Annotated in this window: 54 protein-coding genes, 1 tRNA gene and 1 other RNA gene (1 of these 56 cut by a window edge); 26 read left to right on the forward strand and 30 right to left on the reverse strand. The window is 70.8% G+C overall.

All coding sequences use genetic code 11. The features are described 5' to 3' along the window. Positions 1 to 132 precede the first annotated feature (132 nt). From AB0J69_RS01695 to AB0J69_RS01705, 3 genes are all read right to left on the reverse strand, one after another. Positions 133 to 429 (reverse strand): type II toxin-antitoxin system VapB family antitoxin, encoded by a 297-nt coding sequence (locus AB0J69_RS01695; protein ID WP_195897211.1) that lies wholly within the window; start codon positions 427 to 429, stop codon positions 133 to 135. A 49-nt stretch (positions 430 to 478) separates the two neighbouring features. Next, complete coding sequence (locus AB0J69_RS01700) at positions 479 to 1,315, reverse strand: neutral zinc metallopeptidase (protein ID WP_364111694.1); 837 nt, start codon at positions 1,313 to 1,315, stop codon at positions 479 to 481. A gap of 71 nt (positions 1,316 to 1,386) precedes the next feature. Beyond that, complete coding sequence (locus tag AB0J69_RS01705) at positions 1,387 to 2,349, reverse strand: neutral zinc metallopeptidase (RefSeq protein ID WP_364111696.1); 963 nt, start codon at positions 2,347 to 2,349, stop codon at positions 1,387 to 1,389. 97 nt (positions 2,350 to 2,446) lie between these two features. Here AB0J69_RS01705 and AB0J69_RS01710 point away from each other — a divergent pair, with 97 nt between their 5' ends. Beyond that, a complete protein-coding gene (locus AB0J69_RS01710) occupies positions 2,447 to 3,088 on the forward strand; it encodes a LysE family translocator (protein WP_364111698.1) in 642 nt (213 codons plus the stop codon). 39 nt (positions 3,089 to 3,127) lie between these two features. Here the strand turns inward: AB0J69_RS01710 and AB0J69_RS01715 are convergent, their stop codons facing one another. From AB0J69_RS01715 to AB0J69_RS01725, 3 genes are all read right to left on the reverse strand, one after another. Continuing rightward, positions 3,128 to 3,523, reverse strand: coding sequence for a hypothetical protein (locus tag AB0J69_RS01715; protein WP_364111700.1), 396 nt, complete (start codon positions 3,521 to 3,523; stop codon positions 3,128 to 3,130). Positions 3,524 to 3,706: 183 nt separating this feature from the next. Further along, positions 3,707 to 6,544: a BTAD domain-containing putative transcriptional regulator gene (locus AB0J69_RS01720; RefSeq protein WP_364111702.1), complete on the reverse strand. Its 2,838-nt coding sequence runs from the start codon at positions 6,542 to 6,544 to the stop codon at positions 3,707 to 3,709. A gap of 541 nt (positions 6,545 to 7,085) precedes the next feature. Further along, a complete protein-coding gene (locus tag AB0J69_RS01725) occupies positions 7,086 to 7,244 on the reverse strand; it encodes a hypothetical protein (RefSeq protein WP_364111704.1) in 159 nt (52 codons plus the stop codon). A 393-nt stretch (positions 7,245 to 7,637) separates the two neighbouring features. On the opposite strand from AB0J69_RS01725, the gene AB0J69_RS01730 reads away from it, so the two are divergent. Beyond that, a complete protein-coding gene (locus AB0J69_RS01730; RefSeq protein ID WP_364111706.1) occupies positions 7,638 to 10,463 on the forward strand; it encodes a BTAD domain-containing putative transcriptional regulator in 2,826 nt (941 codons plus the stop codon). A gap of 132 nt (positions 10,464 to 10,595) precedes the next feature. Here AB0J69_RS01730 and AB0J69_RS01735 read toward each other — a convergent pair whose 3' ends face one another. The 4 genes from AB0J69_RS01735 to AB0J69_RS01750 all read right to left on the reverse strand — a co-directional run bounded on the left by AB0J69_RS01735 (position 10,596) and on the right by AB0J69_RS01750 (position 12,358). After that, complete coding sequence (locus AB0J69_RS01735; RefSeq protein WP_364111708.1) at positions 10,596 to 10,787, reverse strand: hypothetical protein; 192 nt, start codon at positions 10,785 to 10,787, stop codon at positions 10,596 to 10,598. 4 nt (positions 10,788 to 10,791) lie between these two features. Next, positions 10,792 to 11,424, reverse strand: coding sequence for a hypothetical protein (locus tag AB0J69_RS01740; RefSeq protein ID WP_364111710.1), 633 nt, complete (start codon positions 11,422 to 11,424; stop codon positions 10,792 to 10,794). A gap of 185 nt (positions 11,425 to 11,609) precedes the next feature. Beyond that, positions 11,610 to 11,768, reverse strand: coding sequence for a hypothetical protein (locus tag AB0J69_RS01745; RefSeq protein ID WP_364111712.1), 159 nt, complete (start codon positions 11,766 to 11,768; stop codon positions 11,610 to 11,612). 17 nt (positions 11,769 to 11,785) lie between these two features. Further along, positions 11,786 to 12,358, reverse strand: coding sequence for a dihydrofolate reductase family protein (locus AB0J69_RS01750; RefSeq protein ID WP_364111714.1), 573 nt, complete (start codon positions 12,356 to 12,358; stop codon positions 11,786 to 11,788). Between the two features lie 72 nt (positions 12,359 to 12,430). Between AB0J69_RS01750 and AB0J69_RS01755 the strand changes: the two genes are divergently transcribed. Further along, complete coding sequence (locus AB0J69_RS01755; protein ID WP_364111716.1) at positions 12,431 to 13,003, forward strand: TetR family transcriptional regulator; 573 nt, start codon at positions 12,431 to 12,433, stop codon at positions 13,001 to 13,003. A 318-nt stretch (positions 13,004 to 13,321) separates the two neighbouring features. On the opposite strand, the gene AB0J69_RS01760 is transcribed toward AB0J69_RS01755, so the two are convergent. Then, a tRNA-Ser gene (locus tag AB0J69_RS01760) sits at positions 13,322 to 13,409 on the reverse strand. Positions 13,410 to 13,507: 98 nt separating this feature from the next. Between AB0J69_RS01760 and ffs the strand changes: the two genes are divergently transcribed. Both ffs and AB0J69_RS01770 read left to right on the forward strand, forming a co-directional pair. Next, an RNA gene (gene ffs / locus AB0J69_RS01765) (signal recognition particle sRNA small type) lies at positions 13,508 to 13,603 on the forward strand. A 31-nt stretch (positions 13,604 to 13,634) separates the two neighbouring features. Then, positions 13,635 to 16,163 (forward strand): DNA polymerase III subunit gamma and tau, encoded by a 2,529-nt coding sequence (locus AB0J69_RS01770; RefSeq protein ID WP_364111718.1) that lies wholly within the window; start codon positions 13,635 to 13,637, stop codon positions 16,161 to 16,163. Between the two features lie 233 nt (positions 16,164 to 16,396). On the opposite strand, the gene AB0J69_RS01775 is transcribed toward AB0J69_RS01770, so the two are convergent. Beyond that, positions 16,397 to 17,836, reverse strand: a complete 1,440-nt coding sequence (locus AB0J69_RS01775) for a GAF domain-containing protein (protein WP_364111720.1) — start codon at positions 17,834 to 17,836, stop codon at positions 16,397 to 16,399. Between the two features lie 420 nt (positions 17,837 to 18,256). Here AB0J69_RS01775 and AB0J69_RS01780 point away from each other — a divergent pair, with 420 nt between their 5' ends. From AB0J69_RS01780 to AB0J69_RS01800, 5 genes are all read left to right on the forward strand, one after another. Beyond that, positions 18,257 to 18,607 (forward strand): YbaB/EbfC family nucleoid-associated protein, encoded by a 351-nt coding sequence (locus tag AB0J69_RS01780; RefSeq protein ID WP_139629532.1) that lies wholly within the window; start codon positions 18,257 to 18,259, stop codon positions 18,605 to 18,607. 2 nt (positions 18,608 to 18,609) lie between these two features. Then, positions 18,610 to 19,209: a recombination mediator RecR gene (gene recR / locus AB0J69_RS01785; RefSeq protein ID WP_364111722.1), complete on the forward strand. Its 600-nt coding sequence runs from the start codon at positions 18,610 to 18,612 to the stop codon at positions 19,207 to 19,209. Then, a complete protein-coding gene (locus AB0J69_RS01790; RefSeq protein WP_364111724.1) occupies positions 19,202 to 19,732 on the forward strand; it encodes a DUF5063 domain-containing protein in 531 nt (176 codons plus the stop codon). The genes recR and AB0J69_RS01790 overlap by 8 nt, the downstream gene beginning before the upstream one ends. A gap of 84 nt (positions 19,733 to 19,816) precedes the next feature. After that, positions 19,817 to 21,091 (forward strand): aspartate kinase, encoded by a 1,275-nt coding sequence (locus AB0J69_RS01795; protein ID WP_364111726.1) that lies wholly within the window; start codon positions 19,817 to 19,819, stop codon positions 21,089 to 21,091. Further along, a complete protein-coding gene (locus AB0J69_RS01800; RefSeq protein ID WP_364111728.1) occupies positions 21,088 to 22,149 on the forward strand; it encodes an aspartate-semialdehyde dehydrogenase in 1,062 nt (353 codons plus the stop codon). The genes AB0J69_RS01795 and AB0J69_RS01800 overlap by 4 nt, the downstream gene beginning before the upstream one ends. Before the next feature lie 117 nt (positions 22,150 to 22,266). On the opposite strand, the gene AB0J69_RS01805 is transcribed toward AB0J69_RS01800, so the two are convergent. After that, positions 22,267 to 23,211 (reverse strand): hypothetical protein, encoded by a 945-nt coding sequence (locus AB0J69_RS01805; protein ID WP_364111730.1) that lies wholly within the window; start codon positions 23,209 to 23,211, stop codon positions 22,267 to 22,269. A 183-nt stretch (positions 23,212 to 23,394) separates the two neighbouring features. On the opposite strand from AB0J69_RS01805, the gene AB0J69_RS01810 reads away from it, so the two are divergent. The 4 genes from AB0J69_RS01810 to AB0J69_RS01825 all read left to right on the forward strand — a co-directional run bounded on the left by AB0J69_RS01810 (position 23,395) and on the right by AB0J69_RS01825 (position 26,890). After that, complete coding sequence (locus AB0J69_RS01810; RefSeq protein ID WP_364111732.1) at positions 23,395 to 24,063, forward strand: TetR family transcriptional regulator; 669 nt, start codon at positions 23,395 to 23,397, stop codon at positions 24,061 to 24,063. Positions 24,064 to 24,097: 34 nt separating this feature from the next. After that, the gene (locus AB0J69_RS01815) at positions 24,098 to 25,057 is read left to right on the forward strand and encodes an LLM class F420-dependent oxidoreductase (protein WP_364111734.1); all 960 of its coding nucleotides are present in this window, start codon (positions 24,098 to 24,100) and stop codon (positions 25,055 to 25,057) included. A gap of 2 nt (positions 25,058 to 25,059) precedes the next feature. Then, on the forward strand, positions 25,060 to 26,478 hold the full coding sequence (locus AB0J69_RS01820) for an amidase (RefSeq protein ID WP_364111736.1): 1,419 nt from the start codon (positions 25,060 to 25,062) through the stop codon (positions 26,476 to 26,478). A gap of 67 nt (positions 26,479 to 26,545) precedes the next feature. Then, positions 26,546 to 26,890 carry a YkvA family protein gene (locus AB0J69_RS01825; protein WP_364111738.1) on the forward strand — a complete coding sequence of 115 codons (345 nt, stop codon included), beginning with the start codon at positions 26,546 to 26,548 and terminating at the stop codon, positions 26,888 to 26,890. Here the strand turns inward: AB0J69_RS01825 and AB0J69_RS01830 are convergent. From AB0J69_RS01830 to AB0J69_RS01845, 4 genes are all read right to left on the reverse strand, one after another. Next, positions 26,887 to 28,083 (reverse strand): amidohydrolase family protein, encoded by a 1,197-nt coding sequence (locus AB0J69_RS01830; protein WP_364111740.1) that lies wholly within the window; start codon positions 28,081 to 28,083, stop codon positions 26,887 to 26,889. The two genes, AB0J69_RS01825 and AB0J69_RS01830, sit on opposite strands and share 4 nt — an antisense overlap. A 154-nt stretch (positions 28,084 to 28,237) precedes the next feature. After that, positions 28,238 to 28,981, reverse strand: coding sequence for a tyrosine-protein phosphatase (locus tag AB0J69_RS01835; protein WP_364111742.1), 744 nt, complete (start codon positions 28,979 to 28,981; stop codon positions 28,238 to 28,240). Between the two features lie 10 nt (positions 28,982 to 28,991). Next, complete coding sequence (locus AB0J69_RS01840; protein WP_364111744.1) at positions 28,992 to 29,792, reverse strand: SURF1 family protein; 801 nt, start codon at positions 29,790 to 29,792, stop codon at positions 28,992 to 28,994. A gap of 47 nt (positions 29,793 to 29,839) precedes the next feature. Then, on the reverse strand, positions 29,840 to 30,316 hold the full coding sequence (locus tag AB0J69_RS01845; protein ID WP_364111746.1) for a helix-turn-helix domain-containing protein: 477 nt from the start codon (positions 30,314 to 30,316) through the stop codon (positions 29,840 to 29,842). A 58-nt stretch (positions 30,317 to 30,374) separates the two neighbouring features. On the opposite strand from AB0J69_RS01845, the gene AB0J69_RS01850 reads away from it, so the two are divergent. The 3 genes from AB0J69_RS01850 to AB0J69_RS01860 all read left to right on the forward strand — a co-directional run bounded on the left by AB0J69_RS01850 (position 30,375) and on the right by AB0J69_RS01860 (position 32,516). After that, positions 30,375 to 30,890, forward strand: coding sequence for a GNAT family N-acetyltransferase (locus AB0J69_RS01850; RefSeq protein WP_364111748.1), 516 nt, complete (start codon positions 30,375 to 30,377; stop codon positions 30,888 to 30,890). Next, entirely contained in the window at positions 30,887 to 31,483 is a 597-nt protein-coding gene (locus AB0J69_RS01855; RefSeq protein WP_364111750.1) for a TetR/AcrR family transcriptional regulator, read from the forward strand. The genes AB0J69_RS01850 and AB0J69_RS01855 overlap by 4 nt, the downstream gene beginning before the upstream one ends. 73 nt (positions 31,484 to 31,556) lie before the next feature. After that, positions 31,557 to 32,516 (forward strand): NAD(P)-dependent oxidoreductase, encoded by a 960-nt coding sequence (locus AB0J69_RS01860; RefSeq protein WP_364111752.1) that lies wholly within the window; start codon positions 31,557 to 31,559, stop codon positions 32,514 to 32,516. Positions 32,517 to 32,522: 6 nt separating this feature from the next. On the opposite strand, the gene AB0J69_RS01865 is transcribed toward AB0J69_RS01860, so the two are convergent. Beyond that, on the reverse strand, positions 32,523 to 32,825 hold the full coding sequence (locus AB0J69_RS01865) for a hypothetical protein (RefSeq protein ID WP_364111754.1): 303 nt from the start codon (positions 32,823 to 32,825) through the stop codon (positions 32,523 to 32,525). Positions 32,826 to 32,998: 173 nt separating this feature from the next. Between AB0J69_RS01865 and AB0J69_RS01870 the strand changes: the two genes are divergently transcribed. Continuing rightward, positions 32,999 to 34,402, forward strand: coding sequence for a class I SAM-dependent methyltransferase (locus AB0J69_RS01870; RefSeq protein ID WP_364111756.1), 1,404 nt, complete (start codon positions 32,999 to 33,001; stop codon positions 34,400 to 34,402). Between the two features lie 273 nt (positions 34,403 to 34,675). Here the strand turns inward: AB0J69_RS01870 and AB0J69_RS01875 are convergent, their stop codons facing one another. The 3 genes from AB0J69_RS01875 to AB0J69_RS01885 form a co-directional block, all read right to left on the reverse strand. Further along, positions 34,676 to 37,699 (reverse strand): BTAD domain-containing putative transcriptional regulator, encoded by a 3,024-nt coding sequence (locus tag AB0J69_RS01875; RefSeq protein WP_364111758.1) that lies wholly within the window; start codon positions 37,697 to 37,699, stop codon positions 34,676 to 34,678. A 257-nt stretch (positions 37,700 to 37,956) separates the two neighbouring features. Continuing rightward, on the reverse strand, positions 37,957 to 38,601 hold the full coding sequence (locus AB0J69_RS01880; protein ID WP_364111760.1) for a GNAT family protein: 645 nt from the start codon (positions 38,599 to 38,601) through the stop codon (positions 37,957 to 37,959). Between the two features lie 141 nt (positions 38,602 to 38,742). Next, positions 38,743 to 40,029 carry a pyridoxal phosphate-dependent aminotransferase gene (locus tag AB0J69_RS01885; protein WP_364111762.1) on the reverse strand — a complete coding sequence of 429 codons (1,287 nt, stop codon included), beginning with the start codon at positions 40,027 to 40,029 and terminating at the stop codon, positions 38,743 to 38,745. 79 nt (positions 40,030 to 40,108) lie between these two features. Here AB0J69_RS01885 and AB0J69_RS01890 point away from each other — a divergent pair, with 79 nt between their 5' ends. From AB0J69_RS01890 to AB0J69_RS01900, 3 genes are all read left to right on the forward strand, one after another. After that, positions 40,109 to 41,140 (forward strand): LysR family transcriptional regulator, encoded by a 1,032-nt coding sequence (locus tag AB0J69_RS01890; protein WP_364111764.1) that lies wholly within the window; start codon positions 40,109 to 40,111, stop codon positions 41,138 to 41,140. Between the two features lie 62 nt (positions 41,141 to 41,202). Beyond that, the gene (locus tag AB0J69_RS01895) at positions 41,203 to 41,874 is read left to right on the forward strand and encodes a ribonuclease HII (RefSeq protein ID WP_364111766.1); all 672 of its coding nucleotides are present in this window, start codon (positions 41,203 to 41,205) and stop codon (positions 41,872 to 41,874) included. 40 nt (positions 41,875 to 41,914) lie between these two features. Beyond that, positions 41,915 to 42,895 carry an LLM class flavin-dependent oxidoreductase gene (locus AB0J69_RS01900; RefSeq protein WP_364111768.1) on the forward strand — a complete coding sequence of 327 codons (981 nt, stop codon included), beginning with the start codon at positions 41,915 to 41,917 and terminating at the stop codon, positions 42,893 to 42,895. Positions 42,896 to 42,931: 36 nt separating this feature from the next. On the opposite strand, the gene AB0J69_RS01905 is transcribed toward AB0J69_RS01900, so the two are convergent. The 3 genes from AB0J69_RS01905 to AB0J69_RS01915 all read right to left on the reverse strand — a co-directional run bounded on the left by AB0J69_RS01905 (position 42,932) and on the right by AB0J69_RS01915 (position 45,832). Then, the gene (locus tag AB0J69_RS01905; protein ID WP_364111770.1) at positions 42,932 to 43,318 is read right to left on the reverse strand and encodes an SCO5389 family protein; all 387 of its coding nucleotides are present in this window, start codon (positions 43,316 to 43,318) and stop codon (positions 42,932 to 42,934) included. An 86-nt stretch (positions 43,319 to 43,404) separates the two neighbouring features. Further along, entirely contained in the window at positions 43,405 to 44,334 is a 930-nt protein-coding gene (locus AB0J69_RS01910; protein ID WP_364111772.1) for an ATP-binding protein, read from the reverse strand. A 118-nt stretch (positions 44,335 to 44,452) separates the two neighbouring features. Beyond that, the gene (locus tag AB0J69_RS01915; RefSeq protein WP_364111774.1) at positions 44,453 to 45,832 is read right to left on the reverse strand and encodes an LCP family protein; all 1,380 of its coding nucleotides are present in this window, start codon (positions 45,830 to 45,832) and stop codon (positions 44,453 to 44,455) included. 150 nt (positions 45,833 to 45,982) lie between these two features. Here AB0J69_RS01915 and AB0J69_RS01920 point away from each other — a divergent pair, with 150 nt between their 5' ends. Next, positions 45,983 to 46,714: a class I SAM-dependent methyltransferase gene (locus AB0J69_RS01920; RefSeq protein ID WP_364111776.1), complete on the forward strand. Its 732-nt coding sequence runs from the start codon at positions 45,983 to 45,985 to the stop codon at positions 46,712 to 46,714. A gap of 37 nt (positions 46,715 to 46,751) precedes the next feature. After that, positions 46,752 to 48,194, forward strand: a complete 1,443-nt coding sequence (locus tag AB0J69_RS01925) for an MFS transporter (protein WP_364111778.1) — start codon at positions 46,752 to 46,754, stop codon at positions 48,192 to 48,194. Here AB0J69_RS01925 and AB0J69_RS01930 read toward each other — a convergent pair. The 5 genes from AB0J69_RS01930 to AB0J69_RS01950 all read right to left on the reverse strand — a co-directional run bounded on the left by AB0J69_RS01930 (position 48,163) and on the right by AB0J69_RS01950 (position 51,432). Further along, complete coding sequence (locus tag AB0J69_RS01930; RefSeq protein WP_364111780.1) at positions 48,163 to 48,729, reverse strand: hypothetical protein; 567 nt, start codon at positions 48,727 to 48,729, stop codon at positions 48,163 to 48,165. The genes AB0J69_RS01925 and AB0J69_RS01930 overlap by 32 nt on opposite strands. Positions 48,730 to 48,780: 51 nt before the next feature. After that, positions 48,781 to 49,452 (reverse strand): hypothetical protein, encoded by a 672-nt coding sequence (locus AB0J69_RS01935; protein WP_364111782.1) that lies wholly within the window; start codon positions 49,450 to 49,452, stop codon positions 48,781 to 48,783. Positions 49,453 to 49,537: 85 nt separating this feature from the next. Then, positions 49,538 to 50,518, reverse strand: a complete 981-nt coding sequence (locus AB0J69_RS01940) for a polyprenyl synthetase family protein (protein WP_364111784.1) — start codon at positions 50,516 to 50,518, stop codon at positions 49,538 to 49,540. Positions 50,519 to 50,612: 94 nt separating this feature from the next. Further along, positions 50,613 to 50,888 (reverse strand): hypothetical protein, encoded by a 276-nt coding sequence (locus AB0J69_RS01945; RefSeq protein WP_364111786.1) that lies wholly within the window; start codon positions 50,886 to 50,888, stop codon positions 50,613 to 50,615. Beyond that, the gene (locus tag AB0J69_RS01950) at positions 50,881 to 51,432 is read right to left on the reverse strand and encodes an RNA polymerase sigma factor (protein WP_364111788.1); all 552 of its coding nucleotides are present in this window, start codon (positions 51,430 to 51,432) and stop codon (positions 50,881 to 50,883) included. Before AB0J69_RS01950 ends, AB0J69_RS01945 begins: the two co-directional genes overlap by 8 nt. 270 nt (positions 51,433 to 51,702) lie before the next feature. On the opposite strand from AB0J69_RS01950, the gene AB0J69_RS01955 reads away from it, so the two are divergent. Beyond that, positions 51,703 to 52,218 (forward strand): flavoprotein, encoded by a 516-nt coding sequence (locus AB0J69_RS01955; RefSeq protein ID WP_364111790.1) that lies wholly within the window; start codon positions 51,703 to 51,705, stop codon positions 52,216 to 52,218. A gap of 69 nt (positions 52,219 to 52,287) precedes the next feature. Then, positions 52,288 to 53,232, forward strand: a complete 945-nt coding sequence (locus AB0J69_RS01960; protein ID WP_364111882.1) for a serine hydrolase — start codon at positions 52,288 to 52,290, stop codon at positions 53,230 to 53,232. Between the two features lie 126 nt (positions 53,233 to 53,358). On the opposite strand, the gene AB0J69_RS01965 is transcribed toward AB0J69_RS01960, so the two are convergent. Continuing rightward, on the reverse strand, positions 53,359 to 54,312 hold the full coding sequence (locus tag AB0J69_RS01965; RefSeq protein WP_364111792.1) for a zinc-binding dehydrogenase: 954 nt from the start codon (positions 54,310 to 54,312) through the stop codon (positions 53,359 to 53,361). Positions 54,313 to 54,393: 81 nt separating this feature from the next. Between AB0J69_RS01965 and AB0J69_RS01970 the strand changes: the two genes are divergently transcribed. Beyond that, positions 54,394 to 54,705 carry the 5' portion of a helix-turn-helix domain-containing protein gene (locus AB0J69_RS01970; protein WP_364111794.1) on the forward strand. The gene runs 285 nt beyond the window's last position, so 312 of the gene's 597 nt are visible here — the first part of the coding sequence; its start codon is at positions 54,394 to 54,396; its stop codon lies beyond the right edge, outside the window.

The following is a 54,705-nucleotide window of genomic DNA, read 5'->3' on the forward strand; positions in this document are numbered from 1 at the left end:
TCGCATGCCCGAGGCGCGGGCTGACAACCGTAACCGTATTCGCCGGGCATTCTCCAGAACGATGTTGAAAACCGTCCCCGGCATAAGAAAAAGGGGGAGCCGTGATGCGCCGGCTCCTCCCTTTTTCCTTTCTCAGTTGGGCAGCTCCAGGACCCTGGCGTGCAGGATCGATCGTTGGTGCAGTGCGGCCCGCAACGCGCGGTGCAGGCCGTCCTCCAGATAGAGCTCGCCCTGCCACTGCACCACGTGCGGGAAAAGGTCCCCGTAGAAGGTGGAGTCGGCGGCGAGCAGCGAGTGCAGGTCCAGCATGGCCTTCGTGGTGATCAACGAGTCGAGCCGGACCTGCCGTGGAGGGATCTGCGCCCACTCTCGGTGCGTCAGACCGTGTTCGGGATAAGGGCGTCCGTCGCCGACAAGCTTGAAGATCACCCCCCTGATTTTAGGAGAGAATCCGATTCCTCGCGCTGTCCGGCGCCGGTCAGCGCAGTTCACCGAGATCGCAGTCGGCGGGCGAACCCTTTTCGTAACCGCGCTGGAAGGCGTTGACGCGTTGCTCGGCGCTGCCGTGGGTGAACGATTCAGGATCGATTCTGCCGGTGGTGCGTTCCTGGATTCTGTCGTCGCCCACCGCCGCCGCGGCGTCCAGGGCCTCGGAGATTTCCGCCCGGGTGAAGGGCTTGTCGTAGAAGCCGGTCCTGGTCGCGTTCTGCGCCCAGACCCCGGCGTAGCAGTCGGCCTGGAGCTCGATGGGGACGGAGCTGCCCTGGTCGAGGGTGCCGAGCAGGTTCTGGACGTGGTGGCCGTACTCGTGGGCGATCACGTACGCCTGGGCGAAGGGGCCGCCCTTGGCGCCGAACTCGGTGTGGAGCTGGTCGAAGAAGCTCAGGTCGAGGTACACGCGCTGGTCGCCGGGACAGTAGAACGGGCCGGCGGCCGAGCTGGCGGAGCCGCAGCCGGTACGTAAGCGGCCCGAGTACAGGACGGTCTTGGCCACCCGATATTCGGAAATTTCCTGCTTCCAGTAGTCCTGGATGCTGTTGACCACGCCCACCACCCGGCACTTCTCGGACTGGTCGGCATCCTTGCCCGTCTGGCACTGCTCCGAGAGGTTGGACGGGGGCTGCCGCTGGGCGGGCTCGCCGCCGCCGCCCACGTTGTTCAGGACGAACACCAGCACGAGCGCGATCAGGCTGACGATCCCGCCGCCACCGATGATCATCCCGCCGGGGAAGCCGGAGAAGCCACCGCCGCCGCCGCTGCTTCCGGCGTCCTCCACCTGCGAGGGGTCGAGATCGACCTGGTCCCTGAAGTCCATGCTGACGTCCCTTCTGGGCGCTGCCCGCAGGACAACTTCCCCGAATTTCCCAAAGGAGGCGGGGCCGCCGGCTAGATCCCTCCGGAGAACGTGTCGCACCTCTGGGGAGCGCCGCTGTCGTAGCCGACGCTGAACCACTTCTCCCGCTGCTGGGAGGTGCCGTGCGTGAAGGCGTCGGGGGTGACGCGGCCCTGCGAACGCCGCTGGATGCTGTCGTCGCCGACCGCCGCGGCCGCGCTGAGCGCCTGGTCGATGTCGGTCTGGGAGAACGGCTCCTGGTAGAAGCCGGTCTTGACCGCGTTCTGCGCCCAGACCCCGGCATAGCAGTCCGCCTGGAGCTCAAGGCGGACCGAGGGGCTGTCGGCGCCGGGGCGGTTGTCGCGGCCGACCCGGTTCATGGTGCCGAGCAGGTTCTGGACGTGGTGGCCGTACTCGTGGGCGATCACGTACGCCTGCGCGAACGGCCCGCCCTCGGCCCCGAAGTCGCGCTGGAGCGTGTCGAAGAACGTCAGGTCGAGGTAGACCTTGCGATCGGCCGGGCAGTAGAACGGGCCCACCGCCGAGTCGGCCGCGCCGCAGCCGGTGTTGACGGCCCGGGTGAACAGCACGGTCTTGGCCGGCGTGTACGTCTTGCGCCCGCCCTCCTCGAACGCCTGCCGCCAGTAGGACTGGATGCTGTTCACCGTGCCGACGACGCGGCAGTCCTCCGACTGGTCGGCGTCGGCGCCGGTCTTGCAGCGTTCGGCGAGGTTGCCGCCGGGGGAGAGCGCGGGAGGGGCGCTCGGCTGCTGCCCGCCGCCCTGCTGCCCGCCCTCGTCGCCGGTGAAGGGCGTGGGCACGACCCCGAACACGAACATCGCCCCCACGGCCAGGACCAGCAGCAGGCAGCCGCCGCCCCGGCCGCCGATGGGCAGCATGCAGCCGCCCGGCATCCCGCCGAAGCCACCGCCACCGCCGCCGCCCGGGCGCGGACCGGAGGCTCGCACGTCCTCGACCTGCGACGGGTCGAGTGGCTTGTCGTCGTCGAACTGCATGTGTCCCCCCCGTCGCAGTTCTCCCCCGTGGCGGATCGAATACGCACCGCAATCGATGCCACATGATTTTTTCGGATTTGTCAGATAATCTGCCGATATGACGGGTGGATTGATCGGGGTTGCGCTGGTTTCGCTGGGCATGGTTCTCACGCCCGGGCCGAACATGATCTATCTGGTCTCACGTTCGATCACGCAGGGCCGCCGCTCCGGGCTGATCTCGCTGGCGGGTGTCTTCCTGGGCTTCACCTTCTATCTCACCGCGACCTGTCTCGGGCTGACGGCGGTCTTCGCGTACGTGCCGGCCGCGTACACGGCTCTCAAGCTGGCCGGCGCCGCGTACCTGCTCTGGATGGCCTGGAACGCGATCAAGCCCGGCGGCACGTCCGCCTTCCAGCCGCGCGAGCTCCCTGTGGAGGGGCCCGGCAAGCTGTTCTCGATGGGCCTGCTGACCTGCCTGCTGAATCCCAAGATCGCGATCATGTACCTGTCGCTGCTCCCGCAGTTCATCGACCCGGCGATGGGCGACGTGCTGCTGCAGAGCCTCGCGCTCGGCTCAGTCCAGATCGCCGTCGGCACCCTGGTCAACGCCATGTTCGTGCTCACGGCGGCCGGCCTGGCCGCCTTCCTGGCCCGCCGGCCGATCTGGATGCGCGTGCAGCGCTACGTCACCGGCACGATCCTCGGCATCTTCGCCGTCAACATGGCGACCGACCGCTCCAAGGCCCTGGTCGGCGCCTGAACGGACGGTCCCGGGAACGCCCGGGGACCGTCCACCGGTTCACCGGTCGAACCACATCGCGGACGAAGACCTGCACAACTGCGCGAACACGACCCCGGCCAGCACCACGCCGAGCACGTTGCCGAAGCTGGCACCGTCGGTGAGCTGCCACACGCCCAGCAGGACGAGCAGGAACTCGATGACCAGCCCGAAAGTGCGTACCCAGCCGCGCCGGGACGGGATCCGCATCGCCAGGTACCCGATCAGCAGGATCGTCGCCAGCGGGACGGCGAGCGCGGCCAGCAAGGCCCCGCCCACGGCGCCCGCCGGCGCGCTCCCCAGCAGTACGAACAGCAGGAACAGGCCCACCAGCCCCAAGACGGCCTGGACCCACATGCAGGTCCTGGCCACGGACACGGACTGGGGCATCGCCTCGATGCTGTAAGGCTCGGACATTGCGAGCCTCCCGATTCAGAGGCAGCGATTGACGCGCCGAGCATAGGGTCGCCCCGCATGGTCATGTACGCGATAGGCCGAAAAGCCGAAGTGGCATGACATGACGGCGGCCTGTCCGAAGCGCTTAGGCCACGACGTCCACTCGGTACGCCGAAGCGCCCACGGCGCGACGCGACGCGTGGATCAGAGATGGTTCATGACGGGCTCGGGGGTGTCGGGAACCGGCTGGGAAAGGAGGGTCGCCGCCTCGCCCGGAGCGAGGAGGCGGGCTTCGCGCAGGAGGCGGACGGACTCTTCCCACTGCTTGCGCGCTTCGCCGTGCCGTCCGAGGTCGTGCAGGGCAGTGCCGAGCCACCAACGTGATACGGCCTCTCCGAGACGGTATCCCGACTCCTGGAGCAGCCGTACGGCCACCGTGTAGCTCTCCACCGCCTCGACCAGACGGCCGGCGTGGCGGTAGATGTCGCCCAGTGAGTCGTGGGCCGTACCCACACCGACGTGGTTGCCCCCCTGTGACCACAGCTCCATCGCCTCGCGTACTTCTTCGATCGCCTCGTCGAAGCGTCCCTGCCGGTAATAGACGTGAGCCCGGTTGGTACGGAGTGCGGCCGTGGCCCCTATGCGCCCGGTGCCGTCGTTGAGGGTCAAGGCAGCCTCGAGGTAGGGGAGCGCGTGGTCGAGACGGCCCTCGATCGTGTTGATGACACCGAGGTTGTTGAGCACTGCCACCTTCCTTCGGGGCAGGCCCGCGCGATCCCAGTCCGCGAGAGCGAGCTCCCCTTGCCTGATCGCGGCTTCGTAGCGGCCCTGGTCGCGATGGGCCCAGGTGAGGAAGGCGCGAAGCTGGGCCTTGTCCTCCCATGCCGCGATGCGGTCGGCCACCGCGATGGCGCGCGTGTAGATGTCGGCCAGTTGCGTGTGCCAGCCCTGGTAGCAGAAGGGCCAGTGGAGTCCGATGACCAGGCCGACGGCAGTTGCGGGATCGGGGCCTGCCAACGCCTGTTGCGCGGCCGCGAGCAGGTTCTCCCGCTCGGCTTCGACCCACCGTCCCACCTCCGCCGCGTCTTTGAAGGTGGCATCGGGCACCTCGATGGGTGGCCGCGGCACGGTGTCGCGATTGAGGATCGGGGTCGCCATATACAGAGCGGCCAGGTAGTGATGGAGCGCGCGGCGGATCGCGGCGGCGCGCTCCTCTTCGGCGAGGTCCTCGTGTGCCCGCTCCCGGGCGTAGAGGCCGACCAGGTCGTGGAACTGGTACCGGTGGGGGCCGGCGGGTTCGAGCAGACGGGCGTCCAGTAGGTGTTCCAGGGCGGCCTCGGCGCGGTGTTCCGGCCAGCCGGTGAGGGCCGCCGTGGCGGCGGGCGTGTGCGTGGGCAGGTCGAGCAGGCCGAGCAGGGTGAGCAGGCGGGCCGCGTCCCCGCCGGTGGGCTCGTCGTGCAGGTGCTGGTGGCTGACCGCGATGCCGGCGCGTACGGCCTGGTCGCCGTACTCCAGTGTGTCCAGGCGGCGGGTGGCGTCGGCGAGCCGGGCCGCGAGGTCGGCCAGGGTGCCGTCGGGGCGGGCGGCCAGCCGGGCGCCGACGATGCGCAGGGCGAGGGGGAAACCGCCGCAGAGCCGTACGATCTCCTCGGCCGCCTCCGGCTCGGCCCGCACCCGGTCGAGCCCGGCGACGCGGCTGAGCAGCGCGTCCGCGTCGGTGTCGGCGAGCGTGCCGAGGTGCAGGTGGCGTGCGTTGTCGAGGCTGGTGAGCGGCTCGCGGCTGGTGACGATGATCCGGCAGCCGTGACCCGCGGGGATGATCGGGCGGACCTGGCGCACGTCGCGCGCATTGTCGAGGATCACCAGCAGGTTGCACGTCGCGGTGAGTGACCGGTAGCGGGCTGCCGCCTCGTCGGGATCCGCGGGCACGGCGGTGCCGTCGAGACCCAGCGAGCGCAGCAGGTGGCGCAGCGCTTCGATGGGCGTCAGCGGGGCACGCCCGGCGGTGGATCCGTGCAGGTTGACGTAGACGACTCCGTCGGTGAAGCGGTCGGCGACGGCGTGCGCGACATGGACGGCCAGCGCGGACTTGCCGATGCCGCCGGGACCGTCGATCACGGTGACGGGGGCTCCGCCGTCCGCGCCGAGCGCGGCGCGCAGCCGCTCGACCTCGAGGGCTCGGGCGGTGAACACCAGGGTGTCGGCGGGAAGCTCGGCGGGAACGATCGGCTCGCCCACCGAGATCTCCTGCTTCGGGGTACGCAGGTCGAGCACGGGATCCTTGACGAGCACGGCCTGGTGGAGGCGGCGCAGCTCCGCACCGGGCTCGAGCCCGAGCTCCTCGACCATGATCCGGCGGGTGCGCTGGTAGACGGCCAGCGCTTCCGATATCCGCGAGGATCGGTAGAGGGCGAGCATGAGCTGGGCTGCGGACCGCTCGCGCAGCGGGTGGGACTCGACGTGCGCGGCCAGCTCGGCGGCCGCGGCGTGGTGGTCCCCGGCGGCCAGGCGCAGGTCGAGGTGGTCCTCGAGGACGGCCAGTCGTTCCTCCTCCAGCCGGGTCGCCTCGACCCTGGCCCAGAGGTCGGTCACCCCGGCGAGCGCGGGGCCGCGCCACAGGCCCAGCGCCTGGCGGAACGACGCGTCGGCGGCGGCCGTCGCCCCCTGCGCGTGGGCGGTGCGAGCCCGTTTGGCCAGGCGGACGAACAGGTGGGCGTCGATGCGGTCACGATCGAGGGCGAGCCGATAGCCGCCGGGCACGGTCTGGATGATCTCCTCACCTCCGTGCGGGACGAGCGTCTCGCGCAGCTTGGAGATCACGATGTGGAGCTGCTTGGCCGCGGTGACCGCCGAGCTCTGCCCCCACACGTCGGAGAGGAGCCGCTCGGCGTGTACGGCCTGCCCGGCGTCCAGGGCGAGCCTGGCCAGCGCTGCGATCCGCCGATGCCCGGCGATCATGACCGGCCCGACGTCACCGGCGATCTCCCACGGACCGAGAAACCTGATCTCCAGACCCATGAGGGGCGCCCCCCGTTTCGTCAACGAAGGTGGAAGTGTAGCGATATCAACCGGCATGCCGCCGGTATGTTCACGCGCTGTTCCGGGGCCGTGGACGCGCGTGGCCATGAGTCAGTCCGACCAGGTTTCCTCGGAGCAGACGACCCGGGCGGCACACGCGGTGGGTACACGCCGGGTCCTTGTCCCGGAGGTCAAGCTCCTCCTGGAGCGGGCGCTTGTCCGGCCGCATGGCCGCCCACTGCCCGGCCGTCGTGACGGGGACGGGCACCAGGCGCGGCTCCCAGAGGTGACGCGGATCCGACCAGCGATCGGCCTCCAGCCGGGCCCGAGCTTCGGCGGCTCGGCGTCCCACGCTCCAGGCGTCGGTGCCGCACGAAGAGCTCTTCGTCGAGGTGGCGGTACGCGCGGGTCTGTGGACCTGGTCGAGTCCGTTCAGAGACGTGGAGAGCAAGCTGTGAGCACGCCGGAACCGTCGGCAGCACCCACGCGTGCCGGGAGAACCGCGGTCGCAAGCCGGTGGCTACGGCGGGTCAGCCGGCCGCCGGAGACCGGCGGCACCGTGGAATCACCACTGAAGGCCGGTGGAGATTTCGCCGGAGGGGTGGGTTCCGTAGATTTTCTCCGCGGCGGAGGCGGAAGAGGCCAGCGCAGCGCCGAGGCCGAGCGCGATCAGGCCGGTTGCGGCCACAACGGCGAGCTTCCTGAGCAGTCTGACGTGTGTCACGAGACCTCCTGTGCGATACAAAGATGGAGGCGTGATCGTATTGGACCCAGAGATCGCGACACAATCCTCCCTATCAGGCTGGGGTACGAGCCTATGTACGGCAGGAATGTGACGGTGTCAGGTGAACACCCGACAAGTTTCGTCTCCCCGGTGAGCGTGGCATTCCAGCGACGGGTGGACGACTTGCAGATCGCCTTCAACCGGAGGCCCGATCCCATCCGTGTGGCCGGCGAGCCAGCTGTAAGGCACCTGTAAGGCCGCACGTCTAGACATGCACATGTGAACAAAAACGCCGGAAACCTGGATGAAGACGGCGTTTATCGGCAATCGCCGCAAATAGGTTCGATCATCCCATTTCACTGCCGACTACGTTGAAGGAGGGCAGCGCTCCTAGTGACGCTGGAGATCAGATTCCTCGGCCCGTGGCAGGTCCTGGCCGGTGACGATCCGGTCCGGCTCGCCGGGCATCGACGAATCGGTGTGCTGGCCAGACTCGCCCTGGACGCCGGGCAGGCCGTACACGCCGAGCGGATCCTCACCGACATCTGGGGAGACAGCTCCACGGCGACCGCGACCAAACAGCTCCACATCGTGGTCTCCAAGATCCGGGAAGCCCTCGGATCGCACGCCACCGAAGAGATCATCCAGACCGTGCCCGGTGGCTACCGGCTCGCGCTCGAACCCGACCGCATCGACGCCCACCTGTTCGCCCGCCTGGTCAAACGCGCCCGCACCGCTCAGGCGCAGGGGGCCACGGAGGCCGCGGACGCCCTGTTCCGCACAGCCCTGCAGCTGTGGCGAGGCGAGCCGCTGGCCGGACTGACCGCCCCGTGGGCACGCATCGAGGCCACCCGGCTGGAAGAGGAACACCGCACCGTCCTGGAGGACCACGCCGATCTGCGCCTGGCCGCCGGCGACCACCACGCGGTGGCCGCCGACCTGGCCGCACACGTGCGGGCCCACCCGCTGCGCGAGCGCCCGGCCGCCCAGCTCATGCTCGCCCTGCACCGCGCCGGCCGCCCGTCCGAAGCGCTCGCCGTCTACCAGGACACCCGCCGGATCATGGTCGCCGAGCTCGGCGTCGAACCCGGCGCCGAGCTACGCCGCCTGCACCAGGCCGTCCTGGTCAAGGACCCCGTCCTCGACCTGACCACCCCGGCCCAGCAGGTCACGGTCAGCGGACCGTACATCCCGGCTGAACTGCCCGCCGACACCCACGCCTTCACCGCCCGCGCCACCGAGATCCACAGCCTGCGCACCGCGCTCGGCCCCGCCGACGGGCCCACCCATGGACCCGCTGTCACCGTGATCGACGGACCCGGCGGCATCGGCAAATCCGCCCTGGCCGTCCATGTCGCGCACGCCATGGCCGCCCGGTTCACCGACGGCGTCATCTACCTCAACCTGCACGGCGCCACCCCCGGGCTCGACCCGCTGACCCCGGCCGAAGCCCTGCGCCACCTGCTGCGCTCCCTCGGCCTGGACGGCGCCGCCGTCCCCGCCGACGCGGGCGAGGCCGCCGCCCGCTACCGCTCCCTGACCGCGACCTGCAACCTGCTGGTCATCCTGGACAACGCCCGCGACGTCCGCCAGATCCGCCCGCTCATCCCCGCGGGACCCGGCTGCCGGGTTCTGATCACTTGTCGGAACCCGCTGGCCACCCTGGACAACGCCCGCCACCTCCACCTGGGCAACCTGACCGCCGCCGACGCCGGCGCGCTGCTGTCCCGCCTGGCCGGACCCGACCGGGTACGCGCCGAACCGCAGGCGGTCGAGCGGATCGTCCACCTGTGCGGCGGCTTCCCCCTCGCCCTGCGGATCGCCGGCGCCCGCCTGGCCGCCCGCCCCGACTGGACCCTGTCCGACCTGGAAGCGCGGCTGGCCGACGCCACCCGCCGCCTGGACGTGCTGGAGTACGCCGACCTGGCCGTCCGCGCCAGCATCGCGGTCAGCCACCACCACCTCCGGGAAGAACTCGCCGGCCGTGACGCCGCCCACGTGCTGCCCCTGCTCGGCCTGCTCGGCCTGCCCACCCATACCCCCGCCGCCACCGCCGCCCTGACCGGCTGGCCCCTCCACCGCGCCGAAGCCGCCCTGGAACGCCTCCAGGACGCCCGCCTCCTCGAACCCGCCGGGCCCGACCGCTACCAGTTCCACGACCTGGTCGGCCTGTACGCCCGCGAACGCGCGCACCAGGACCTGCCGGAGGAGGAACGCACCACCGCCGTACGCCGCGCGCTCCACCACTACCTGGCCACCCTCTGGATGGCGAGCACCATGCTCAACAGCGATCCCGTACTGCGATGCCCCGTCGAGTTGCCCGACAGCACCTTCAAGGACCTGGCGGAGGCGGAACGATGGGTCCACGACGAGCGGGACAACCTGCTCGCCGCCGCCCAGCAGGCGCTGGACGGCCCCGACCCGGCGACCGCCATCGGCCTGGCCATCGGGCTCCACTGGCCCTTCTGCTACCAGGGCTGGCACACGCAACTGGCCGACATCTACACGCGCGCCATCGAGGTGGCCGACGGCGTCGCGGCATGGGAGGACAAGGCCCAGCTCCGCAGCTTTCTCGGCTGGGTCCACCGAGACCAGGGCCGCTATGACGCCGCGATCGCGCAGCTGACGACGGCTCTCACCGACTGGGACCGTGCCGGCCTGCCTCGGCGGAAGGCCGGTGTGCTCAACAACCTCGGTGTCATCAACACGATCGCGGGCCGTCTCGACGAGGCACTCGGCTACCTGGAGTCCGCGTTGGAGCTCAACGACGACGCCGAACGCCCTGGGGCCACGGCCACGATCCGCAACAACCGGGTGCATGTCCACTACCGTCAGGGGCGCTTCGACGAGGCGATCGCGGAGGCACGCCAGTTGGTGGGGCTGGGGCCGAAGGTGGGCCCGCTCGCCGATGCGGGCATTGCGCAAGGTTCGCTGGGCGACGCCTACCGTCATGCCGGCCGGCTGACCGAGGCGGTGGACAGCTACACGACCGCCGTGCGGTTGCTCCGCGAGTCGGGATACCGCCTGAAGGAAGCCGTGTCCCGCTGGTGGTTCGGCACCACGCTGCACGACCTCGGACGGCACGGCGAAGCACGGAAACAGTGGGAGGAGTCCATCCGCCTCCTGCGCGACGCCCGCCTGCTCACGCCAGGGGAGGCCGCCGAGATCCTCGCCCGGCCCGTGCCGGAAACACCTCAGCCGATCAAGAACATGCTCTGACCCTCCGGCACGTCATGGCGGTCCGGCTTCAGTGGGCGATGTCGCCGCCATCATTCAGGGACATGAGGGACCGTCCAGGTGGCCTGTCCCTTGCCTGGAGAGCGCGTTCGGCCCCTGGGACAGTGGGGACGCTCAGAGCCAGAGGTACAGTCCGTGACCGGCTCGTACGACCGGGTCCAGCCAGTCGAAGAACTCCTCCACCCATGTATCTCGCGGGGGTTCCTCCAGGGCCGGTGACGGGTGCGGGTTGCGTTTGAAAGCGCCCGGCACCGTACGGCTGAACTCGCGCGCGGCCTGATCCAGCAGCACGCCGTGCCTCGTCACCGCCTCATGGTGCTCCTGCTGTCCGGTCGTCGGCCCGTCGTCCTCCACCGCGCGCGGCGGCGGGCCGGGGGGAGGGCACGACGGGTGAGGGCGGCAGAGCGAACACGCGACGGCGGGCCTCGATGAAGGCGGGTTTGCGGGTCCACGCGTTTGTGCGGTCCACGGTGGCCCGAGCCGTGGCGAGGAGATGAGCCTGGGTTTCGGCGAGCACGTGGCTCGTGTCCCATGTGCGCAGCCGGTCGCGGTAGTGGCGGAACCCGCCGGCGGCCGTCTCGGCGTACCAGTGTCGCCATCTGACCGACCACTCTGCCAGCTCGTCGGGGAGGAACGTCGCCCAGGCCGCCTGCCGCCACTCGGGCGGAAAGATGGGGTTGGCTCCGACGACGGAGACACGGCGGGGGTTGTCCAGATCGAGGACCAGCAGCGAGCGCAGCCGCTCGTCGATGTCCCGCCACTGCGCGAGGATCGTTTCGTGGCCGGTCTCTTCCGGCGGGCTCGTCTCTCCAGGAGGGTCCGTGCGGAGCGTGTGACCGAGTGTGTGGGCCAGGCGTGCGTGGGCGCGTGCCAGCCGTACGAGCTCGCCGGGGTCCCTCCGCGTGACATCGCGTACGGCCGCGGGCGCCCAATCCGTACCCACGGCCCGTCATCGTAGCTGACGAGCACCGCATCAATGCGGAGGAAGATGGACGGCGGCGATCTCTGCCAGTGTCGCCGGCGGAATGTGCCGTTCCTGGACCGGCCGGACCGAAGTTGACGGGATCCCGTCCGATCGATTGAGCGGACGGGATCTTCGTCGTTGTGGTGGATGGAGCGGCGACTCGCTCAGTACCCGCTGCGGCGAGGGGCGGCGGTCGGGCGGCGGGAGGGATTGGTCCGGCCCGTGGGCTTGAGATCGCGCGCCGGGTGTTCGTCCCGGTGCGGCGATCGGGCCTGGCGGTTGGTCTTGGCCTGGTCGGTCAAGGCCGAGAGTTTGACATGCATGCTTTCCTCCTGCGGTTCTAGGCCCTGGTGAGCCAGGTGACCTGGGCGCCGTTGTCGAAGGACTCGCGCCGGGTGGGGGTGAACAGGGTGGGGCGGAACTGCCCGGAGAACATGGGGATGCCCGTCCCCGCCACCACGGGGTAGCTCTTGAGGATGATCTCGTCGATCTCCGGGAGCAGGGAGGCGGCGAGTCTGCCGCCGCCGCAGAGGTAGATGTCCATGCCGGTGTCCTCGGCCTTCAGCCGCCGGACGAGCTCGATCGGATCGCCGGTCTCCACCTGCACCGTGGGGTCGTCGATCGTCAGCGTGCTGGAGACGACGTACTGGCGCAGGTGGGAGTACGGGCTGGTGGTGGGGACGTCCAGGGCCGGCTCGTAGGTGCCGCGTCCCATCACCAGCGTGTCGAAGACCTTGTTGGGCACGCCCTCGAGGCCGACAAGCTTGCGGACGTGGGTGGGGAGCGTCTCGGGGTAGCGGTCGTTGATCCAGGCGGCCATCTGGTCCGACACGGGGTAGAAGTCGAACTCGGCGTTGGGGCCCGCGATGTAGCCGTCAAGCGAGACGGCGACGTAGTAGACAAGCTTTCGCATATCAATCAACTCCCGACGTAGTACTCTGTATGGAGTGGTAAGAACGTAGTACTACAGATGGAGTGGTGTCAAGTGCGGAGAAATCCCGAGCGGCGGCAGGCGCTGATCGACGCGGCCATCGAGGTGTTGGCCAGGGAAGGAGCGCGGGGGCTGACCTTCCGGGCCGTCGATGCGGAGGCGGCCGTGCCCCCGGGCACGGCCTCCAACTACTTCACCACCCGCGACGACCTGTTCACCCAGGTCGGCGGGCGTATCTATGAGCGGTTGCTGCCCGACGAGGCCACGATCGCCCGCAGCCGGGAGGGCATGCAGGACCAGACTCGCTATGCCGAGCTCATGCACGAACTGGTGGACCGGGTCTCCGCCTTCAACTCCGGCTACCTGGCCCTGCTCGAGCTCCGACTTGAGTCCACTCGGCGCCCCGAGCTGCGCGCCGTGCTGACCAAGCGCATCCGAGAGGACATCGACGCCAACATCGGCCACCACGCCGCCTCCGGTCTGCCCGGCGACACGACCTCGGTGGTTCTCCTCTACCTCGCTCTGAACTGGCTCATCGTGGAGCGGCTGACGCTGCCCGACATCTTCACCGAGCAGGAGATCCACGAGCTGGTGGACGCCGCCGTGCAAAGATCGCTGAATGCCTGACGTGTGAGGCCGCCCGGCGATGCCGGGAAACGATCACTCCTCGAGTGGGAAGCGATCCGGGGACGCTGGGGACAGTGGGGACCGCGCGCCGACACGTGGCCCGACAGGCGCTACGAGCCGATGGCGATCCACGGCGATGATCGATCGCCTGTCGGTTCTCCGGAGATGACGGCCTGACGGCGGACCACAGTCACCGACATGCCGGTTTCCCCATGGATGTGGTCGCCGGCGTCGATGTGCCGGGCCTCGCGGGTACGCCGGCTGAGACCCAAAGCAAGAGGGGTTGTGCCGCTGATCACGGCACAACCCCTCTTGAGCTGGCGGAGGATGGGGGATTTGAACCCCCGAAAGGTTGCCCTTTACACGCTTTCCAAGCGTGCGCCCTCGGCCACTAGGCGAATCCTCCGTCGACGAGCTTACCTGACTTCAGAGGGTCCGCAGACCATGTTTTTCGCGGGGTTCCCGAGGGTGACACGAGCACTGCGGTGTCCGGCTAGACTGTCCAGGGACCCCTCGCGCGGCGTCATCCTGTGAACCTCCCCAGGGCCGGAAGGCAGCAAGGATAAGCGGGCTCTGGCGGGTGTGCGGGGGGTCTCTTCGTTGAGAGCCCCCTCGCAGGCGGGATGGTCGTATGAGCCTTGCGCTTTACCGCAAGTACCGACCCGGGACCTTCGCCGAGGTCAAGGGTCAGGAACATGTCACTGACCCGCTGCGGCAGGCGTTGCGGACGCGCCGTATCAACCACGCCTACCTGTTCAGCGGCCCCCGCGGATGTGGCAAGACCTCCAGCGCCCGCATTCTGGCGCGTTCTCTCAACTGCGAGCAGGGCCCCACGCCCGACCCGTGCGGCGAGTGCGAGTCGTGCGTCGCGCTGGCCCCCACCGGTCCCGGCCACCTCGACGTCATCGAGATCGACGCCGCCTCGCACGGTGGTGTGGACGACGCGCGCGACCTGCGTGAGCGGGCCTTCTTCGCCCCCGTCTCCGCGCGCTACAAGATCTACATCATCGACGAGGCGCACATGGTGACCCGCGAGGGTTTCAACGCGCTGCTCAAGCTCGTTGAGGAGCCCCCGCCGCACCTGAAGTTCATCTTCGCGACGACGGAGCCGGAAAAGGTCATCGGCACCATCAAGTCGCGCACACACCACTACCCGTTCCGGCTGATGCCGCCCGCGACGCTCCGGGCGCTGCTGGAGGAGATCCTCACCTCCGAGAACGTGCCCTTCGAGCCGAACGCGCTGCCCCTGGTCGTACGCGCCGGCGCCGGCTCCGCCCGTGACTCGCTGTCCATCCTCGACCAGCTCCTCGCCGGGGCGGAGGAGGACGGCATCACCTACGCCAAGGCCGTCTCCCTGCTCGGCTACACCGACGGGGACCTGCTCGACGAGGTCGTCAAAGCGTTCGCCGCCCGTGACGGCGGCGAGGTCTTCCACACGGTCAACCGGGTGATCGAGGGCGGCCACGACCCCCGCCGCTTCGCCTCCGACCTGCTCGAACGCTTCCGCGACCTGGTGATCCTGGCGAACGTCCCCGAGGCGGCCTCCAGCGGCCTGCTCGACCGTCCCGCCGACGAGCTGGAGCGCCTCGTCCAGCAGGCGGCCTCGATGGGGCCCGCCGAGCTCACGCGCGCCGCCGAGATCTTCAACGCCGGCCTCACCGAGATGCGCGGCGCCACCTCGCCGCGCCTGCTGCTCGAGCTGATGTGCGCGCGCGTCCTGCTCCCGGGCGCCTCGCAGGGCGAGGGCGCGCTGCTGGCCCGCCTGGAGCGCCTCGAACGCGGCGGCGCCGTCGCCCAGATGGCCGCCCGAGCATCCTCTGCCGGGACACCGCCCGCAGGTTCCGGCGCGGTGACCATCCCGCGCCCGGGTGCCGCTTCCGCGGGTGCGCATGCCGGGGGTCAGGGCGGTGCTCCTGGCTCCGGTCAGGCGGGCGGTCATCACGGTACGGGAGCGGCGCCGGGCGCCGCGGCGGGCGGTGACGTGGCGGGCGCCTCCGCCTCGGTCGCGCAGTCCCATGCCGCACCGGCGGCTGCGGGCAAGGGCGGTGACGACTGGCCCGAGGCCGCTCGTCCCGGTGCTCCGGCAGCTTCCTCGCCCGGCGGCGGGGAACACGTGGCCGATGGCAGTGCTCATCAGCAGGCTCCGCAGGCCGCTGCCCCGAGCGGGGGGTTCGCTCCGGAATCGGGGGGCGCTCCCGCGGCGGGTGGAGCGGGCGCCGTGCAGAGCCAGTGGGCCGCCGTGCTGGCCTCGCTCAAGCAGCGCAGCATCGTCGTCTGGGCCAACGTGAGCACCAACGCCCAGGTGGTGGGCGTGGAAGGCAACCTGGTCACGCTCGGCTTCACCCAGGTCGGCGCGATGAAGAACTTCACGGGTGGCGGCAAGGACGCCGTGGTGGCCGGTGCGCTGGGCGACGTGCTCGGCGGCACCTGGCGCGTGGAGGCGGTCGTGGGCGGCTCGCCCGTCCCGCAGTCCTCCCGTGGCCCCGCCCGGCCCCCGACCCACAACCCGGCTCCGCAAGGTCAGGGACCGGCCGGTGCCCAGGGAGCGCCCGGAGCCGCGCAGGCCGCTCAGGGCATGTCAGGGTCGCAGAACACGCCGGGGTCTCAGGGCGTGTCCGGCCCCCAGGGACGTACGGCGTCGCATGGGGCGGCCAACGAGGACCGGGGCGGTCAGGACCCCGACCAGCCTCCGGCTGCCGCCTCTCCCGGGCGTCAGACCACGGACGAGTCCTGGCCCGACGCCCCTGACGACATCAGCCCCGGCTCCCCGCCCAGCCCGGACCCCACGCGTACCGTCGCCGCCGCCCAGCACACGGTCAGCGCCCCGGCGGCTGCGCAGGCGGGCACTCCGACGGGTGCTTCGGTCGGCGCCTCCGCGGGCGGGGGTCCCGCGGGCGCGGGCCTGGCCGCCGCCAGATCGGCGGCGAAGGCGGCCGCCCAGGCGGGCCCGCGTGTCCCGGCCGCCCGTGGTGGCGTCCCGGCTGCCCGCGGTGGCGCTGCCGCGTGGCCGGAGACGGTCCCGGGCCGCAACAAGGGTCCCGAGTCCGACGACGTCGACCCGCTCAACGACGCGGATGCGGATGTGGACGCCATCTCGGGCATGGCCCTGCTGGAGCGGGAGCTCGGCGCCCAGGTGATCGGCGAGATTGACCACACCTGACCCACCCCGCCGGGCCCAGGCGGGGAAGTCCGTCCAGGTCCCGCTGGGCAGCGGGGCACCCACGCCCGTGGGAGCGGGAGTCGGGCACGCACGTCGGGCACCCGGCCGCGCCCAAGGCTGCGCGGGCCGTGGCCGCCGGGCAGGCCCGCCGGGCCGCCGGAGGCCCCCAAGGCTGCGCAGATCGTGGGAGGCGGGCACGTCGCGCCGGGCCGCCGCCGTTCCGACCAGAGGGGTCAGGAGAGGAGGCGGGAGCGGGCGGCGGCTGAGCGGGGGTCGGTCGGTGGGAGGGCGGCCAGGCGCTCCAGGACCTCGTAGTCGTCCCGCCCGCCGCTCGTCTGCGCGTACGTCCACAGATCGTCCGGCGACCCCTGCCGCAACAGGCAAGCACGCACCTGGGCCTCGAGCTCGTCCCGTTCCCGCCGGATCTCCGGCGACTCCGAGCGCGGCAGCAGCGGCCCCGGGTACGCGCGTGCCAGCGACGTGGGGTCGTTCGCCGACAGCAGCCGGGTGAGGGACAGGAAGTCGGCCTCCACCGGGCACGTCAGGCGGTACGGCTTGGCCGCGATCGCCTCCCCGAGCTGGGCCCGCAGCCGGTGGATCTCCGCCCTGATGGTCACCGGGTTGCCAGCGTCCCCGTACAGGTGGAAGGAGAGCTGCTCGGCCGTCAGGCCGTGCGGGTGCAGGGCCAGGAGGGTGAGGATCTCCGCGTGCCGCAGCGACAGGGACCGGTCACCCTCCCCGAACGCGGCCGAGGGGGTGCCCTCGCCGAGGAACGACAGGGCCAGGACCGGCGGCGCGGCGGCCGACGAGGGGCGCAGGAGAAAGCCGTCGGAGAAGGGCTCCAGCAGGGCGACGCTCCCGTCCCTGAGGATCATGCGCTGGCCGGCGAATTGCCCCGCCCGCTCGCCGAGGTGCACGCGCCCGCCCAGGTCTCCGGCCGGGTCGCCGGAGATGACGCGGCCCGTGGACGACAGCAGGACGCCGGGGTGACCGCGCAGGGACTCGTACCGGCGGCGCAGGCGCTCGTCGCGCTCGTGCATGCACAGCGCGAGCTGCTTCTCGGCGAGCTTGGCCGTCGTGGCGACCAAGGCGACCGTGGCGGGGTGGAGAGAGCGGGCGGTGCCGCTGACGTCGACGCAGCCGATGACCCGGCCGGAGTCGGGGTCGGTGATCGGAGCGGCGCTGCACGACCAGATGTGCAGGATGCGCATCAGGTGCTCCTCCGAGTAGACGTGCACGGGCCGGCCGGTGGCCAGGGCGGTGCCTATGCCGTTGGTTCCGACGTTGTGCTCGCCCCACTGGTGTCCGTCGGCCAGACCGATCTGGTCGGCGCGCCGCATGATTGTGCGATTACCCTCACGCCACAACACCCGGCCGTCACGGTCTGTGACGATCATGACATGTCCGGTCTCGTCGGCGAGACCGGACAGAGTGCCGGAGAGCAGGGGCAACAGGGGCTGCAACGGATGTGCCTGACGTATGTCCCTGATGCGTGATAGGTCGTAGACGAGTGGGGCACTCTTGCCTTCCGGGTCGATACCGGCATCCAGCGAACGGTGCCAGGACGCCTTGATCAGCTGGCGGGGCGACTCTGGCCAGGGCCGGCCTGTCGCGGCGGCTTCGTGCGCTCCGCGTAGAAGGCGGGAGTACGCGTCGAGATGGGCGTAACTCATCGGTCACTCCAAGTAGTCAATTAGAGCATCCGTCCTACCGCTCGATAGCGCAACCCGTTCAGGGGGATTGCAGAGGGTGATTGAATGAACGCAACGTGTGTGCAACGTTCCGCTGACTAGCGTTCCTGTTCAACGCGTCGGCGTGGTGCGGCCGCTCCGCCGACGTGATTGGCCGGGTCTCGGACGCTGGAGGGGGGCCGAGACCCGGCCAAAACACGCCGGTGCCGGACACGGATGCCAGGCCAGGACAACGGGCGTCGAACTGGAAACGCCCGCCCCAGGCGGCACACGTGAGCGGGACAACCGTCCCGCGCGAGGGTCGGGGCGCGAAACATGGGGACGCCCCCCAGTACATGACGCCGCCCAAACACCGTAGGCTCGTGGCAGTCAAGAACGCGGAGCCACGAGGAGCGCACGACGGTGAACCCAGGGGATGTCAACCTGCAGCAGCTGCTGGAGCAGGCCCAGCTCATGCAGCAGCAGCTTGTGAGCGCCCAGCAGGAGCTCAACGACGCGCAGATCGAGGGCTCATCAGGCGGTGGCCTGGTCACGGCCGTCGTCAACGGCTCGGGCGAGCTGCTCGAGCTCAAGATCGACCCGAGTGTGATCGACGCCGGCGACGCGCAGGACACCGCCGACACGATCGCCGACCTGGTGATCGCGGCCGTCCGCGACGCCGTGCGCGCGGCTGCCGACCTGCAGCAGGAGAAACTCGGCCCGCTGGCCCAGGGTCTGGGTGGCGGCGGCCTCGGACAGTTGCCAGGGTTCTAGGCATGTACGAAGGGGTCGTCCAGAATCTGATCGACGAGCTGGGCCTGCTGCCCGGCGTCGGTCCCAAGAGCGCGCAGCGGATCGCGTTCCACCTGCTGGCGGCCGATCCAGCCGACGTCAAGCGGCTGGCGCACGCGTTGCTGGAGGTCAAGGAGAAGGTCCGCTTCTGCCGGGTCTGCGGCAACGTGGCGGCCGAGGAGGAGTGCCGCATCTGCCGCGACTCCCGCCGCGACACGCACGTCATCTGCGTGGTCGAGGAGTCCAAGGACGTCGTCGCGATCGAGAAGACGCGCGAGTTCCGCGGCACCTATCACGTGCTCGGCGGCGCGATCAGCCCGATCGACGGCGTCGGCCCCGACGACCTGCGCATCCGAGAGCTCATGACACGCCTGGCCGACGGCCGCGTCACCGAGCTCATCCTCGCCACCGACCCCAATCTCGAGGGCGAGGCCACGGCTACCTACCTCGCCCGTCTGGTCAAGCCGATGGGCATCAAAGTGACACGACTGGCCAGCGGTCTGCCTGTGGGCGGTGACCTCGAATACGCCGACGAGGTGACCTTGGGCCGCGCGTTCGAAGGACGGAGGCTGCTGGATGTCTGACCAGTGGAGCGCGCTGGCGGAAGAGATCTCCGGGCACGCGCAGAACTACGTGGACGGCCTGACCAGGGTGGCGGGCGGCGAGGGTGGCGACGCCATCTGGTCGATCCTGCTGGTGGAGGTCGCCCAGGTGAGCTTGGCCGGCGCCAAGCTGGGCGCGAACCGGGACGTCATTCTCGCCGGCAACTACGAGCCGCCGATGAGCGAGGATCCCGACATCGACGGGGTCCGCACGGCGCTGGCCGAGCGGCTGGAGGCCGTCGACGACTACGCCGAGGTGTTCGACCCGTACAAGGACACGGGCGTCACCCCCTACCGGCTGTCCGACGACCTGACCGCCGTCGCCGCCGACCTCATCCACGGGCTGCGCCACTATCACGCCGGCCGCCCGCACGAGGCGCTGTGGTGGTGGCAATACTCCTACTTCAACACCTGGGGCAACCACGCGGGCGCCGCGATGCGCGCGCTGCAGGCCCTGGCGGCGCATTCGCGCCTCGACGTGGCGGAGGAAACCACCACGGTCTGATCATCCACATAGTGGTACGAACCATCAGGCCCATGAGAGGCCCCCAGTAGACTGGCAGCTCACAGTCCAAACCGGGAGACTCTCGTGGCGCTCGTTGTGCAAAAGTACGGTGGTTCGTCCGTCGCCGACGCGTCCTGCATCAAGCGGGTCGCGCAGCGGATCGTCGCGACGAAAAAAGCCGGCAACGACGTGGTCGTGATCGTCTCCGCGATGGGCGACACGACGGACGAACTGCTCGACCTGGCCGAGCAGGTGTCGCCGCTGCCTCCGGGCCGCGAGCTCGACATGCTGCTGACCTCCGGCGAGCGCATCTCGATGGCCCTCCTGGCGATGGCGATCGCCAACCTCGGTCACGAGGCCCGCTCGTTCACCGGCTCGCAGGCAGGTGTGATCACCGACTCCACGCACGGCAAGGCACGCATCATCGACGTGACGCCCAGCCGCATCCAGGAGGCGATCGACCAGGGCCACATCGCGATCGTGGCCGGTTTCCAGGGCGTCTCGCAGGACACCAAGGACATCACCACGCTCGGCCGCGGCGGCTCCGACACCACCGCCGTCGCGCTGGCGGCGGCGCTCAACGCCGATGTGTGCGAGATCTACACCGACGTCGACGGCATCTTCACCGCCGACCCGCGCATCGTGCCCGCGGCGCGCCAGATCCCCAGGATCTCCTACGACGAGATGATGGAGATGGCGGCCTGCGGCGCGAAGATCCTGCATCTGCGGTGCGTCGAATATGCTCGCCGTTTCAGCCTGCCGATTCACGTACGCAGCTCTTTCAGCACCAAGGAAGGCACGTGGGTCGTCTCCGACCCTTACACCGAAGGAACCGAGATGGAGCAGCCGATCATCTCCGGCGTCGCACACGACCGGAGCGAGGCCAAGATCACCGTTGTCGGGGTCCCCGACAAGGTCGGCGAGGCTGCCTCGATCTTCAAAACGCTGGCCGACGCCGAGATCAACATTGACATGATCGTGCAGAACGTCTCGGCCGCGGCCACCGGGCGCACGGACATCTCGTTCACGCTGCCCACGGCCGACAGCCAGACGGCGCTGACGTCGCTGAAGAAGATCCAGCCCCAGATCGGTTTCGAGTCGCTGCTGTTCGACGACCAGATCGGGAAGGTGTCGCTGATCGGCGCGGGCATGCGCTCGCACCCGGGCGTCACCGCGACGTTCTTCGCGGCCCTCGCCGACGCGGGGGTCAACATCGAGATGATCTCCACCTCGGAGATCCGCATCTCTGTGATCGTCGAGCAGGACGGTGTCGACGCGGCCGTGGCGGCCGCTCACCGTGCCTTCGATCTCGACGCCGACCAGGTCGAAGCCGTGGTGTACGGAGGTTCAGGACGATGAGCAAGAGGCCGAGTCTGGCCCTGATCGGGGCGACCGGTGCGGTGGGCACCGTCATGCGCGACATCGTGTCGACGCGTGAGGACATCTGGGGCGAGATCCGTCTCGTCGCCTCCCCGCGCTCGGCGGGCAAGGTGCTCCGGGTGCGCGGCGAGGACGTCGTGGTGCAGGCCCTCGCGCCCGAGGTGTTCGACGGCGTCGACGTGGCCATCTTCGACGTGCCGGACGAGGTGTCGGCCGTGTGGGTGCCGATCGCGGCCGAGCGTGGTGCGATCGTCATCGACAAGTCGGGCACGTTCCGCATGGAGCCCGACGTGCCGCTGGTCGTGCCCGAGGTCAACCCGCTCGACGCGCGCAACAGGCCGCGCAACATCATCTCGACCCCCAACTGCACGACGCTGTCGATGATGGCGGCCATGGGGGCGCTGCACGCCGAGTTCACCCTCACGGAGCTGGTCGTCGCCTCCTACCAGGCGGTGTCCGGCGCGGGCGTGGCCGGTTCCGCGCGGCTCTACGACGAGGTCGAGGCGCTGGCCGGTGACCGTACGATCGGGCAGGCCGCCGGTGACGTACGCAAGGTGCTGGCGAACAAGCTGCCGGAGGAGTCGCCGTTCCCCGCGCCCATCGCGTTCAACGTGGTGCCGTGGGCGGGCTCGCTGAAGGACGGCGGCTGGGCCTCGGAGGAGATCAAGCTCCGCAACGAGTCCCGGAAGATCCTCGGCATCCCCGACCTGAAGGTCTCCGCGACCTGCGTCCGCGTGCCGGTGGTCACGACGCACTCGCTGGCCGTGCACGCGCGGTTCGAGCGCGAGATCACGGTCGCCGACGCGCACCGCGTCCTGGAGGCGGCGCCGACGGTGGTCCTCATGGACGACCCGGCCAACGGGGTCTACCCGACGCCTCTCGACGTGGTGGGCAACGACCCGACCTACGTGGGCCGCATCCGCCAGGCGATGGACTTCCCGAACACGCTCGACCTGTTCGTGTGCGGTGACAACCTGCGCAAGGGGGCGGCGCTCAACGCGGCGGAGATCGCCGAGCTGGTCGCTGCCGAGTTCTGACCGAAGTTCTGATCACCTGGGTGACGCCGTGCGTCTCGTGCGGCGTCACACCCATGTCCGGGGCGTGTCGCCGGGGCCCTGTCACACCCATCTCCGGGGCGTGTCGCCGGGGCCCTGTCACCGGAAGAGGATGTCCCAGTGGTCGCCCTCGTCGGCGAACGTCGTGCCCGAGCCTGACTTGTACAGCCGGGCTCCGTCGCTGCGGATCCCCGCCTTGTCATGGTTCTTGGAGATGTGCCGGTCGATGCAGGCGTTGTGGGAGATGTCGAGCTTGTAGCCGTTCCCGTGGCTGAAGTGGCCGGGGGCGTGGCCCCGCTCCGTGCCGCCGGTGACCATGATCGGGCAGCCGCTGCGCTGCTTCAGCGCGATGGCCTTGGCGATCGTGCCGGTCCGCACCGAGTCGAGCGACGTGCAGTGGTGCATGTGCTTGCTGACGCAGTTCCCGGTCGACTTCGTCCGCAGCCCCGCGCTCTTCAGCCACCCCGTGGCGGTCGCGTGGGACACCTGCATGGCGGCCTTCCTGGGCAGGACCCGCGTCAGATCGACCTGAGCGCGCCTGTGAGCGGCGTGCGCCCGCGCCCGGGGCATCTTGGCCACTCCGGTGCGTACGGGGCTCTTCGCCGCCTTCGTGGCCTCTGGCCGCGCCTTGGGCTTCTGGGCCCAGGCCAGATCCTCCGCCTCTGCGGCAGACCGGGTGGCGGAGCGGGTGGCGGCCTCCGCCGCGGACTCGGCCGCGGTGGAGGCCCGGTCGCGCGCCTCGTGCGCCCGCTCCACCTGCTCCAGCGGCCAGTGGGTGTCGATCGCCGGCCAGTCGCTGATCTGCTCGAGCTGCCGGCCGGCCGCCATGAGCCCTTCGTAGGCCATGTCCGGTTCCACCTCGTACGCGTCGGAGAGGGCGGCGTCCATGGCCGCCCGCCACTGCGCCGGGGCGTCCTCCCAGCCGTAGGGCCCGGCCTCGTACAGGCTGCCCTGAGCCGGCGACCCTTCGGGGTGGGTGGCGGCGGAGGCGGCCGAGGCCAGCGCGATTATGGTGATCTCAATGCCGAGGAGCGCGACTACCATGAGGCGCACTGTTCCACGTATCCACATGTCGATGCCTTTTCGCGGAAATAGCCCTTCCGCCTGAAACGACAATCCCACCTTTCACAGGAGATAACTCATGCCGCGAGTGCAACTTTGCCTTGTGGCGGTGATCACCGTGCGGCTCCATGACCTAACCCCGTTGCACGACGTAAAGTGACGAACGTGTCCGAAGCCCGAAACCGAGGATCGGAGAGCACCCGAGAGGTCATCGTCGAGACGGCCTTGCGACTGTTCCGGGAGCGCGGCTTCGACGCGACCACCATGCGGGCCATCGCCGCCGAGGCGGGGGTTTCCGTGGGCAACGCCTACTACTACTTCGAGAGCAAAGAGGCGTTGATCCAGGCGTACTACGACCGCGCCCAGGCCGAGCACGAGGCGGCCTGCCGGGCGTTCCTGGCCACGGAGAGCTCGTTCGCGGCCAGGCTGAGCGGGGTGCTGCGCGAGTGGGTACGCGTCTCGGAGCCCTACCACGAGTTCGCCGTCAAGTTCTTCAAGCACGCGGCCGAGCCGACCAACCCGCTGAGCCCCTTCAGCAAGCAGTCCTCGCCCGCGCGGGAGGCGTCCATCGCCATCTACCGCCAGGTCGTGGAGGGGTCGCGCGACCGGATGAACGCCGAGCTGCGCGAGGAGCTGCCCGAGCTGCTGTGGTTGCTGTCCATGGGCATGGTGCTGTTCTGGGTGCACGACACGTCGCCGGGGTGCGAGCGGACCTACCGGCTGATCGACGTGACGGTGCCGCTGGTGGACCGGCTGGTGGGGCTGTCGCACCTGCCCGGCCTGCGGGGCATCACGAAGGACTTCATCGCGGCGGTGCACGAGCTGCGAGCCTAGAGCCACATACCGAGCGGTTGGTACGTTGTTCGTCATGACGCAGAACTGGGGCATGACGATCCCCTTCTACGACCGCTCACTGGCGAACTCGCTCGACCTGATCGCCGAGCTGCCCGCGCTCGGGTACACCGACGTGTGGTCGGCGGAGGTCAACGGGGCCGACGGGTTCGTGCCGCTGGCCCTGGCCGCGCAGCGGGCGCCGGGGGTCAGGCTGGGCAGCGCCATCGTGCCCGTCTCGACCCGGGGCCCGGGGCTGCTGGCCATGTCCGCGGCCACGCTGGCCGACCTGGCGCCGGAGCGGTTCGTGCTGGGCATCGGGGCCTCCTCGCCGGCCATCGTCGAGCGGTGGAACGCGGGCACGTTCGGCAAGCCGTACGCGCGGACCCGCGACACGCTGCGCTTCCTGCGGAAGGCGCTGGCGGGGGAGAAGGTCTCGGAGAAGTACGAGACGTTCGAGGTCAAGGGCTTCAAGCTGGAGCGGGCGCCGAAGGTGCCGCCGAAGATCGTGCTGGCCGCGCTGCGCCCCAGGATGTTGCGCCTGGCCGCCGAGGAGGCCGACGGCGCCATCACGAACTGGCTCTCGCCGCAGGACGTGCGGAAGGTGCGGGCGGAGATCGGGCCGGACACCGAGCTGATCGCCCGCCTGTTCGTCTGCGTCAGCGAGGACACCGACCGCGTACGCGAGATGGCCAGGTGGATGCTGGCGAGCTACCTGACCGTCCCGGTGTACGCGGCCTTCCACGACTGGCTGGGCCGTGGCGAGGTGCTGCGCCCGATGCACGAGGCGTGGGCGGCCGGCGACCGGCAGGCCGCGCTCAAGGCCATCCCCGACGAGGTGGTGGACGCCCTGATCGTGCACGGCGACGCCGCCACCTGCCGGGCGAGGATCCGGGAGTACGTCGCCAACGGCCTCGACACCCCCGTCCTCGCCCCCATCCCCGGCGGCGACGTCTCCATCGATCAGGCGGTTCGCGATCTGGCTCCGGAAGGGTAGGCATGGACGAGTTGCTGAGACTGGACGCCGTCGGCCAGGCGCGGGCGGTCAGGGACGGCCAGGTGTCGGCGCGGGAGCTGACCGAGGCCGCGATCGCGCGCATCGAGGCGGCCGACGGCGAGCTGAACGCCGTCATCCATCGCCGCTTCGAGCGGGCGCTGGCCGAGATCGACGCCATCCCGGCGGACGCGCCGTTCCGCGGGGTGCCGATCCTGCTCAAGGACCTGGGCTGGCGGGAGGCGGGGGAGCCGTACAGCGCGGGCTCGAACGTGCGTGACGGCCTGGCCGACGCCGAGGACTCCTACGGCGTCCTGCGGCTGCGCGAGGCCGGCTTCGTCCTGCTCGGCCGCACGAACACCCCCGAGTTCGGCAGCACGATCACCACGGAGCCGGTGGCGTTCGGGCCCACCAGGAACCCGTACGACCCGGCGTACTCGGCGGGCGGATCGAGCGGCGGCTCCGCGGCGGCGGTGGCGGCCGGGATGGTCGCGCTGGCCACGGCCAGCGACGGCGGCGGGTCGATCCGCATCCCGGCGTCCCTGTGCGGCCTGGTGGGGCTCAAGCCGTCGCGCGGGCGCGTGAGCCTGGGACCGGCCATGGGGGAGGGCTGGAGCGGCTTCTCCTGCCCCGGGTTCGTCACCAGGACCGTGCGGGACACGGCGGCGGCGCTCGACCTCGTCTCCGGCCGGTACCCGGGCGACCCGTACGACGCCCCGGCCCTCCCCGGGAGCCTCGCCGGCGAGGTGGGCCGGGACCCCGGCAGGCTGCGGATCGGGTTCCTCAGCACGCATCCCCGGGGCGACGTGCCGGAGGTGCCCGAGGTGACCGAGGCCGTGACCGGCGCCGCCGCGCTGCTGGAGTCGCTCGGCCACGACGTCACCCCCGGCGGTCCCGAGGCGCTGGGCGATCCCCACTTCCCCCGCCACTTCGGCGCCATCGTGACCAACAACCTGGCCGCGCAGGTCGCCGGGCTGGGCGAGCTGCGCGGCAAGCCCGTACAGCTGGAGGAGCTGGAGCCGCGCAACGCCGCCATGGTGAGCGCGGCGCGCGAGCACAGCGCGGCCGACCACATCCTGGCCACGCAGTGGGTGGACGGCTTCCGGCGCCGCATGACCGCCTGGTGGGCGGCGGGACACGACCTGCTGCTGATCCCGTCGCTGGGCGTGGCGCCGTTCCCGCTGGGCTGGATCCCGCCGGGGGACCTCAGCATCGCTCTGGGGCGGACCGCGCACGCCGTGGCCTACACCTCGCCGGTCAACGCGAGCGGGCAGCCCGCCGTTTCGCTCCCGCTGCACAGGACCGCGGCGGGCCTGCCGGTGGGCGTCCAGCTCGTGGCCGCGCCCGGCCGCGAGGACCTGCTGGTACGGGTGGCGGCGCAGATCGAGCAGGTCAGACCGTTCGAGCACGCGGCCCTGCCCTGACGGAAGGGAACTCGTACCCCCGGTGACGCGTTATGTCGTGAAAAGCCGGGGGTAGGGGGAGCACATGATGGCGAAGGCAACACGGGCGGCGGCGGCATGGCGGACCTACCGCGAGGTGACCCGGCCCGGGTCGCCCAAACTGATGACCAGGGTCCGGGCGATCCCGCGGATGATCGGCGCGGTCATGCGCGGGCAGTACGCGGGCATGGGCAAGAGCAAGCTCGCCCTGCTCGGCCTCGGCGTGGTCTACCTCATCTCACCGATCGACGTCGTGCCCGACTTCCTCATGTTGATCGGCGTGGCCGACGACTTCGGCGTGTTCCTGTGGCTCCTGGCCTCGCTGCTCGGTGAGAGCGGGCGCTATGTGCAGCACGAGCGCCACGTCATCCAGGCCCGCCTCGAAGAGGGTTAGATCTCCTCCATCCGCAACCACGCCCGCGAGGGCAGCGGGTGCCCGAACAGGCGGGCCGCGTTGCCGTAGGCGACCCTGGCGATGTCGGCGGGCGGGAGCGTTCCGAGGTTGCGGGCCACCGACTTCTGGGTGTCGGGCCAGGTCGAGTCGGAGTGCGGGTAGCCGCTCTCCTGCAGGACGTGGTCGAGGCCGACGGCGAGCCGAACCCCTGACAGGGCGTGGTCGTCGAGCGTTCCGAAGAAGAAGTTGCGGCGCAGCACCTCGCTGGGCTTGAGCCCGCCCTCCCACGACGCCTCTCCGGCGACGGGGTGGTCGAGGGCGTAGTCGGCGCGCTCCGCCAGCATCGGCAGCCAGCCCACGCCGCCCTCGACGATGAGGATGCGCAGCGAGGGGAAGCGCAGCGGCACCCCGGACCAGAGCCAGTCGGCGCAGGCGAACATGGCGCTGGTCGGCATCAGCGTGGTGATGGCCTCGATGGGCGTGTCGGGGGAGGGCACGGGCGACCAGGAGGAGTCGCCGGTGTGCAGGCAGACGACGGTGCCGGTCTCCTCGCAGGCGGCGAAGAACGGGTCCCAGTGGCCGGTGTGGATCGAGGGCAGCCGCAGCCGGGTGGGGAACTCGGGGAAGACGACGGCCTTGAAGCCCCTGGCCGCGTTGGCGCGGATCTCTTTGGCGGCCACGTCGGGATCGGGCAGCCACGGCAGCTGCAGGCCGATGATCCGCTCGGGGTAGGTGCCCGCCCAGACGTCGATGTGCCAGTCGTTCCACGCCTTCACCAGGGCCAGGCCCAGCTCCTGGTCGCGGGTCCTGGCGAACGGCATGCCCGACTGCCCGGCCAGCATGCCGGGGAAGCAGAGCGCGGCCCAGATGCCCGCCACGTCCATGTCCTGGATGCGGGCCTCGATGTCGTGGCAGCCGGGGCGCATCTGGTCGAACCTGACGGGCTCGAGCGTCCATTGCTCGCGCGGCAGCCCCGCGCCCACGTCGATGCCGGCGCACGGGTAGGTGGCGCCGCCGTAGCGCCACACCTGGTGACCCGCCTCCGTCTCCACGACCTTGGGCGCGACCTCCGCGTATTTCTCCGGCAATCGGTCCTCGAACAGGTCGGGAGGCTCGATCAGGTGATCGTCGGCTGAGATGATCACATAGTCGCGCCGCCTGGGGTCAGGGTCGGGGAGCAGCGGCGTAGTCACGCACGTAACCGTACGACGGCGGGATAACGTCGAACAAGCTGCGACGTATCCGTTGGGTATCCGAGATTTTCTGACCCGGGACCGCCGGGAGGGGGATGGCTGGCGATCCCGGGACTGACAGACCCGCTCGCGCAGGGGCGGGCCCGGTCGGCCACTACCCTTCTGAGATCGATTCAGTCAGCAAATGCCGGCGAAGTTCGTCGATCGCGGCGGGCGAAAGCTGGAGCACCCGGGTGACGTACGCCTCGACGGAGCCGTGCCGGGACGTGAGGTCGGCGAGGAAGAGCCGCATCGTCTCGGCGGGCGCGAGGCCGAAGCCCGGCCACAGGGGCGCGCCCGGATGCCTCCTGCTCCAGTCGGCGACGAAGCGCTCGGTGGCCAGGCCGGTCAGCGCGTAGTCCGCCACGATGTCGTCCTCGCCCACGCCCGCCAGCGACAGCACCAGCGCGGCCAGCACCCCGGTACGGTCCTTGCCCGCGGCGCAGTGGATGACCACGGGGGCGTTGTCGGCGAGGGCGATCGTCTCCAGGGCGGTCCTGAGGTTCGCGACGCCGTCCTCGGTCACCTCCAGGTAGCGGTCGGCGAGGTAGCGGGCGACGCCGAGCTCCTCGCTGTAGGCAGCGGTGTCCCAGCGGCGGCCCTCGATCGGCAGGTTCTGGTAGCGCTGCCCCTCGCTCTCGGGGACCCGTCCGGCCCGCTCGACCTCGGACGGGTGACGCAGGTCGATGACGTTGCGCACACGCAGCGCCCGGAAGGCCGTCAGGTCGTCTCCGGCCAGCCAGCCGAGGGAGTCGGCCCGGTAGAGCCGCTGCCACCTGACGGTGCGCCCGTCCTTGGCGGCATATCCACCTACGTCGCGGAAGTTGCAGAGATTCCTGAACTCAATGTGGCGGATCACCCTCAACACATTAATTGGCGGCGGTCTTCGCATCCGAGGCCACGGGCGCCTCTGAGGTCTCCTGAGACCTGCGCTCGGCCAGCTCGCGCCGGATCAGCAGGATCCACCCGCCGATCGCGATCCCGATGAACAACCACCACTGGACGCCGTACGCCAGGTTGAGCCCGCCCCCGGCCCCGACGTCGGGCTCGGGCACCGGCGCGGGGGCCGCGGCGGGCTTGGGCTGCTGCTCGGTCAGCTCGACGTAGCCGCCCACGAGCCGGTACGGCAGGCCCCTCCCGATCTCGTCGGCGTTGATCAGCAGCACCTGGCCGACCGGCAGCCCGGACCGCTCCTGGATCCCGCTGGATTCCTCGGTCTCGCTGAGGCGTAGCCGCCCCGTTACAGTTACCTGCCCGGCGGGCGGAGCGGGCACCTCGGGTGCGGCGTCGGCGGTGGCGGCGGCGGGGACCCAGCCCCGGTTCACGATCACGGCGGTGCCGCCGCCGGTGACCAGAGGGGTGAGGACGTAGTAGCCGTTGCGGCCCTCCTGGGGGCGGCGGCGTACGAGGAGGGCGTGGGCCTGGTCGTACGTGCCGGCGACGGTGACCTTCCTGAACCGGTCGCCCTCCCGGATCTGCCGCCCGGGGGCGGCCAGCCGCTCCAGCGGCACGGGCGCGGCCTCGATGTTGGCGGTCACCCGCTCGCTGTTGGCCGACCGCTCCTCGAACCGCCCGAACTGCCATCGCCCGAGGAACACGAAGGCGGGGATGACCAGCAGCACCACCACGTGGAGCGCGAGCCATCGGGGCGTCAGCAGGAACCGGTACACGCCTCTAAGGTTAAGGACCGGCAGCGGTGCTCCCCCACGCGCCCCGTTCAGGCGCTCTTGAGGTCGGCGCCAGGCCCGGGGAGCGGCGTCACCTCGCGCGGCCCGCTCACCTCGTGGCCCGCCGCGCAGTGGAAGCGCAGCTCGATGGGTGCGCCGCAGTCGCGGTGGGTGAGCAGCACGGGTGGCCCCTCCTCCGCCAGATATCTGTCGCCCCAGTGCATGAGGGCGACGAGCAGGGGATAGAGGTCGCGGCCCTTCTCCGTGAGCCGGTATTCGTCGCGCTGCCGCTGCCCCGGCTCGCGGTAGGGCACCTTGCGCAGCAGCCCCTCGTCGACCAGCCGGGCCAGGCGCGCGCTGAGCACCTGCCGGGGGGCGCCGGTGATCGCCTGCATGTCGGCGAACCGCCGGACGCCGCCGAACGCCTCGCGCAGCACCAGGAAGGTCCACTTCTCCCCGACGATGTCCAGGGTGCGCTCGATCGAGCAATTGTCCACCCGGAAACCCATGCGGGACGGCTCGTTCATTTTTGCATTATACCTGAGTTCAATTGACAGACTCAGCCGTGACGGGCACGCTGGGTCTATGCAAGGAACTCAGATCCGCCCGGCCCGCCCGGACGACGAGGAGCGGATCAGGCGCTTCCTCTCCGGGCTGTCGTTGCACACGCAGACGCTGAGGTTCTTCACCGGCGTCAGCGCCCCCGCGCCCGCGCTCGTCCGCGTGCTGCTGGCGGTGGACGAGCGCCGCGACGCGATCGTCGCCACCACGGACGGAGGTGAGATCGTCGGTCACGCCATGAGCTTCAGGGGCGGCTGCACCGATGTGGAGATCGCCGTGGTCGTGACCGACGAGTGGCAGGGGCGCGGTCTGGGCCCCAAGCTGATCGACACGCTGCTGCTCAGGGCCTTCGTGCGCGGAGCCAGGTCCGTGGGGATGGACGTCCTGGGCGAGAACCGGCGCGTGCTCAGGCTCATCCGGCGGGTCTGGCCGGACGCCCGGATGAAGGTCAGTTCCGGATCGGTGGAAGTGACCGCTATGATCGATCAGGCTGGCCTATTTGCGGAACAAGGTTCTGGTAGCACACCATTGACAGTGTGAAGAGTGTCAAGAACGGACGCGACGGCCGGACCCGGATCATCGAGGGCGCCCTCCGCCGTTTCAGCCAGGACGGGGTCTCGGCCACCACCCTGGCCAGCCTGCGTGAAGAAAGCGGCGTCAGCGTCGGCAGCTTCTACCACCACTTCGCCAGCAAGGAGCACGTCTTCGGCGTGCTGTACGCCGAGATCCTCGACGCGTACCAAAGTGCCTTCCTCGCCGAGCTGGTCAGCCACCAGGAGGCCCGCGACGGCATCGAGGCCGTCGTCGCCTTCCACATGCGGTGGGCGGGCGAGCACCCCGAGCGGGCCAGGCTGCTGATCAGCGAGCGGCCACCGCGCAAGCAGGAGCCCGGCGGCGCCGAGGTGGCCGAGGCCCGGCGCGCGTTCTTCCGCAAGGTCTCCGACTGGTGGCGGCCGCACATGAAGAACGGCCTGCTCCAGCCGGTCCACGCGACCATGTGCTACGTGCTGTGGCTGGGGCCGGCGCAGGAGATGTGCCGGTTGTGGTTCGCCGGCGCGCACACGCCCACGGACGAGGAGATCAAGGGACTGGGCGAGGCGGCCTGGCAGAGCCTCCGCCAGCGCTCCGAATGAGCGCAGAGCGAGCGGGTCTGACCTGCGCGGGGAGCAATGATCTGAGCACCGTCTGTGGTGTTATTGTCCAAATGTGAGACGACCTCGGGCGCTGGTACTGCCCACCTTGCCGGAGAGCGCGCTCGCCCGACTGGGCGAGGTCGCCGACCTGACCGAGGTTCCCGCACGACCGAACCTCGGCTTCACCGACGAGCAGCTGGCCGACCTGGTCATCGAGACCGGCGCGACCGTGCTCATCACCGACGGCGACCAGGTGCGCACGTCGGTGCTCGGCCTCCACCTGGACGTCGTGGCCACCATGGGGCCGCCTGCGAACGTGGATCTGGCGCTGGCGGCCGAGCGCGGGGTGCCCGTCCTGCACGCCGCCGACCGCGACCCGGAGGCGGTGGCCGAGCTGACGCTCGCGCTGCTGTTCGCGGTGAGCAGGAACATCGTCAGCGCCGATCGAGAGGTGCGCAGAGGGCGCGTCTACCACGGGAGGGTGCCTCCCGCACAGCGCCACCGCGGCCGCCGGCTGACCGGCAGGACGTTCGGCATCGTGGGCCTCGGCCGCGTGGGCCGGGCCCTGCGCTGGCGATGCGAGGGGCTGGGGATGCGGGTGATCGTCTGCGACCCGTTCGTGACCGAGGCCACCCACACGCTGCCGGCGCTGCTGGAGGAGGCCGACGTGGTCTCGCTGCACGTGCCGCTGACCGAGGAGACGCGGGGGTTCTTCGGCTACACCGAGTTCGGCGCGATGCGCCCGGGATCGATCTACCTCAACACCTCGCGCGGCGCGCTGCACGACCTGAGAGCGCTGGTCGACGCGCTGCGCTGGGGCCGGGTGGGCGGCGCCGGGCTCGACCACTTCGAAGGCGAGTGGCTCGACCGGGCCCATCCCCTGACCCGGCTGCCGAACGTGGTGCTCACGCCCCGGCTGGGCGAGGCCACCGGGGAGAGCCTGGAGGAGCTGGCGGAGACGCTGGTGGAGGACATCGCGCGGCTGCTGCGCGGGGAGGAGCCGGCCCACGCGTACGCGCCGATCACGGCGTGACGCGGGTCAGGCGGGCTGGCGGATCCGGGTCGGCACCCGCCAGCTCGCCCGGTCGAGCGAGATGTCCAGCCGCAGGTCTCCACGCTGCCTGCGCAGGCCGGGCACGCGTACGCGGTCGTGCACGTCGAACCTGCCCCGATGCGGATATCCGAACCCGAGCTCGCCCGGCAACACGCGCAGGTCGTCACGGTTGCCGCAGCGCGGGCAGGTCCACGAGACCAGGTCCAGGCCGCGGTTGTAGTCGGAGCAGGCGTTGAAGTATTCGTCGGGGCCGAAGCGGGACTCGCAAGCCAAGCAAGGGATCAGCATGACGGTCCGCTCCTCGGGATGACGTGGTGGCACCCATAAAGATGTGGTGGCACCCATAGAGATACCGCTGGTCACTTGTCCGCCGCTTGCAGAATGCTTGGGTACTTAAGTAACAGTATGAGCACTGTCGGTATCAGATCATGCGAGGGAGCCTGCGGTGAAAGGATGGCCTCGTGGAACGACTGCGCCATCACCTCCTCGAGACCGGATACACGATCGACGGCGTACGCGAGCGCCTGGGCAGCATGGCCGCCTCGGCCCTGGCCCGCGAGGAGCTGGTGCCGGCCCTTCGCGCCACCGCGGACGGTGACCCGCTGGCGACGCTGATCAGGCTGTGGTGGCTCGGCGTCCCCGTCCCCGCCAAGGCCGTCGCGCCGGAGGTGCTCGAGTCCGGGCTGGTCAAGGCCGACGGTGACCAGGTCGGTGCCACCGTGCACCTCCAGCCCTGGGAGACCGGCGGCTACCTCGTCTCCGACCGGAAAGTACGCCCCGGCGACCCCGCGCTGCGGCCCGACCACGTGGTGGGTGCCGGCGGCGCCTCGGCCAACCTGGCCCAGCTCGTCAGCCGCCGCCCGGTGGAGCGTGCGCTCGACCTGGGCACCGGCTGCGGGGTTCAGGTGCTCCACCTGGACGGCCGGGCCGAGCACGTCGTGGCCACCGACCTCAACCCCCGGGCCCTGGAGCTGGCCGCGCTGAGCTGGGAGCTGTCCGGCGTCGAGGGGGTGGATGCGCGCGTGGGGTCGATGTTCGAGCCGGTCGAGGACGAGCTGTTCGACCTGGTCGTGAGCAACCCGCCGTTCGTCGTCGCGCCGGCGCGGGCGGGGAAGCTGACCTATCGCGAGTCGGGCCTCGAAGGTGACGACTTCTGCCGCGACCTCGTACGCCGGACGCCCCGCCACCTCAACCCCGGCGGCCAGGCCCACTTCCTGGCCAACTGGCTGCACGTCGAGGGCGAGGACTGGCACGACCGCGTGGGCGGCTGGCTGCGCGAGACCGGTTGCGACGCGTGGGTGGTCCAGCGTGACGTGCAGGACCCGGCCGAATACGTCGAGCTGTGGCTCAAGGACGCGGCCGAGCAGGGCACCAGGAGCTACGCCGAGCACTACGACCGGTGGCTGGCCTGGTTCGACGAGCGCAGGGTCGAGGGTGTCGGGTTCGGCTGGATCACCATGCGCAACTCCGGCACGCTCGACCCGGTCGTTCGCGTGGAGCACCTGGCGCACCAGGTCTCGCTCCCGGTCGGCGACTACGTCGACTCCGTCATCGACGCCATCGCCGCCGCGCACCGGACCCAGGGGCTGGACGCCGCGCTGCTGCGTACCGCCGACGGGCTGCTCGACGAGCGCATCGGCCTGCCGGGCGCGGAGGACCCCATCCGCATCATCCTGCGCCAGACCCAGGGGCTGCGCCGCAGCCGCGAGGTCGGCACGGTCGAGGCCGCGCTGGCCGGCGTGTGCGACGGCGAGCTGGCGCTCGGGCCGCTGCTCAACGTGATCGCCGAGCTGGTCGGCGACGGTGAGATCGCCAACTCCGACGCGGTCAGACCCCTCATTGCCGAGGGTTACTTCCTCCTTTGATTCGGTGTTGATCGGACGTTGACACCGAGGGTGGAGGCTTTGGGCCAGGACACGGACCTGGGGGGTTCGAGGGCCGTGTCAGGTCCGGCCGGTCGTCTTAGTGAGGCGGCTAGCCGCTACGCGGAGCATCCGGATAACCGGGCCCCCTAGCGACGCGTGGTGGCGAGGATGACCGGCCGGGCTGAACTCCATCGATCACGAAGATCTCGTGACTCCCTAAGGACAGCCTTGATCAACCATGTGTGGATGACACGTCTGGACGACGAGCTGTACTCAGGACTCGACGACGGACCCGACGGCGGGGATGCTGTCGAGCAGGACCTTGAGATCACCGGCCTCGGGGGCTCCGAGGCGGGAGAAGATCTCGAAGGCCCGGCGTAGGCAGTCGAGGCTCCTCGTCGTGCTGCCGAGTCCGCGCAGCGCCTTGCCGAGTACGGTGAGCGAGAGCGCCTCGCCGTAGGGATGGCCGATCTCGCGGGAGACCGTCAGGGCCTCCTCGGCGTGGCGTACGGCGTCGGGATAGCGCTCGGCGGCGATGAACGTCTCGGCCAGCCTGGAGCACACCCGCTGCTCCCAGACCCGCTGCTTGCCGGCCCGGAAGAAGGCCAGGCACTCGGCGTGGTGGTGGACGGCCTCGGTGAGGCGGCCGACGCGGGACAGCACGATGCCCAGGTGGTAGCGGGCCCGGGCGGTGCCGGCGCCGCTGCCGATCTCGGTGAAGATGGCCAGGCCCTTCTCCGCCGCCGCGATCGCGTCCTCGGGCCGGCTCAGGCCCAGGTGGTCGCGGGCCGAGTAGCTGAGGACCAGCGCCTCGCCGGCCGGCACGCCGTTCTCGCGGTAGAAGCGCATCGCAGCGTCGAACAGGGACAGCGCCTCGGTGTGGCGGCGCTGCCTGCCGACGACGACGGCCAGGGCGTTCAGCACCTCGCCGGTGACGATCTTCTCCTCGCGGGCCCGGGAAAGCTCGTGCACGATCCTGAACTGCGCCTCGGCCTCCTTGAGCCGGTTGCCCGCGAACAGCACCCGGCCCAGCACGTAGCGGGCCCGCAGCTCGCCGGCCTGGTCGCCGATCTCCTGCGCCGACGCCAGCACGGCGCGGGTGCCGTGGTCGAACTCGCGCGTGTGCGTGCCCGACTCCAGCAGCGGCTCCATCGCGACCAGCAGGTCGGCGGCGGGCAGCAGCTGTTCGGCGGTCCGCGCCGCCGCGGCGGCCTGGTTGATGGTCGCGAACAGCGAGTCGCCTTCGGAGATCAGCCAGGCCACGGCCTCGTCGGCGGAGGTGAAGGCGCGCCCGCTGCCGACCACCACGAGGTTGGCAGGGATCATGCTGCCCTCGTAGGCCAGCGTGTGCGCCGACTGAGCCGAGGCCAGGTAGAAGCCGAGCAGGCGGCGCAGCGCCATCGTACGGGCCTGGTGGCGCTCGCCCCTCTCCAGCGCCCGCCGGGCGAACAGCTTGAGCAGGTCGTGGAAGCGGTAGCGGCCGGGCGCAGGGGCCTCCAGGAGGCTGGCGTCCACGAGGGACTCCAGCACCTCCTCGGCCTCGAACGCGCTCATCGACAGCACGGCGGCCGCGGCGCCGGAGGAGATGTCGGGGCCGTTGGGCAGGGAGAGCAGCCGGAAGGCGCGGGCCTGAAGGGAGGTGAGCTGCCCGTACCCGAGCGCGAACGTGGCCTCCACGGCCAGGTTGCCCACGCGCAGCTCGTCGAGGCGGCGCTGCTCGTCGGCCAGCCGGGGCACCAGCGAGGCCACGGTCCAGGAGGGCCGCGCGGCCAGCCTGGCGGCCACGATCCGCACGGCCAGCGGCAGGAACCCGCACGCGGCCACCACGTCCATGGCGGCCCCGTGCTCGGCCGAGACCCGCTCGGCCCCGGCCACCGCGGCGAACAGCTGCAGCGCCTCGCCCGGCTCCATCACGTCCAGGTCGATGAGCCTGGCCGAGGGCAGGTCGGCCAGCTTGCCGCGGCTGGTGACGATGGCCGCGCACCCGGGGGAGCCGGGCAGCAGCGGGCTGACCTGCTCGGCGTCGCGGGCGTTGTCCAGCAGGACGAGGATGCGGCGTTCGGCCAGGATGGAGCGGTAGAGGGCGGAACGTTCCGCGAGCCCGTCGGGGATGACGTCCGGCGGGATGCCGAGAGCGCGCAGGAAGCCGCCGAGCGCCGACTCGGGCGCGGTCGCCTCGTCGGTGTAGCCGCGCAGGTCGGCGTAGAGCTGGCCGTCGGGGAAGACGTCGTCGACCAGATGGGCCACGTGCACGGCCAGCGCGGTCTTGCCGACGCCGCCGATGCCGGAGATGGCCGCCACCGGCACGCCCTCGGGGGCGGACCGCGGCTGGGCGGACGAGTGGCCCGACAGCAGCGTGCGCAGGCGTACCGCGATCTCCTTGCGGCCGGTGAAGTCGGTGACGGCGGCCGGGAGCTGCGCCGGGCGCGGCAGCTCCAGCGCCGGCGGCTGCTCCTCGGCTTCCGCGGGCTCGTCCTCCTGGGGTGCTTCCGTGTCGACCTGCGCGGGGGCGGCCAGCGTGGGGTCGGCGGCCAGGATGCGCTGGTGCAGGGCGGTCAGCTCGGGCCCGGGCTCGATGCCCAGCTCGTCGACGAGCGCCTCGCGGGTCTCGGTGAAGACGTTGAGCGCGTCACCCTGCCGGCCGCAGCGGTAGTAGGCCAGCATGAGCTGGGCGCGCAGCCGCTCGCGCAGCGGGTGGTCGGCGGTCAGTGCGATCAGCTCGGAGACGATCCTGGCGTGGTTGCCGAGCTCCAGGTCCACGTCCATGAGCGTCTCGATGACGCTGATGCGCCGCTCGATCAGGCGGTCGCGCTGGTGCTCGGAGTAGGGGCCGACGGTGCCGGCCAGCGGCTCGCCCTCGAACAGCGCCAGCGCGGCCCGCAGGGCCCGGGCGGCGTCGGCGAGCCTGCCGGCCTTGCGCGCGGTCTCGGCCTGGTGGATGCCGCGTTCGAAGCGGGTCAGGTCGAGCGCGTCGTCGGGCAGCCGCAGCGCGTAGCCCCTGCCGATGGAGGTGAGCAGCTCGGGGCGGGAGCGCGCGGGCCGGTCGGGCTCCAGGACGGTGCGGAGCCTGGAGACGTACGTCCGCAGCGCGCCCAGGGCCCGCGGCGGCGCGTCCTCTCCCCAGACCGCGTCGATCATCTCGTTGGGCGTGACCGCGTGGCCTTCCCGAAGGAGCAGCATGCCGAGAATGGAACGCTGCAGCGGGGTGCCCAGGTCGAGCTCCTGGCCATCACGCCACGCGCGGACAGGACCGAGCACGGCGAACCGCAGCCCGCCTTCAACGCTCTGACCAGCCATGCCGTCTGTCTCCAAGCCAATGGAATGATTTGTTACCAAATGATAGATCCATCGTCGCTCGTCACCTAGATGCAGACTGATCGTTAACCGAGCCGTTGATCCGCCTTTGATCAGGTGTTGAGTCCGCCCTTGGATGCTGGGCGTGTCGCCAGGCGTGACACACATCGCGGGGGCGTGTGTCATGTAGAGCGAATCTAGGCAGGAAAAAATACCGGCCCCGCCCGGTGAATTCGGGCGGGGCCGTGGTGGACGGGTTCTCAGGCTGCCTCGACCAATCCGAGCCGCATGGTCAGACGCTCGCGTACGAGCGGCCATTCGGAGTTCAGGATCGAGTAGAAGGCGGTATCTCGGACCGTGTTGTCGGCGCCTCGGCTATCCGCTCGCCGCACCCCGTCGAAGTGTGCGCCGAGGGCCTCGATGGCGGCCCGGGATCTGGTGTTGCGTACGTCTGCCTTGAGGGTGATGCGGTGGACGTTCCAGGTCTCGAAGGCGAGCGAGAGCATGAGGAACTTGCTCTCCCGGTTGACACCTGTGCCCTGGGCGCTGGCGCCCAGCCAGGTGTAACCGATGTCGGCCACGGACGGAATGTCGCCCACCGCGCCACGCGTACCCGGAGGCCAGGGCATGGGGCCCTGCCAATACTCCAGGTGCATGAGACGGGTGGCACCGACCACGCGGTCGGTGTGCAGCCACCGGATGGCGAAGGGCAATGTGCGGCCCTCCGCCTGCTCAGCCATGGCGGCCTCCACGTAGGAGACAACCTCGTCCCGGCCATGCGGGACGCGAGTGAAGCCGTAAGTGGAACGGTCTTCATTCGCCGCGGCGACCAGGTCATCGACCGCCGCGAGGCTGAGAGGTTCCAGGCGCACGAGGCGCCCGGACAGGGTGACAAGAGCGGGCATGAGCACATGATGGGGGGTGCGTGGCGTGCACGTAACCAGGCAGTTGGGCCCATCTTTCCGACCGCTTCGCAGCCGTGGTGTTTCCGCAGGTCGGAGGCCCCTTTTGGGGGATGGTAAACCCGCTCTTGGGAAGAAATTCGCCTAACCGTGACATGGCGCCGGGACGAGCGCGGGATGCCGTTCGCGCACCGCGCCGTGCCGGACCAATGACAGCTCTTTCAGGCCCATCGAGAGCTGGTCGAGATTCGCCGCGATCCACGGGAGCTGGAGGGGATCCGGGCTGCTCAGAGCGGCCAGCCGCTCCTCGGCGGTGTCGCCGTAGAGCAGGCTCACCGCGACCCGCACCCTGGCGGCCGAGGGGTCGTCGCCGAAGGCGTGTCCGGGCAGGACTCCGATGCCGTGTTCCTCCAGCAGGATCCTGGTGATCTCGGCGGAGCCGCCGAGCCTCAGGTGGCTCAGGTCGGGATAGAGGTAGAAGCCGCCCTGCGGGACGGGCACGCGGGCCCCGATCTCCGCGAACCTCTCGTGTACGGCCCGCGCCACCACGCCGTGCAGCCGGCGACTGCGCACGATGCGGTCGGTCAGCTCGGCGGGATCGCCGAAGGCGTAGGCCGCGGCCTCCTGGACGGGCGCCGCGGGCGCCGACCAGATCTCGCTGGCCACCGCGAGCAGCCGCCTGCGCAGCGCGTGCCCGTTGGCGGGCAGCCTGGCCACGCCGATCCGCCAGCCGCCCAGCGCCAGGCTCTTGCTCAGCCCGGTGGTGATGATCGTGCGCTCGGGCGCGAGGTCGGCCGGAGAGGTGTACGGCAGAGCCGGGTCGTGCAGGAGATCACGGTAGATCTCGTCGGAGATGATCGTCAGGTCGAGCTCGCGGGCGACCTCCACCAGGCGGGCGACGGTCGCCGGCGTGGCCAGCCGTCCCGTCGGGTTGTCGGGCAGGGTGACCAGCACCGAGGTGACCGTCCTGCCGTGCGCCCGGGCACGGCGTACTTCGGCGGCGACGCGATCGGGGTCGGGCACTCCGCCCTCTCCTGGCGGTGCGGGCACCAGGATAGGACGCGAGCCGACCAGATCGGCCTGCGCGGCGTAGCTGACCCAGCTGGGCATGGGCAGGACGATGTCCCCGCCGATCGCCAGGAGCAGGCCGTACAGCAGTGACTTGCTGCCCGGTCCGCAGACGACCAGCTCGGGGTCGGTGGTGAGCCCCCGTCGTGTCCAGTAGCCCGCCGCTGCGGCCCGCAGCCCGGACGCCCCCGCGACCGGCCCGTAGCCGTTGCGCTCTGATGCGGCGGCCAGCTTGTCGCGCAGCGCCGGGTGGACGGGCAGACCGGCCTCGCCGAAGGCCAGGTGCAGCACACGTTCCCCGGCGCGTCGTCTTCGTTCGATGTCCTCGTTGGCCGCCAACGTGGCGGACAGGGTTACGGTCATGTTTGTCACGTTCCCAGGGTGGTTGGATGAAGGCATCAGCACAAGCGAGGCTTTTTGTGGGTAGGCATAAGGAATTCCGATGCTCGAATTGCGGCGTTTGGTCCTGATCTGCGAGTTCGCCAGAAAGGGCAGTATCGCGGCGACCGCCGAGTCGCTCGGGTACAGTCCCTCTGCCGTCTCGCAACAACTGGTCGCGCTCGAACGCGAGACCGGAACGGCCCTGATCGACCGGACGGCGCGCAGCGCCGAGCTGACCGACGCGGGGCGCCGGCTCGTCATGCACGCCGAGCGCATCCTGTCGATGGTGGAGGAGGCCGAGTCCGACCTGTCGGCGCACGCCGGCACCCCTTCGGGGCGGGTCGTGGTGACCGCCTTCCCGACGGCGGCGGTGGCGTTCGCGCCCGCGCTCGCGCGCTCGCTGCGCCGCCACACCGAGCTGACGCTCCGGCTGGGGCAGAGCAGGTCGGGGCGGGGCATGCGCGAGGTGCAGTCGGGCGAGGTGGACATCGCGCTCGTGGACGACTGGTACGGGCGGGTGCGCGACAGCGAGAGCCTGCGCGTCTTCCCCCTGCTCAGCGATCCCCTCGTGCTGGTGGTGCCGCGCAAGCATCGCCTGGCCGATCCCGAGGTGCCTCTGGACCTGCGGGAGCTGCGGGACGAGCCGTGGATGGCCACACCCGACGGCGAGCCCTCCCGGCTGGCGGTGGACCGCCTGCTGGTGGACGTGGGTGGCACCCGGCCGACTCCGTGGGAGTTCGAGGGCCTGGGGACCATCCTGTCGCTGGTCGCCAAGGGCATCGGCATCGCCGCCGTCCCCGCGCTGGCGCTGGCCGCCGGGGTGCGGGGGCTGGCCGTCAGGCAGTTCCCCGGCAACCCGGTGGGGCGCGAGGTGCACGCCGTGGCGCGCGGATCCAGCGTGCACCGGCCGTCGGTGTCCGTGACGCTGCACGCCATCCACGTGGCCGCCCGCTACATCGCGGCCGATCTGGAGCCGGTGAGCCCGGCGGAGCGGTCGCGGGACGGCAGGCCGGACGACCTGGTCGACGAGCCGGGCGAGGACGAGCCGGTGCGGTCGGCGGGCAACGTGGTGGGGCGGTCGTTCGGCGAGTGACGTGGTGGGGTGGTCGTCCGGCGGACACGTGATGGTCTGCCGACGCGATAACGTCTGCGCCTATGGCGCCGACGTACGACATCGAGCACCTCCTGCTCTCCCAGCCCAGCGTCCGCACGGTCGCGGGCATCGACGAGGTGGGCCGCGGCGCGTGGGCCGGGCCGGTCACGGTGTGTGCAGTCGTCACTGATCTGTCCGAGCCGCCGCCGGGGCTGACCGACTCCAAGCAGGTCTCCGAGGTCAAGCGCGCGCCGCTGGCCGCGGAGTTGGCCACGTGGGCGGCGGGCGTCGGCTTTGGCGAGGCCACGCACCAGGAGATCGACTCGCTGGGCATGACGGAGGCCCTGCGCAGGGCCGCGCGAAGGGCACTGGAGTCACTCCCGGTCCGGCCGGACGCGGTGATCCTGGACGGCAAGCACGACTACATCGGTGCCCCCTGGCCGGTGCGCCTGGAGATCAAGGGAGACGCGGCGAGCATCTCGGTCGCCGCGGCGTCCGTCCTGGCCAAGGTGCGGCGCGATGCGTACATGGCGACGATCGGCTGCGAGGAGTACGGCTTCGCGGAGAACGCCGGCTATCCCTCGCCCCAGCACCAGGAGGCGCTCGCCCGCCTGGGCCCCACAGCTCACCATCGGCTCTCGTGGTCATATCTGGATGACCTGCCACAGTGGCGGCATCTCAAACAACACCGTGATCCGCTCGTGGGCGAGGGGCAGGCGAGCCTCTTCGGCTGAACGGACCCGGGACGCCCAGGTCATCGGCCATCATCGACGGGTGCGCATCGGGGTCTTCATCATCGCGGCGCGGTTTCCCGGGCAGGAGCCGGGGCGGGTGCTCGCCGATTCGGTCGAACTGATCGTGGCGGCCGAGGAGGCCGGGTTCGACGACGCGTGGATCGCCGAGCACCACTTCATGACGTACGGCGTGTGCCCGTCCGCCACGACGCTGGCCGCGGTCGCCATCGGCCGGACCTCCCGGATCGGGCTGGGCACGGCCGTGAGCGTGTTGTCCACCCACCACCCCGTGGCCCTGGCCGAGCAGGCGGCCATGCTGCACCACCTGTCCGGCGGGCGGTTCACGCTGGGCGTGGGCCGGGGCGGGCCGTGGGTGGACCTGGAGGTGTTCGGGACCGGGGTCGAGCGGTTCGAGCGGGGCTTCGGGGAGTCGCTCGACGTGCTGCTCCGCGCGCTGTCCGGCGGGCCGGTGGCGGCCGACGGGGAGTTCTTCCGGTTCAGGGAGGTCGCGATGGTGCCGCCCGCGCGGCTGCGGCCCGTGGTGGCGTGCACCTCGGAGGCCACCGTGGGGCTGGCGGCCGGGCGCGGGCTGCCGATGTTGCTCGGGATGCACGTCGGGGACGCCGGGAAGGCGGACCTGGTCGCCGGGTACGCCGCGCGCGGTGGAACGGCGAAGGGGCACATCGCGGCGGCGGTCGGCCATGTGGCGGACTCGACGGCGCTGGCGGTGCGGGAGCTGAAGAGCTCGATGCCGGGGTGGCTCGGGCCCGGGCTGGCCGGCTACGTGCCGGTGGACGGGCGGCCGCGGGCGTCGCGGGACATCCCGGGATATGTGGATCTGCTGACCCGGATCCATCCGGTGGGCTCGGCCGGGCACTGCGCGGAGACGCTGCTGTGTACGTCGGAGGCCACCGGGATCGAGCACTTCATCCTGATGGTCGAGGGGCTGGGGGAGCACCGGCGGACGCTGGAGAACATCCGGCGGTTCGGGGCCGAGGTGCTGCCGCTGCTGGCGAGGTGACCGGCGGGCCGGTGCCCCGGCCCGCCGGACGTGGGGTCAGCAGTCCACCAGCTCCGGGCTCTGGTTGAGGAGCTGGGCCCTCGGGGTGACGAAGTCGGCCAGGGCCTTCGTCGCCGTCGGGTCGAAGACGGCCACCCGGTGGCAGTTCTGGAAGGCCAGGCGCACTCCATAGTGGCGCTCGAGCGCGCCACGCATCGAGTCGCTCGCCAGGCACCTCAGGAGCTGGCCGCGGGCCTCCTCGGACGGCGGCGGCACCTGGTTGTCGGCGAACTCGGCCCCGCTGTGCTCACGCTGCTTGACCAGCTCGCTGATCAGCGACCACGCGTACGGAAGCGAGTCGCGGACGCAGGCGAGGAATGCCGCGTCGTCCACGTCACCGGCTTTTGCCTGGTCGAGCAGATCGTTCGGAACGGTCAGCGACATGCTGTCTCCTCTCGAAGGGGGGTCAAATCTGACGCTAGGTCGCAAAAGGGAAACGCTCCAGAGTCCCGGCGGGGACACTCATGTGATCAGGGGCCATAGACGAAGTCGGGGTCCACCTGCTCGGCCAGGTCGGCGCCGGTCCGCTCGTTGGCCCACGCCCGCGCGTTGCGCAGGTGGAACTCCACGGTCTGGCGGCCGAAGCGGGCCCAGTCCTTGACCTGCTCGTCGAGGGTCTTGCGGAGCACCGTGAGCGCGTCGGCGTTGACCGGCTCCAGGTCGTCCAGCGTGAAGTGGCGGCCCTGCTCCATGGCGCGCACGACGGCCGAGTGCTCCATCCAGGTGAGCAGGTCGTCGCCGACGTGCTCGCGCAGGAAGTCGACGTCGGACTGGCCGTGCACCTTGTTGCCGATCACGGCGAGGGCGACGTCGTACTTGGCGGCGTATTCACGGTACTGCCGGTAGACGCTCACGCCCTGCCTGGTCGGCTCGGCGACGAGGAAGGTCAGGTCGAAGCGGGTGAACAGGCCGGAGGCGAAGGAGTCGGCACCCGCGGTCATGTCGACCACGACGTATTCGCCCGCGCCGTCGACCAGGTGGTTGAGCAGCAGCTCCACCGCGCCGACCTTCGAGTGGTAGCAGGCCACGCCGAGGTCGTCCTCGCTGAACGGGCCCGTGGCCAGCAGGCGCAGGCCGTCGGGGGTGGTCACGGCGTAGGGGTCGGCGGCCAGGTCCTGGAAGCTCAGCAGCGTGGAGCCGCGGCCGGGCGGGGTCGTCTTGACCATGGTCTCGGCGGAGGCGATGCGGGGGTTGGTGCCGCGCAGCCGGTCCTTGATCTCGGTCAGGTGTGCTCCGAGAGGCTCCGGCTGCCGGTCTAGGCCGAGCACGAGAGCCAGGTGCTGGTTGATGTCGGCGTCGATGGCGACCACCGGGCCGCCCTGGCCGGCCACGTGCCTGGCGAACAGGGCCGACATGGTGGTCTTGCCGCTGCCGCCCTTTCCGACGAACGCCACTCTCACTGCCTACTCCAGGTGAGGATGAAAATCGTTTCCGTTGGGACGATCACCATCATGCCACAGGAGGCGCGCCGGAGAGGGGAATCGGCGGTAAGAGGCCGCAAGACTGTCGCGGTGAGGGCTATCCGCAGGTGGAGTCGAGGCTGACGGGGGTGTCGGTGCTCTCGGTCGCGGACGGGGCGTGCGCGGCGGCGGTCTTCGTCGAGGCGGAGTCCTCGTCCAGGGCCTCGCGGACCTTGCGGCGGATGACGTACCAGTCCGGGTCGGAGGTGCTGATCAGCGGCGGCACGAAGCTGAGGCTGCGCATCTTGGCGTCCTTCACCTTCTGCGACAGGTCCACGACGGCCGGCAGGAGGTCCTGGGGCAGGTCCGTGGAGATGGCCCGCTTCGTGGCGGCGGCCAGGCGTTCGAAGCTGTTGAGCACGGTCATCGGGTCGGCCTGCTTGGCGACCGCGTTGAGCAGGCACTTCTGGCGTCCCATGCGGACGTAGTCGTCGCTGTCGGTGCGGGAGCGGCCGTACCAGAGGGCGTCCTCGCCGGACAGCTTGCGGGTGCCCGCGGGGAGGAGGCCCTCGCGGTGCTTGCCGTACACGATTGGCGCCTTGATGGTGATCCGTACGCCTCCCATGGCGTCGATGATCTCCGCGAAGCCCTTCATGTCGACCATGGCGTAGTAGTCCACCGGGATGCCGAGGATGTCGCTGATCGTCTGCTTGAGCAGGGTCGAGCCGCGTTTGCCCTTGTGCACGCCGGGCACCAGCTCCGGGTGGTCCTCGGCGAACTGGAAGACCTCGTTGAGCAGGCCCGGGGTGTCGGGGCCGCTGCCGGTGAAGCCCCAGGGGAAGGCGTCCCTGGCCGGGCCGGCGGGCAGCTGGACCTGCTGGAGGTTGCGTGGCAGGCCGAACAGGACGGTGGCGCCGGTCTCGACGTCCACGCTGGCCACGGTCATGCTGTCGGTGCGCACGCCGGGCCGGCCGGGTGCGGAGTCGCCGCCGAGGAGCAGGAAGTTCACCCGGTCGGCGCCGCTCCACGGGTCCTGGGCCATGATGGGCGCGGTGCCGCCGTTGCCGGCGAACAGGGTGTGGACGACGTCGCGCGACAGGTACGCGAGCCTGGTGGCGTACGCCGTGGGGGCCAGGATGAGCGCGCAGAGGGCGACGGCCAGGGTGGTGGACAGGAAGCGGCCGACGGTGTCGGAACGCGGGGGGCGGACGAGGAGGAAGGACCAGATGATCACGCCGGTCCAGGCGAGCGCGATCACCACCAGCGCGACGGTGAGCACGGTGAGCCAGCTGGGCTGGACGGCGAGGGACAGCAGGTTGGCGCTGAAGGCGGTGAACACGGTCAGCACCGCGGCCAGCATCAGCACATAGGCCGCCATGAGCGCCAGGCCGGTCTTGCGGCGCTCGGCGGCCAGGTGCGCGACTCCCCACAACACGGTCGAGGCCAGGGTCAGTGCGATGCCCGCGCCGAGGCCGAATCGTCGCTCGTCTCCCGTCATGCCTGGTCAAACCCCCATTACGTATGCCTGATGGGCGTGTTGCGCCTGCCCATCCAAGTCACCCTAGTAATGCGTTGTGCGTGAGAGGCGGTACGAAGGGAATGGTTCGGTCAAATCCGCGTCAAGACCACCTTGAGATATAACGTGAATGTGCGCAAGCGACACGGTAGCTACGGGTTCGACGCGCCATGGGCCGTGGCCGGTCTGCTCTTCGGAGCGATCGTGCTGCTGGGCCTGGCGGCGGTCTCGTTCGTGCTCGACGTCCTCGCCGCGGGCCTCGCCTTCCTCTTCGGCGGGCTCTACACGCTGGCCAGCGCGGCCAGCCACGTCTACACGACGCGGCGCGGCAGGTTCTCCGTCTGGGCCGAGGAGCTGCGCCGGCTGAGCGGCGACGAGCGGCTGCTCGACCTCGGCTGCGGCCGGGGAGCGGTGCTGCTGCTGGCGGCCGAGCGGCTGGAGCACGGGCGGGTGACCGGCGTCGACCTGTGGCGCTCCCGGGACCGGTCGGGCAACGAGGAGCCGGTGACCCGGGCGAACGCCGAGGCGGAAGGCGTGTCCGAGCGGGTGGAGCTGGTGACCGGCGACATGCGCGAGCTGCCCTTCGGCGACGACGCTTTCGACGTGGTCGTGTCGAGCCAGGCCATCCACAACATCCCCGGCGCGGAGGGACGCGAGCGGGCCGTGCGCGAGGCGCACCGCGTGCTGCGGCCCGGCGGGCTGATGCTGATCGCCGACTTCCGGCACACGCCCGCATACGAGGACACGCTGCGCGAGCTCGGCGTGGTCGACGTGCGGCGGCGGGACGCGGGCTGGCGGTTCTGGTACGGCGGTCCCTGGTCCGCCACAGGCATTCTGGAGGCCAGAAAGCCTGCCGCCCCGTAACGTTTGCCGATCGCTCGACGGGTATCGGGCTGATCCTATGAGCGACGTGGAAACCGGCACCATCAGTACGAAGGTGCCCGCCCGGCTGGATCGGCTGCCGTGGTCCCGCTGGCACTGGATGATCGTCATCGGTCTCGGCACGGTCTGGATCCTCGACGGGCTCGAGGTCACCATCGTCGGCAACCTGTCCGCGCAGCTGGCCAAGCCGGGCAGCGGCGTGGACATCACCCAGGCCCAGGTCGCGGGCCTGGCCGCCGCGCTCTACGTGGCGGGCGCCTGCTCCGGGGCGCTGTTCTTCGGCTGGCTGACCGACCGGTTCGGCCGCAAGAAGCTGTTCATCATCACGCTGGTCGTCTACCTGGCGGCGACGCTGCTGACCGCGTTCTCCTTCAGCGCGTGGTGGTTCTTCCTGTTCAGGTTCGTGACCGGGTTCGGGATCGGCGGCGAGTACGCGGCCATCAACTCGGCCATCGACGAGCTCATCCCGAGCCGGCACCGGGGGCGCATCGACATCATCATCAACGGCAGCTACTGGCTCGGCGCCGCGGGCGGTGCGCTGCTGACCGTGCCGCTGCTGAACGACCTGCCGGTCAACATCGGCTGGCGCGTCGCGTTCGGGCTGGGCGTGGTGCTGGGGCTGGCCATCCTGCTCGTCCGCCGTCACGTGCCGGAGAGCCCGCGCTGGCTGTTCATCCACGGCCGGGGTGAGGAGGCCGAGCGGATCGTCGACGACATCGAGCACGAGATCGGCAGGGACGACCTGCCGGAGCCGAAGCAGACGATGACCGTGCACCAGCGCAAGTCGATCGGCTTCGGCCGGATCGCGCACACGATGGTCGCGCTCTATCCCAAGCGGACGGTGCTCGGGTTGTCGCTGTTCATCGGGCAGGCGTTCCTCTACAACGCGATCACGTTCGGCTATGCCCAGATCCTGTCCACGTTCTTCAAGATCGACACGAACACGGGCTACTACTTCGCGGTCATCGCGGTCGGGAACTTCCTCGGCCCGCTGCTGCTCGGCCACCTCTTCGACACCGTGGGCCGGATCCCGATGATCTCGGCCACGTACATCGGGTCGGGGCTGCTCCTGCTGGGCACGGCCTGGCTGTTCAACGAGGGGGCGCTCAACGCGGTGACGCTCACCGCGTGCTGGTCGGCGGTGTTGTTCGTGGCCTCGGCGGGGGCGAGCTCGGCGTACCTGACCGTCAGCGAGATCTTCCCCATGGAGACCAGGGCCATGGCCATCGCGTTCTTCTTCGCGATCGGGACGGCCGCCGGCGGCATCGCCGGGCCGCTCGTCTTCGCCACGCTGGTCGAGACCGGGGTGCCGGGGGACACGGCGCTGGCGTTCACGATCGGGGCCCTGGTGATGATCGCCGGTGGCCTGGTCGAGCTGTTCCTCGGGGTCAAGGCCGAGCGCAAGGGGCTGGAGGACATCGCGGCGCCGCTCACGACAGCCGGGGCAGCGAGGGCCGCATGACCTTCAGCACGTGGGTGCTGTCGGCCAGGTAGAGGTGCGGGACGTCGACGAACACCCGCATCGGGCCGCGCTCCGTCCCCAGCTTCGCGGCCATCGCCGCGTGCACCTCCGAGAGCGGCAGGTAGTTGAGGTAGCTGGTGAAGGCGTTCTGGGAGCGGAAGGTCGCGGTCATGACGAGCGTGCCCTCCCTGATCCGGAAGGCCACCCCGATCAGGCAGGGCACCGCGTCGTACGGCTCGCCGGGGACGGTCAGCGAGATCCACGCGCTCTTGCTGTACGGCTTGACCCGCAGCAGGTCGGCCGCCCACCTGAGCTGCCCCCCGATCCTGGCCCCGTAGCTGTACTTGAACGGCGGCACCACCACGTCCTCGGTGAACTTCCTGCGGTACAGCGCCAGCCGGTCCGCGTCGCCGTACCGCGCGATGATCGGGTCGTCGCCGCTCACGCGCGCGATCTCGAACAGCACGGACGGCCCCTCGATGACGGGACCGCGGTCGTCGTCGGCGAGGGTGCCCGCCGACCAGACATGGCGCATCAACCAGATCCACGCCTCCCCACACGACGCCCAAAGTGCCGGGCCGGGCATTCAGCTCTCCAGATACGGGAATCGGTAGGGGTTGCGGGGAAGCCGGCGCCGTCTGGTCACATTGCAGCGGATGTAGTAGACGGCGTAGTGGACCAGCGCCACCAGCAGGATGCCGGTCATGAGCAGGAGCAGGTTGGGCTCCTGGCCGCTGAGGCCGGTGACGCCGACGGTCAGGTAGGTCGAGTTGACCGTCGCGAGCATCATGACGTTGATGCCCGGCCACGCGAGGGGCGCGTACGTCTCGGGGAAGCGCGGGTCGATCGGGAGGTTCGGGCTCCAGTCGAGGTCGTCCCTGAGTTTGGTGGCGTACAGCAGGCGGAAGTTGTTGATCGCCCGGGCCGTCCTGGCGTGCGCGTTGACCGCCTCGATGAGGCGCAGGAACGGCAGGACGCTGAGCAGGCCGAACGCGGTGACCAGGGCGAACAGGTACCACGGCACGTCCTGCCAGCGGGTCAGGCTCTGCGGGTCGACGACCTTGGCGCTGGCCAGGGCGATGGCCGCGAGGAAGGGGCCGGACAGCAGGCTCAGGGCGAGCCTGGTCATCTTCAGGCGCTCTTCCTTGGCGGCGAGGTGGACCGCGTAGATGCCGGTGAAGTCCACTGCGGCAAGCTGGAGGAACTGGCTCGGCGCCAGGTCGTCCTCCCTGGCCATGCGAGGGGGTGTCTTTCGCATGAGCGTGCTCCTGGTGTGAGTACCTCCAGTATGAGCACTCTTTCTGGGATTTGCCGGTGATTATTACCAATTGTTCCAACAAATCTCAACTCACTGCGGTTAAGGCGGTCATCCGCTCCACCCGGTCGATGTACGCGGACGGGAGGCCGTACAGGAGGGCCGCCATCTCCTCGTCGTGGATCACCGGCAGAGAGGCCAGCGCGTCGGAGGCCAGGCCCCGGCAGTAGGTGATCGTCTCAGCCGTCATCCGGCCGGCCCGCAGCCTGCGCAGCGCCTCGGCCACCTGCTCGTCGCTCATGTCGCGGCCGAGCAGCCCGGTCAGGTCGGCCCCCGAGAGCAGCACGGGCAGGCTGTAGACGCCCTGCCGCAGGTCGTTCCCGGCCGGCTTGCCGAGCTGCGCGGTGGACGCGGTCAGGTCCAGCAGGTCGTCGAGTACCTGGAAGATCAGCCCGAACTTCTCGCCGTACGCCGCCATGCGCGCCCGGTCCTCGGCCGTGGCGTGCGCGCAGACCGCCGCCACCAGGCATCCGGCCCTGAAGAGGGCGGCGGTCTTGCCGGTGATGGACCTCAGGGCGCTCTCCCGCGTACGGGCCGGGTCGAACAGGCCGGCCGTCTCCAGATACTGCCCCTCGGCCAGCTCGACCACGGTGGCCGCGAGCACCTCTGCCACCGGCCTGGACACGCTCGTGATCGCCGCCAGCCCGGCCCTGGCCAGCATGAAGTCCCCGATGACCAGCGCCTTGCCGTCGCCCAGCTCGGCGTTGAGCGTGCTGGTGCCGCGGCGCTCGGTGGCCCGGTCCATCAGGTCGTCGTGCACGAGCGACCCGGCGTGGATGAGCTCCACGCACGCGGCGGCCGTGATCACGCGGCGGTCGGGGGCCTTGCCGAGCGCGAGGGAGGTGGCGAGGGTCAGGGCGGGCCGCAGCCGCTTGCCGCCCGCCGCGACGATGCGCCCGGCGCCGGCGTTGATGCCGGGCAGCGCGGAGGAGCCGCTCAGGCGTCGGATCCTGGCCTCGACCTTGGTCAGCCCCGCGGCGATGGCGGGGCTGCGCAACAGTTGATCCATGTCCTCCAGCCTGCTCGCCGGCCGCTGTGCCGCACCTGAGAGACCCTGAGGAGCCTCTCAGCCGCTGTACTGCCGAGGAGCATCCCTTAATCCCTCAGCCCGTCCGGGATCCGGGTGCCCGGGTGAGCTCGCACCGGCCGTCCACGCATCGCCGCCGCAGCCGGCCCCGCGAGATCGTCTGCACCAGCCCGATCGCCCAGCAGGTCGGGCAGCCGCGCAGGGCCAGCAGGCCGGCCGGTACGAGCATCAGGCTCACCGGGCCGAGCACCGGCAGCAGCGCCACCGAGCCGATCAGCGCGCCGAAGCCGGCCGCGCCCCGGAGCAGATGCCGGGGCAGCGACGCGCTGGCGAAACCGCGGTCGTCAGTCATCCGCGCCTCCCCATGGAGTGCTCTCCAAGGTCCGGTGGACGGTCGCGCGGGCGCGGTGCAGCCGCGACTTCATCGCGGGGACGCTGAGACCCAGCGCGCCGGCCACCAGCCGGCCGCTGAGGCCCTGGACGTCTCGCATGATCAGCACCTGCCGCTGGTCGGCGGGCAGGGCGGCGATGGCCGCGGCCACCCGATCGGCCTCCAGCCGCCGCATGACCTCGTCCTCGGCCGAGATCGCGCGGGTGTCCTCGACGAGCTCCGGCCGCCGCACCGTCAGCCGGGCGCGGCGCAGGCACTCGTTGCGGACGATGCGGAACATCCACGACGCCAGCGCGCCGGTGGCGCGCAACGTGCCGATCTTCCGGTAGAGGATGATCAGCGCCTCCTGCGCCGCGTCCTCCGCGTCCTCGGGCGTGGCGCACAGCGAGCGGGCGAAGCGCCGTACGTGCGGGTGCGAGCCGGACACCAGCGCCGAGATCGACTCGACGTCGCCGCGCTGCGCCGCCACGATCAGCCGCTCGGCGGGCCAGGTCTGGTCAGCCACGCGAGCGGCCTCTCCTGCGCAGCAGGACGATGCTGCACGTGCAGACAAGTAGGACCGCGACCGCGATTCCGGCGATGAGCATGACAGTCTCCAGTCTCCCGTCCCGGCGTTCTCGCCGGCACACGTGTATGAGAGGCGGCGACCGCCGGAAAGGATTCGGCGGCGGGGGTCCATGGGACCGAGGATCCGGCGGCGGGGGTCCGTGGGACCGAGGATCCGGCGGCGGGGATCCTTGGAGCCAGTGAACCCGACCTCATGGGAGTGCGTCGCGTGACCGGATCATCGGGTGAGGTGCTCTATCTCGTCGTCTGCGCCGCCGGGGCGGCGGCCGACGTCGGGCGGCTCGTCGGCCTGGCGCAGGAGGAGGGCTGGATCGTGCAGATCGTGGCGACCCCGTCCGCCTTGGACTTCATCGACGTGGCCGAGCTGGAGCGGCAGACCGGGCGGCCGGTGCGCAGCCGCTACCGCAAGCCGTACGAGCCGAAGCCGCCCCGGGCCGACGCCATCGTCGTGGCGCCGGCCACGTACAACACGATCAACAAGTTCGCCCAGGGCATCGCCGACACGTACGCGCTGGGCGTGCTGGCCGAGGCGCCGGGGCTGGGCATCCCGGTGGTCGTGCTGCCGTTCGTGAACAGCGCGCTGGCCGCCCGCACGCCGTACCGGCGCAGCGTCGAGGACCTGCGCGCGGACGGCGTACGCGTGGTGCTCGACGCCGGTGGCTCGGAGCGCTACCCCTGGGAACGCGCGCTGGCGGAGCTCGGCGGCAGGAAGCGGACGCCTTGAGAGCTTGTCCCTGACACCGTGTGAGGTTGTATGCCAGGATGTGCCGATTTTGGGAGGTACATCGTGGGAATGTCGGAGCGGGTGGACGAGGTCCTGCGTGCGGGGAAGGCGCCCAACCTGCACGGGCTCGTGGTGATGCGGGGCGGGGAGGTGGTGATCGAGCGGTACGGCGCGGGAGCTGACTACCACCTGGGCGACGCGCTCGGGGAGGTGGTCTTCGACCGGGACACGCTGCACGACCTGCGGTCGGTGTCCAAGAGCGTGGTGGCGCTGGTGTACGGCATCGCGTTGCGCGAGGGGCTGGTGCCGGCGCCGGGGGAGTCGCTGGTGCGGCAGTTCCCGGAATATCCCGATCTGGTGGCTGATCCCGGGCGGGCTCACCTCACCGTCGAGCACGCCCTGACCATGACACTCGGGCTGGAGTGGCGGGAGGACCTGCCCTACACGGACCCGGCCAACGGCGAGATCGCGATGGAGCTGGCTCCCGACCGGCACCGGTACGTGCTGGAGCGGCCCGTCGTCGAGGAGGCGGGCAAGCGGTGGAACTACAGCGGCGGCGCCTCCGCGCTGATCGGGGAGATCATCACGCGGGGGGCCGGGCGGCCGTTGGACGAGTACGCGGCGGACCGGCTCTTCCGGCCGCTGGGCATCAGCGCGTACGCCTGGTCCAGAGGGGACGACGGTGCGACGCGGGCCGCGTCCGGGCTGCGGCTGCGGCCGGTCGACCTGGCCGCCATCGGGCAGCTCGTGCTCGACGGCGGCCGGGACATCGTGCCGGGCGACTGGCTCCGGGAGGTGCTGCGGCCCCGGGTCGTGATCGACGACGGGTTCGAGTACGGCTACCAGTGGTATCTCGGCACCGGTGAGCGCCGGTGGGCCGAGGCCATCGGGAACGGCGGGCAGCGGTTGCTCGTAGCGCCGGAGGAGGGGCTGGTGGTGGCGGTGACGGCCGGGGAGTACGACTCCGGCCAGGTCAGCGCGCAGGCCGTGCTCGACGCCGTGCTCGACCGGTAGCGGCCGGCCGGCTGCCCGGCGCTCCCGTGCTTGCTCGGGCGGTGGCGGTCGGCCGGCTGCCCGGCGCTCCCGTGCGTGCTTGGGCGCCCGGCGGTCCCGTGCTTGCTTGCTCGGGCGGCCCCGGTGTCAGGGGACGAGCAGGACGCGGCCCGTCAGCGTGCGGCTCTCCAGGAGGCGGTGGGCCTCGGCGGCCTCCTCCAGGGGCAGCGTACGGGCGATGGACGCGCCGCTCCGGCCCGCCGCCAGCCGGGCCAGCATCTCCGGGTAGTGCGTGCCGAAGACCTGCCCGGCCCAGCCGGGGCCGCTGCAGCCGATGGCCGTCACGCCGCGCTCCATGAGGTCGGCGGCGGTGAACGCGGCCGGCTCCCCGCTCAGCAGACCGTAGTAGAGCAGGCGGCCGGTGCCGGGGGTGAGGCGGTCGAGCACCTGCCTGGCCGACGCGCCGCCGATGGACTCGAAGGCCACGTCCACGTCCGGCAGGCCGGAGGGCCAATCGGGCGTCCCGTGGTCGAGCACGGTGTCGGCGCCCAGCTCGACGGCCCGGTCCCGCTTGGCGGGCGATCCGGCGGTGGCGATCACGTGGCCGGCCCCGAACTCCTTGGCGTGGCGTACCAGGTGGCCGCCGACCGCGCTGGTGCCGGCCTCCACCAGGACCGTTTCCCCGCCTTCCAGCCTGGCCCGGTGGAGCAGGGCGAGGGCGATGGCGCCGGGGGCGGCCACGGCCAGCGCCTCGGCCGGGGCCACGCCGTCCGGCACCGGGCAGGCCATGGCGGCGGGGAGCACCACGTACTCCGCGTACGCGCCCAGCCCGCCCGTGACCCCGACCAGCGTGCTGCCGAGCAGCTTCCCGTCCACCCCCGCACCCACCTCGACGACCTCGCCCACCGCCTCCGCGCCGATCACGGTGGGCAGCGGCAGCGGGAACGGCAGCGTGCCCGCGCGGATCTGGGTCTCGGCGTAGCTGACGCCGACGGCCTGGGCGCGGATGAGGACCTGGCCCTCTCCCGGACGCGGGCGCGGCAGGTCGGCGGGCTCCAGCCGCTCCGGCCCGCCCGTGGCCGTCAGGACGATCGCGCGCATTCTTCCTCCAGATAACCGAACCAGTGGTCCAGTTAATATATGGACCGCTGGTCAAGTTTGTCCATGGGAAAGAATGACCGGATGGAACGTCGAGAGCGGGCCGACGCCGCGCGCAACAGGCAGGCGATCCTGCGGGCGGCCGAGGAGCTGCTGCGGCGTCACCCGCCCGAGCAGGTCTCCGTCGAGCGGGTCGCGGCCGCCGCCGGCGTGGGGAAGGGGACGGTCTTCCACCGGTTCGGCAGCCGTACGGGGCTCATGCGGGAGCTCATGGCCGAGCGGGCCCGCGAGCTGGAGATGGCCGTCGCCGAGGGGCCGCCGCCGCTCGGGCCGGGGGCGGAGCCGGGGGAGCGGCTGGTCGCGTTCTTCGCCGCGGTGGCCGCGCTCGCGGCGCGC

The organism is Nonomuraea sp. NPDC049709 (genome assembly GCF_040674815.1).
Lineage (GTDB): Bacteria > Actinomycetota > Actinomycetes > Streptosporangiales > Streptosporangiaceae > Nonomuraea.

What these genes read in the sequence shown, in the direction of transcription:
- AB0J69_RS01915 (WP_364111774.1), bottom strand. Translation starts at nt 45,832, where the DNA reads ATGACGGGAGACGAGCGACGATTCGGCCTCGGCGCGGGCATCGCACTG.
- AB0J69_RS01890 (WP_364111764.1), top strand. Translation starts at nt 40,109, where the DNA reads ATGCTCGAATTGCGGCGTTTGGTCCTGATCTGCGAGTTCGCCAGAAAG.
- AB0J69_RS01925 (WP_364111778.1), top strand. Translation starts at nt 46,752, where the DNA reads ATGAGCGACGTGGAAACCGGCACCATCAGTACGAAGGTGCCCGCCCGG.
- AB0J69_RS01935 (WP_364111782.1), bottom strand. Translation starts at nt 49,452, where the DNA reads ATGCGAAAGACACCCCCTCGCATGGCCAGGGAGGACGACCTGGCGCCG.
- AB0J69_RS01805 (WP_364111730.1), bottom strand. Translation starts at nt 23,211, where the DNA reads ATGGTAGTCGCGCTCCTCGGCATTGAGATCACCATAATCGCGCTGGCC.
- AB0J69_RS01880 (WP_364111760.1), bottom strand. Translation starts at nt 38,601, where the DNA reads ATGCCCGCTCTTGTCACCCTGTCCGGGCGCCTCGTGCGCCTGGAACCT.
- AB0J69_RS01885 (WP_364111762.1), bottom strand. Translation starts at nt 40,029, where the DNA reads ATGACCGTAACCCTGTCCGCCACGTTGGCGGCCAACGAGGACATCGAA.
- AB0J69_RS01770 (WP_364111718.1), top strand. Translation starts at nt 13,635, where the DNA reads ATGAGCCTTGCGCTTTACCGCAAGTACCGACCCGGGACCTTCGCCGAG.
- AB0J69_RS01940 (WP_364111784.1), bottom strand. Translation starts at nt 50,518, where the DNA reads ATGGATCAACTGTTGCGCAGCCCCGCCATCGCCGCGGGGCTGACCAAG.
- AB0J69_RS01745 (WP_364111712.1), bottom strand. Translation starts at nt 11,768, where the DNA reads ATGCATGTCAAACTCTCGGCCTTGACCGACCAGGCCAAGACCAACCGC.
- AB0J69_RS01945 (WP_364111786.1), bottom strand. Translation starts at nt 50,888, where the DNA reads ATGACTGACGACCGCGGTTTCGCCAGCGCGTCGCTGCCCCGGCATCTG.
- AB0J69_RS01960 (WP_364111882.1), top strand. Translation starts at nt 52,288, where the DNA reads ATGTCGGAGCGGGTGGACGAGGTCCTGCGTGCGGGGAAGGCGCCCAAC.
- AB0J69_RS01800 (WP_364111728.1), top strand. Translation starts at nt 21,088, where the DNA reads ATGAGCAAGAGGCCGAGTCTGGCCCTGATCGGGGCGACCGGTGCGGTG.
- AB0J69_RS01815 (WP_364111734.1), top strand. Translation starts at nt 24,098, where the DNA reads ATGACGCAGAACTGGGGCATGACGATCCCCTTCTACGACCGCTCACTG.
- AB0J69_RS01825 (WP_364111738.1), top strand. Translation starts at nt 26,546, where the DNA reads ATGGCGAAGGCAACACGGGCGGCGGCGGCATGGCGGACCTACCGCGAG.
- AB0J69_RS01850 (WP_364111748.1), top strand. Translation starts at nt 30,375, where the DNA reads ATGCAAGGAACTCAGATCCGCCCGGCCCGCCCGGACGACGAGGAGCGG.
- AB0J69_RS01865 (WP_364111754.1), bottom strand. Translation starts at nt 32,825, where the DNA reads ATGCTGATCCCTTGCTTGGCTTGCGAGTCCCGCTTCGGCCCCGACGAA.
- AB0J69_RS01715 (WP_364111700.1), bottom strand. Translation starts at nt 3,523, where the DNA reads ATGTCCGAGCCTTACAGCATCGAGGCGATGCCCCAGTCCGTGTCCGTG.
- AB0J69_RS01845 (WP_364111746.1), bottom strand. Translation starts at nt 30,316, where the DNA reads ATGAACGAGCCGTCCCGCATGGGTTTCCGGGTGGACAATTGCTCGATC.
- AB0J69_RS01895 (WP_364111766.1), top strand. Translation starts at nt 41,203, where the DNA reads ATGGCGCCGACGTACGACATCGAGCACCTCCTGCTCTCCCAGCCCAGC.
- AB0J69_RS01965 (WP_364111792.1), bottom strand. Translation starts at nt 54,312, where the DNA reads ATGCGCGCGATCGTCCTGACGGCCACGGGCGGGCCGGAGCGGCTGGAG.
- AB0J69_RS01705 (WP_364111696.1), bottom strand. Translation starts at nt 2,349, where the DNA reads ATGCAGTTCGACGACGACAAGCCACTCGACCCGTCGCAGGTCGAGGAC.
- AB0J69_RS01790 (WP_364111724.1), top strand. Translation starts at nt 19,202, where the DNA reads ATGTCTGACCAGTGGAGCGCGCTGGCGGAAGAGATCTCCGGGCACGCG.
- AB0J69_RS01775 (WP_364111720.1), bottom strand. Translation starts at nt 17,836, where the DNA reads ATGAGTTACGCCCATCTCGACGCGTACTCCCGCCTTCTACGCGGAGCG.
- AB0J69_RS01905 (WP_364111770.1), bottom strand. Translation starts at nt 43,318, where the DNA reads ATGTCGCTGACCGTTCCGAACGATCTGCTCGACCAGGCAAAAGCCGGT.
- AB0J69_RS01710 (WP_364111698.1), top strand. Translation starts at nt 2,447, where the DNA reads ATGACGGGTGGATTGATCGGGGTTGCGCTGGTTTCGCTGGGCATGGTT.
- AB0J69_RS01875 (WP_364111758.1), bottom strand. Translation starts at nt 37,699, where the DNA reads ATGGCTGGTCAGAGCGTTGAAGGCGGGCTGCGGTTCGCCGTGCTCGGT.
- AB0J69_RS01930 (WP_364111780.1), bottom strand. Translation starts at nt 48,729, where the DNA reads ATGCGCCATGTCTGGTCGGCGGGCACCCTCGCCGACGACGACCGCGGT.
- AB0J69_RS01700 (WP_364111694.1), bottom strand. Translation starts at nt 1,315, where the DNA reads ATGGACTTCAGGGACCAGGTCGATCTCGACCCCTCGCAGGTGGAGGAC.
- recR (WP_364111722.1), top strand. Translation starts at nt 18,610, where the DNA reads ATGTACGAAGGGGTCGTCCAGAATCTGATCGACGAGCTGGGCCTGCTG.
- AB0J69_RS01750 (WP_364111714.1), bottom strand. Translation starts at nt 12,358, where the DNA reads ATGCGAAAGCTTGTCTACTACGTCGCCGTCTCGCTTGACGGCTACATC.
- AB0J69_RS01820 (WP_364111736.1), top strand. Translation starts at nt 25,060, where the DNA reads ATGGACGAGTTGCTGAGACTGGACGCCGTCGGCCAGGCGCGGGCGGTC.